This is a genomic window from Paraburkholderia sp. CHISQ3, assembly GCF_030464945.1.
GTDB classification, from domain to species: domain Bacteria; phylum Pseudomonadota; class Gammaproteobacteria; order Burkholderiales; family Burkholderiaceae; genus Paraburkholderia; species Paraburkholderia megapolitana.
Genome location: NZ_JALPRG010000005.1, coordinates 1 through 57,671, shown reverse-complemented (window position 1 = coordinate 57,671; position 57,671 = coordinate 1). Strand labels below are relative to the sequence as shown.

General features: G+C 61.8%; 54 protein-coding genes (1 of these 54 running past the window's edge). 34 read left to right on the top strand and 20 right to left on the bottom strand.

Features of this window, described 5'->3' with window-relative positions; genetic code table 11:
* From M0D65_RS12965 to M0D65_RS12950, 4 genes are all read left to right on the top strand, one after another.
* Positions 1-835: the 3' portion of a methionine ABC transporter ATP-binding protein gene (locus M0D65_RS12965; RefSeq protein WP_266253006.1), read on the top strand. Its footprint begins 338 nt before the window's first position; only the last 835 of its 1,173 coding nucleotides appear in the window; its start codon lies off the left edge, out of view; its stop codon occupies positions 833-835.
* Positions 828-1,484 carry a methionine ABC transporter permease gene (locus tag M0D65_RS12960; protein WP_266253004.1) on the top strand — a complete coding sequence of 219 codons (657 nt, stop codon included), beginning with the start codon at positions 828-830 and terminating at the stop codon, positions 1,482-1,484. The genes M0D65_RS12965 and M0D65_RS12960 overlap by 8 nt, the downstream gene beginning before the upstream one ends.
* Positions 1,485-1,610: 126 nt before the next feature.
* Positions 1,611-2,804, top strand: a complete 1,194-nt coding sequence (locus M0D65_RS12955; protein ID WP_266253003.1) for an acyl-CoA dehydrogenase family protein — start codon at positions 1,611-1,613, stop codon at positions 2,802-2,804.
* A 60-nt stretch (positions 2,805-2,864) separates the two neighbouring features.
* Positions 2,865-4,193: an Nramp family divalent metal transporter gene (locus M0D65_RS12950; protein ID WP_091007551.1), complete on the top strand. Its 1,329-nt coding sequence runs from the start codon at positions 2,865-2,867 to the stop codon at positions 4,191-4,193.
* A 124-nt stretch (positions 4,194-4,317) separates the two neighbouring features.
* On the opposite strand, the gene flhC is transcribed toward M0D65_RS12950, so the two are convergent.
* From flhC to M0D65_RS12930, 4 genes are all read right to left on the bottom strand, one after another.
* Complete coding sequence (flhC, locus tag M0D65_RS12945) at positions 4,318-4,881, bottom strand: flagellar transcriptional regulator FlhC (protein ID WP_091008862.1); 564 nt, start codon at positions 4,879-4,881, stop codon at positions 4,318-4,320.
* 24 nt (positions 4,882-4,905) lie between these two features.
* Complete coding sequence (flhD, locus tag M0D65_RS12940) at positions 4,906-5,226, bottom strand: flagellar transcriptional regulator FlhD (protein WP_091007547.1); 321 nt, start codon at positions 5,224-5,226, stop codon at positions 4,906-4,908.
* A gap of 555 nt (positions 5,227-5,781) precedes the next feature.
* Positions 5,782-6,624, bottom strand: a complete 843-nt coding sequence (locus M0D65_RS12935; protein ID WP_266253002.1) for a 2OG-Fe(II) oxygenase — start codon at positions 6,622-6,624, stop codon at positions 5,782-5,784.
* Positions 6,625-6,708: 84 nt separating this feature from the next.
* Positions 6,709-7,257 (bottom strand): GNAT family N-acetyltransferase, encoded by a 549-nt coding sequence (locus tag M0D65_RS12930; protein WP_266253001.1) that lies wholly within the window; start codon positions 7,255-7,257, stop codon positions 6,709-6,711.
* Positions 7,258-7,411: 154 nt separating this feature from the next.
* On the opposite strand from M0D65_RS12930, the gene M0D65_RS12925 reads away from it, so the two are divergent.
* From M0D65_RS12925 to M0D65_RS12875, 11 genes are all read left to right on the top strand, one after another.
* Complete coding sequence (locus M0D65_RS12925; protein ID WP_091007541.1) at positions 7,412-7,690, top strand: type II toxin-antitoxin system RelE/ParE family toxin; 279 nt, start codon at positions 7,412-7,414, stop codon at positions 7,688-7,690.
* Between the two features lie 13 nt (positions 7,691-7,703).
* Positions 7,704-8,006, top strand: coding sequence for a HigA family addiction module antitoxin (locus tag M0D65_RS12920; RefSeq protein WP_091007538.1), 303 nt, complete (start codon positions 7,704-7,706; stop codon positions 8,004-8,006).
* A gap of 195 nt (positions 8,007-8,201) precedes the next feature.
* Complete coding sequence (gene deoC, locus M0D65_RS12915; protein WP_266253000.1) at positions 8,202-9,221, top strand: deoxyribose-phosphate aldolase; 1,020 nt, start codon at positions 8,202-8,204, stop codon at positions 9,219-9,221.
* Positions 9,222-9,234: 13 nt separating this feature from the next.
* Positions 9,235-11,637, top strand: a complete 2,403-nt coding sequence (locus tag M0D65_RS12910; RefSeq protein WP_266252999.1) for an aldehyde dehydrogenase family protein — start codon at positions 9,235-9,237, stop codon at positions 11,635-11,637.
* 72 nt (positions 11,638-11,709) lie between these two features.
* Entirely contained in the window at positions 11,710-12,192 is a 483-nt protein-coding gene (locus M0D65_RS12905) for an RbsD/FucU family protein (protein ID WP_096724792.1), read from the top strand.
* On the top strand, positions 12,189-13,148 hold the full coding sequence (gene rbsK / locus M0D65_RS12900; protein WP_266252998.1) for a ribokinase: 960 nt from the start codon (positions 12,189-12,191) through the stop codon (positions 13,146-13,148). Before M0D65_RS12905 ends, rbsK begins: the two co-directional genes overlap by 4 nt.
* Before the next feature lie 78 nt (positions 13,149-13,226).
* The gene (locus M0D65_RS12895; protein ID WP_266252997.1) at positions 13,227-14,258 is read left to right on the top strand and encodes an ABC transporter permease; all 1,032 of its coding nucleotides are present in this window, start codon (positions 13,227-13,229) and stop codon (positions 14,256-14,258) included.
* Positions 14,259-14,315: 57 nt separating this feature from the next.
* Positions 14,316-14,597, top strand: a complete 282-nt coding sequence (locus M0D65_RS12890) for a hypothetical protein (RefSeq protein WP_266252996.1) — start codon at positions 14,316-14,318, stop codon at positions 14,595-14,597.
* Between the two features lie 24 nt (positions 14,598-14,621).
* A complete protein-coding gene (locus M0D65_RS12885; protein WP_266252995.1) occupies positions 14,622-15,626 on the top strand; it encodes an autoinducer 2 ABC transporter substrate-binding protein in 1,005 nt (334 codons plus the stop codon).
* Between the two features lie 67 nt (positions 15,627-15,693).
* Positions 15,694-17,229: a sugar ABC transporter ATP-binding protein gene (locus tag M0D65_RS12880; protein ID WP_091007514.1), complete on the top strand. Its 1,536-nt coding sequence runs from the start codon at positions 15,694-15,696 to the stop codon at positions 17,227-17,229.
* 18 nt (positions 17,230-17,247) lie between these two features.
* Positions 17,248-18,291 carry an ABC transporter permease gene (locus M0D65_RS12875; protein ID WP_266252994.1) on the top strand — a complete coding sequence of 348 codons (1,044 nt, stop codon included), beginning with the start codon at positions 17,248-17,250 and terminating at the stop codon, positions 18,289-18,291.
* Between the two features lie 488 nt (positions 18,292-18,779).
* On the opposite strand, the gene M0D65_RS12870 is transcribed toward M0D65_RS12875, so the two are convergent.
* Positions 18,780-18,971, bottom strand: a complete 192-nt coding sequence (locus M0D65_RS12870; protein WP_266252993.1) for a hypothetical protein — start codon at positions 18,969-18,971, stop codon at positions 18,780-18,782.
* 532 nt (positions 18,972-19,503) lie between these two features.
* Positions 19,504-20,229: a DeoR/GlpR family DNA-binding transcription regulator gene (locus M0D65_RS12865; RefSeq protein ID WP_266252992.1), complete on the bottom strand. Its 726-nt coding sequence runs from the start codon at positions 20,227-20,229 to the stop codon at positions 19,504-19,506.
* A gap of 287 nt (positions 20,230-20,516) precedes the next feature.
* Between M0D65_RS12865 and M0D65_RS12860 the strand changes: the two genes are divergently transcribed.
* Positions 20,517-20,948, top strand: coding sequence for a DoxX family protein (locus M0D65_RS12860; RefSeq protein ID WP_091007499.1), 432 nt, complete (start codon positions 20,517-20,519; stop codon positions 20,946-20,948).
* 69 nt (positions 20,949-21,017) lie between these two features.
* Positions 21,018-21,293 carry a hypothetical protein gene (locus M0D65_RS12855; protein ID WP_091008855.1) on the top strand — a complete coding sequence of 92 codons (276 nt, stop codon included), beginning with the start codon at positions 21,018-21,020 and terminating at the stop codon, positions 21,291-21,293.
* A 61-nt stretch (positions 21,294-21,354) separates the two neighbouring features.
* Here M0D65_RS12855 and M0D65_RS12850 read toward each other — a convergent pair whose 3' ends face one another.
* The 3 genes from M0D65_RS12850 to M0D65_RS12840 form a co-directional block, all read right to left on the bottom strand.
* Positions 21,355-22,815, bottom strand: a complete 1,461-nt coding sequence (locus M0D65_RS12850; protein WP_266252991.1) for an MFS transporter — start codon at positions 22,813-22,815, stop codon at positions 21,355-21,357.
* Positions 22,816-22,957: 142 nt separating this feature from the next.
* Positions 22,958-24,112 carry a branched-chain amino acid ABC transporter substrate-binding protein gene (locus M0D65_RS12845; RefSeq protein WP_266252990.1) on the bottom strand — a complete coding sequence of 385 codons (1,155 nt, stop codon included), beginning with the start codon at positions 24,110-24,112 and terminating at the stop codon, positions 22,958-22,960.
* Positions 24,113-24,242: 130 nt separating this feature from the next.
* Positions 24,243-25,148 carry a dihydrodipicolinate synthase family protein gene (locus M0D65_RS12840; RefSeq protein WP_266252989.1) on the bottom strand — a complete coding sequence of 302 codons (906 nt, stop codon included), beginning with the start codon at positions 25,146-25,148 and terminating at the stop codon, positions 24,243-24,245.
* A gap of 235 nt (positions 25,149-25,383) precedes the next feature.
* On the opposite strand from M0D65_RS12840, the gene M0D65_RS12835 reads away from it, so the two are divergent.
* The 6 genes from M0D65_RS12835 to M0D65_RS12810 all read left to right on the top strand — a co-directional run bounded on the left by M0D65_RS12835 (position 25,384) and on the right by M0D65_RS12810 (position 30,368).
* Positions 25,384-26,331, top strand: a complete 948-nt coding sequence (locus tag M0D65_RS12835) for a 4-hydroxyproline epimerase (protein ID WP_266252988.1) — start codon at positions 25,384-25,386, stop codon at positions 26,329-26,331.
* Positions 26,332-26,339: 8 nt separating this feature from the next.
* The gene (locus tag M0D65_RS12830) at positions 26,340-27,497 is read left to right on the top strand and encodes an FAD-binding oxidoreductase (protein ID WP_266252986.1); all 1,158 of its coding nucleotides are present in this window, start codon (positions 26,340-26,342) and stop codon (positions 27,495-27,497) included.
* Positions 27,494-27,757: a (2Fe-2S)-binding protein gene (locus M0D65_RS12825; protein ID WP_266252985.1), complete on the top strand. Its 264-nt coding sequence runs from the start codon at positions 27,494-27,496 to the stop codon at positions 27,755-27,757. The genes M0D65_RS12830 and M0D65_RS12825 overlap by 4 nt, the downstream gene beginning before the upstream one ends.
* Complete coding sequence (locus M0D65_RS12820) at positions 27,754-29,052, top strand: FAD-dependent oxidoreductase (RefSeq protein ID WP_266252984.1); 1,299 nt, start codon at positions 27,754-27,756, stop codon at positions 29,050-29,052. The genes M0D65_RS12825 and M0D65_RS12820 overlap by 4 nt, the downstream gene beginning before the upstream one ends.
* A 252-nt stretch (positions 29,053-29,304) precedes the next feature.
* Positions 29,305-30,021, top strand: coding sequence for an AraC family transcriptional regulator (locus M0D65_RS12815; RefSeq protein ID WP_266253397.1), 717 nt, complete (start codon positions 29,305-29,307; stop codon positions 30,019-30,021).
* A gap of 11 nt (positions 30,022-30,032) precedes the next feature.
* Positions 30,033-30,368 (top strand): hypothetical protein, encoded by a 336-nt coding sequence (locus M0D65_RS12810; RefSeq protein ID WP_266252983.1) that lies wholly within the window; start codon positions 30,033-30,035, stop codon positions 30,366-30,368.
* A gap of 86 nt (positions 30,369-30,454) precedes the next feature.
* Here M0D65_RS12810 and M0D65_RS12805 read toward each other — a convergent pair whose 3' ends face one another.
* The 3 genes from M0D65_RS12805 to M0D65_RS12795 form a co-directional block, all read right to left on the bottom strand.
* Entirely contained in the window at positions 30,455-30,715 is a 261-nt protein-coding gene (locus tag M0D65_RS12805; RefSeq protein WP_091007474.1) for a hypothetical protein, read from the bottom strand.
* Between the two features lie 134 nt (positions 30,716-30,849).
* Complete coding sequence (locus M0D65_RS12800) at positions 30,850-31,179, bottom strand: hypothetical protein (RefSeq protein WP_096724759.1); 330 nt, start codon at positions 31,177-31,179, stop codon at positions 30,850-30,852.
* 187 nt (positions 31,180-31,366) lie between these two features.
* Positions 31,367-32,554 carry a porin gene (locus M0D65_RS12795; RefSeq protein ID WP_266252982.1) on the bottom strand — a complete coding sequence of 396 codons (1,188 nt, stop codon included), beginning with the start codon at positions 32,552-32,554 and terminating at the stop codon, positions 31,367-31,369.
* 188 nt (positions 32,555-32,742) lie between these two features.
* Between M0D65_RS12795 and M0D65_RS12790 the strand changes: the two genes are divergently transcribed.
* Both M0D65_RS12790 and M0D65_RS12785 read left to right on the top strand, forming a co-directional pair.
* Positions 32,743-33,594 (top strand): shikimate dehydrogenase, encoded by an 852-nt coding sequence (locus tag M0D65_RS12790; RefSeq protein ID WP_266252981.1) that lies wholly within the window; start codon positions 32,743-32,745, stop codon positions 33,592-33,594.
* A gap of 120 nt (positions 33,595-33,714) precedes the next feature.
* Complete coding sequence (locus M0D65_RS12785) at positions 33,715-35,016, top strand: MFS transporter (protein ID WP_266252980.1); 1,302 nt, start codon at positions 33,715-33,717, stop codon at positions 35,014-35,016.
* A 15-nt stretch (positions 35,017-35,031) separates the two neighbouring features.
* On the opposite strand, the gene M0D65_RS12780 is transcribed toward M0D65_RS12785, so the two are convergent.
* Complete coding sequence (locus M0D65_RS12780) at positions 35,032-35,706, bottom strand: TetR/AcrR family transcriptional regulator (RefSeq protein ID WP_266252979.1); 675 nt, start codon at positions 35,704-35,706, stop codon at positions 35,032-35,034.
* A 129-nt stretch (positions 35,707-35,835) separates the two neighbouring features.
* On the bottom strand, positions 35,836-37,116 hold the full coding sequence (locus M0D65_RS12775; RefSeq protein ID WP_266252977.1) for an FAD-binding oxidoreductase: 1,281 nt from the start codon (positions 37,114-37,116) through the stop codon (positions 35,836-35,838).
* Positions 37,117-37,458: 342 nt separating this feature from the next.
* On the opposite strand from M0D65_RS12775, the gene M0D65_RS12770 reads away from it, so the two are divergent.
* From M0D65_RS12770 to M0D65_RS12760, 3 genes are all read left to right on the top strand, one after another.
* Positions 37,459-40,548 carry a transglycosylase domain-containing protein gene (locus M0D65_RS12770; RefSeq protein ID WP_266252976.1) on the top strand — a complete coding sequence of 1,030 codons (3,090 nt, stop codon included), beginning with the start codon at positions 37,459-37,461 and terminating at the stop codon, positions 40,546-40,548.
* Between the two features lie 233 nt (positions 40,549-40,781).
* A complete protein-coding gene (locus M0D65_RS12765; protein WP_266253396.1) occupies positions 40,782-42,206 on the top strand; it encodes a M48 family metallopeptidase in 1,425 nt (474 codons plus the stop codon).
* A 105-nt stretch (positions 42,207-42,311) separates the two neighbouring features.
* The gene (locus M0D65_RS12760) at positions 42,312-43,130 is read left to right on the top strand and encodes an FkbM family methyltransferase (RefSeq protein WP_266252975.1); all 819 of its coding nucleotides are present in this window, start codon (positions 42,312-42,314) and stop codon (positions 43,128-43,130) included.
* An 8-nt stretch (positions 43,131-43,138) separates the two neighbouring features.
* Here M0D65_RS12760 and M0D65_RS12755 read toward each other — a convergent pair whose 3' ends face one another.
* The 5 genes from M0D65_RS12755 to M0D65_RS12735 form a co-directional block, all read right to left on the bottom strand.
* Positions 43,139-44,371 (bottom strand): ROK family transcriptional regulator, encoded by a 1,233-nt coding sequence (locus M0D65_RS12755; RefSeq protein WP_266252974.1) that lies wholly within the window; start codon positions 44,369-44,371, stop codon positions 43,139-43,141.
* Between the two features lie 40 nt (positions 44,372-44,411).
* Positions 44,412-45,221 carry an ATP-binding cassette domain-containing protein gene (locus M0D65_RS12750; RefSeq protein WP_091007439.1) on the bottom strand — a complete coding sequence of 270 codons (810 nt, stop codon included), beginning with the start codon at positions 45,219-45,221 and terminating at the stop codon, positions 44,412-44,414.
* 23 nt (positions 45,222-45,244) lie between these two features.
* On the bottom strand, positions 45,245-46,231 hold the full coding sequence (locus tag M0D65_RS12745) for an ABC transporter permease (RefSeq protein WP_266252973.1): 987 nt from the start codon (positions 46,229-46,231) through the stop codon (positions 45,245-45,247).
* A 125-nt stretch (positions 46,232-46,356) separates the two neighbouring features.
* Entirely contained in the window at positions 46,357-47,361 is a 1,005-nt protein-coding gene (locus M0D65_RS12740) for a sugar ABC transporter substrate-binding protein (protein ID WP_091007432.1), read from the bottom strand.
* 423 nt (positions 47,362-47,784) lie between these two features.
* Entirely contained in the window at positions 47,785-47,967 is a 183-nt protein-coding gene (locus M0D65_RS12735; protein ID WP_266252972.1) for a hypothetical protein, read from the bottom strand.
* Positions 47,968-48,112: 145 nt separating this feature from the next.
* Here M0D65_RS12735 and M0D65_RS12730 point away from each other — a divergent pair, with 145 nt between their 5' ends.
* From M0D65_RS12730 to M0D65_RS12710, 5 genes are all read left to right on the top strand, one after another.
* Positions 48,113-48,475 carry a type II toxin-antitoxin system HicB family antitoxin gene (locus M0D65_RS12730; protein WP_266252971.1) on the top strand — a complete coding sequence of 121 codons (363 nt, stop codon included), beginning with the start codon at positions 48,113-48,115 and terminating at the stop codon, positions 48,473-48,475.
* Positions 48,476-48,863: 388 nt separating this feature from the next.
* Positions 48,864-49,520 (top strand): response regulator transcription factor, encoded by a 657-nt coding sequence (locus tag M0D65_RS12725; protein ID WP_091007427.1) that lies wholly within the window; start codon positions 48,864-48,866, stop codon positions 49,518-49,520.
* Entirely contained in the window at positions 49,517-51,916 is a 2,400-nt protein-coding gene (locus M0D65_RS12720) for a transporter substrate-binding domain-containing protein (protein ID WP_266252970.1), read from the top strand. The genes M0D65_RS12725 and M0D65_RS12720 overlap by 4 nt, the downstream gene beginning before the upstream one ends.
* A complete protein-coding gene (locus M0D65_RS12715) occupies positions 51,913-53,148 on the top strand; it encodes an MFS transporter (RefSeq protein ID WP_266252968.1) in 1,236 nt (411 codons plus the stop codon). The genes M0D65_RS12720 and M0D65_RS12715 overlap by 4 nt, the downstream gene beginning before the upstream one ends.
* A gap of 142 nt (positions 53,149-53,290) precedes the next feature.
* Positions 53,291-54,301 carry a DUF2891 domain-containing protein gene (locus tag M0D65_RS12710; RefSeq protein ID WP_266252967.1) on the top strand — a complete coding sequence of 337 codons (1,011 nt, stop codon included), beginning with the start codon at positions 53,291-53,293 and terminating at the stop codon, positions 54,299-54,301.
* A 62-nt stretch (positions 54,302-54,363) separates the two neighbouring features.
* Here M0D65_RS12710 and M0D65_RS12705 read toward each other — a convergent pair whose 3' ends face one another.
* On the bottom strand, positions 54,364-55,773 hold the full coding sequence (locus M0D65_RS12705) for an MFS transporter (protein ID WP_266252966.1): 1,410 nt from the start codon (positions 55,771-55,773) through the stop codon (positions 54,364-54,366).
* Between the two features lie 192 nt (positions 55,774-55,965).
* Between M0D65_RS12705 and M0D65_RS12700 the strand changes: the two genes are divergently transcribed.
* A complete protein-coding gene (locus M0D65_RS12700) occupies positions 55,966-57,285 on the top strand; it encodes an EAL domain-containing protein (RefSeq protein ID WP_266252965.1) in 1,320 nt (439 codons plus the stop codon).
* The last annotated feature ends 386 nt before the right edge of the window (positions 57,286-57,671 follow it).

The window sequence follows — 57,671 nt, the reverse complement described above, 5'->3', positions numbered from 1 at the left end:
CACCGGCATGGTGTTCCAGCACTTCAACCTGCTGTCCGCGAAAACCGTGCACGGCAACATTGCGCTACCGCTCAAGATAGCCGGCGTGCCGAAAGCCGCAATCGACGAAAAGGTCGATGCACTGCTCGAGCTAGTCGGGCTCTCGGCGAAACGCGATGCGTGGCCAGCCAGCCTCTCGGGCGGGCAGAAGCAGCGGGTCGGTATAGCACGCGCACTGGTGCACGATCCCGACATCCTGCTGTGCGACGAAGCGACATCCGCACTCGATCCGGAAACGACGCAGGCGATTCTCACGCTGCTGCGCGATATCAACCGGCGTCTCGGTCTGACGATCGTATTGATCACGCACGAAATGGAAGTGATCCGCGAAGTGTGCGATACGGTCGCGGTGCTCGAGCGCGGTGAAGTCGTCGAGGTGGGTCCCGTGTGGCGTGTGTTCGGCGATCCGCAGCACGACGCGACGCGTGCGTTGCTGCGCACACTGGTTCACGATCTGCCGGCCGATCTTGCGGCGCGCGTGAAATCTCTGGACGAAGCAGCGCCCGACGCGGCCCAGGTGCTGCTCGACGTGCGCTTCACCGGCGCCGATGCGCGTGAGCCCGATCTGGGTGGCCTCGTCAGTGCGCTTGGCGCGGGCGGCGGCGGTCGCGTGAGCTTCGTGCATGGCGGTATCGACCGGATTCAAGGGCATGCGCAAGGACGATTGATCGTCGCAGCGCAATTAAGTAGCGCTCATGCCGACGTTACACACGAAGGATTGCAAACCCAGGTCGCCGCCCTGGTCGAGCAAGCAAAACGTTACGCGAACCGTGTGGAGGTGCTCGGCTATGTCTGATCTCTGGCTATCCGAGCTGGCCGGTGCGATTCGCGACACGATCGTGATGGTGGGCGTATCGGCGGTGATCGCGGCGTTGATCGGTATTCCGCTAGCACTCATCCTGGTGACGACGACGCGCGGCGGCATCTTCGAACGTCGCGCGGTGAATACGACACTCGGCGCACTGGTCAATGCATTTCGCTCGACACCGTTCATCATCCTGCTGGTCGCGCTGCTGCCGCTCACACGTTTACTGGTTGGAACGACGATCGGCGTTTGGGCCGCGATCGTGCCGCTCAGCATCGCCGCGATTCCGTTTTTTGCGCGCGTGGCGGAAGTGAGTCTGCGCGAGGTCGATCGCGGTTTGATCGAAGCCGCGCAGGCGATGGGCGCGCAACGCCGCCACATCGTCTGGCACGTGTTGCTGCCCGAAGCGCTGCCGGGTATTCTCGGTGGCTTCACGATTACGGTCGTGGCGATGATCGGCTCGTCGGCCATGGCGGGCGCGGTCGGCGCGGGCGGGCTTGGTGATCTCGCGATCCGCTACGGTTATCAGCGCTTCGATACGACCGTGATGGTCACGGTGATCGTGCTGCTCATCGTCATCGTGACGGCCGTGCAGTTCGTCGGCGACCGCTTTGTCCGGCGTCTCGCGCGACACGCGTGAGCGTCGCGGTCTTTCAGGGAACACCGATATGACGCAGAAGACATTCATTCTGTTGCGATTTCACGTGGCGGGATTTTTGAATCGACGTGCGTCGGTTGCCGGCGGTTCTTGCACGGAGAAGGTCGCATGAACGATCCACGCGAACCGGTCCCGGTCACAACAAAAGGCACACGCGATCTCGACGGTCTGCTCGACGCGTTGCGCGCGACGGCCGCACAGCGCGACCGCGACGGCGGGCATGCCGCCGAAGAAAAACAATGGATTGCCGATGCCGGGCTGCTGACGCTCGCTGTGCCGCGCGAATTCGGCGGTGCGGGCGCGCGCTGGACCGACATCTACCGGACAATCCGCGCGATCGCGACAGTCGACAGTGCGCTCGCGCATCTGCTCGGGTTCCAGTGTCTGCAGGTGGTCAGTGTCGATGTATGGGGTAACGACGCGCAGCGCGCGCGCTATCTGCGCGGCACCGTCGACGCACGGTGGTGGTGGGGCAACGCCGTCAATCCGCTCGACACGCGGCTCGTTGCGACCGCAACGGCAGATGGTGGATATCGCATTGACGGTGCGAAGGGTTTCTGCTCGGGCACGCGCGGCTCGCAGATGATGACCGTGTCCGCACACGATCCCGCGACCGGCAAACCGGTGTTTGGTGTCGTGCCGACTACACGTGCAGGCATCACGGTGCACGACGACTGGAATCCGATCGGTCAGCGCCAGACCGATAGCGGCAGCGTGTCGTTCGAGCACGTAACGCTTGCGGCCGACGAGGTGTTGCACCGCTCCGAAGTCCCGCCGACACCGCGTGCAACACTGCGCACGTTGGTCTCGCAACTGGTGCTGACCAACCTGTTCGTCGGTATTGCGCAAGGCGCGCTCGAAGAAGCGCGCCGTTATGTCACGCAGCACGGCCGCCCGTGGATCACGTCAGGCGTAGCGACTGCCACCGACGACCCTTACGTCATCCAGCGCTTCGGCGAAATGCGTCTGCAGGCGGTGAGTGCGGAAGCGCTTGCCACGCGCGCCGCCGAGGCACTCGACGACGCATGGCAAAAGGGCACTGCTCTAACCGCCGAGGAACGCGCACACGTCGCACTAGCCACATCGGAAGCAAAGATCGTCGCGCATCGCGCCGCGCTCGACGTCAGCGAAAACCTCTTCGACGCATGCGGCGCCCGCGCGACCGGCGCACCGCTCGCGCTCGACCGCTTCTGGCGCAACGCACGCGTGCACACGCTACACGACCCGCTCGACTACCGCGTGCGCGACGTCGGCCGCTACGCGCTGAGCGGGACATTGCCGGAAGTTTCTCTGTACACTTGAGGCCGTTCGCCGCCCCCGCCGACGAGGCCTCGCGGTGCTTCCCACCGCGAGGAAACCGGCTTGCAGTTCAAACTCCCGACCACCGCCACCGCGCCGTTCTGTCCATCTGAAGTACAGGGCACCGTCGCGGTTTCGCCGTCCGCGCCGTTCTGGAAGAAACTCCTGCAGTTCGCCGGCCCCGGCCTGCTGATATCGATCGGCTATATGGACCCGGGCAACTGGGCCACCGATATCGAAGCCGGTTCGCGCTACGGCTATAGCCTGCTGTTCGTCGTCGTGCTGTCGAGTCTCGCGGCGATGGTGCTGCAATGTCTGAGCATGCGGCTTGGTATCGTCACCGGCCAGGATCTCGCGCAACTATCGAGCAGCCGCTATTCGCCGATGGTCGCGCGCGGACAATGGCTGCTTGCCGAACTGTCGATCGTCGCCTGCGACCTGGCCGAAGTGCTGGGCGGTGCGCTTGCGTTTCATCTGCTGTTCAAGTGTTCGCTGACGGTTGGCGTGTTGCTCACCGCGTTCGATACGCTGATCGTGCTCGGCCTGAAGGGCAAGAACTTCCGCGATCTCGAAGCGATCATGCTGGGCCTCGTCGCGACGATCGGCCTCGGCTACGTAATCGAACTCGCGCTCGTGCAGCCGCACTGGCCGTCGGTGATGCAGGGGCTCGTGCCGTCGTGGTCGGCTGTCAGCGAGCGCGAGCCGCTGTATCTTGCGATCGGCATCCTCGGTGCGACCGTCATGCCGCACAACCTCTATCTACACTCGTCGATCGTGCAAACGCGCGCCGTGAAGCGCGACGCGCGCAGCATCGCGTCGGCAATTGGCCTGTCGCGCATCGACACGCTCGTATCGCTGACGCTCGCGCTGCTCATCAACGCAGCGATCCTGATTCTCGCGGCCGCCGCTTTCAACGCGACGGGCCACAACCAGGTGACCGAAATCGAGGATGCCTACAAGCTGCTCGCGCCGATCGTCGGAACGGGTTTTGCCGCCGTGCTGTTCGCGATCACGCTGCTTGCATCGGGGCAAAGCTCGACCTTCACCGGGACGATCGCCGGCCAGGTGATCATGGAAGGCTTCCTCAAGATGAAGATTCCGTGCTGGCAGCGCCGCTTTATCACGCGCGCGCTGGCGTTGATTCCGGCTTTGATCGGCGTATCGATGCTCGGTAACGATGCGGTCGGCAAACTGCTGGTCGCAAGCCAGGTGGTGTTGAGCCTGCAATTACCTTTCGCGCTCTATCCGCTGATCCGCATGACCGACGACCGCACGTTGATGGGCGCCTTCGCAAACCGGCTACCTACCCGCGTGCTGGCGTGGTTCCTGTTCGTGGCGATCAGCGTGGCGAACCTGTGGCTCGCGGTGCAGACGTTCGGCTGGATCGGATGAAGGTTTTTGCTGTGCTCTAAAAAAACGAGCCGTGTCACGTGGCCACGTGACACGGCTTCATGAGGCTTTTTACCCGCCGCACTCCGAAAACGGCTTCTTGCGAGCCGCTTTATTTCACCCCCTATCAGGCCGCTTCTGCAATCGTCGGCACTTCCTGTTTCGCGGCGGCGGCCGCCTTTTTTGTTTTACCGGCGCGTGACGGTGGCTGACAAGCCCCGCACACGACGTTTTGCTGCAAATCATGCTTGTGCGCAACGAACTTGCCGCCGCAACGGCAGCACGGTGTCAGTTGCAGGATGTTCGCGTCGAAGAAACGCACGAGCGTCCAGGCACGGGTCAAATCCAGCACCGGCTCGGTTTCGCTATGCCGGCAGTGTTCGAGGTACAGCCTGTAGCCCTTGGTCAGCGCGTCGAGATGCGAGCAACGCGCCTCGTTCTTCAGGAACAGATACGTATTATAGAAAAGCGACGCGTGAATGTTAGCCAGCCACGTCATGTACCAGTCGGCGGAGAACGGCAGCATGCCCTTCGGCGGCGACACGCCTTTGACCTCGCGATACAGGCGGATCATCCGGTCGCGCGACAGCGTGAGCTCGCTTTCCAGCACCTGCATGCGCGCGCCGAGTTCGATCAGCGCGATGGCGCGGAAGACGTCTTGTGCGTCTTCGGTCAGGCTTCGCTTGAGCATCGCAGTCATGGTTGCGGTTCCTCGTCAGGCAAACTGCTCGGCCGGCTGGCCTGCTAGCAGGATAGCCGCGTGAGTCGGCGCTACTTCTGCATGTTTCGTGGTCTGCGTCAACGCCGACAACATGGCATGGTCGTTGAAGCGGAAAAAACATAAAAGCTGATCGGAGGCGGCCAGCTTGACGATCTGTGCGAGCGACAGTCCGGCAAGCAGATCGGCCAGCTCCGATGACAGTCCCAGCCGGAACATCCCGACAGGCTTGTCCTCGCGCAACATGCGCTGCGCGAGCATGATGTACGACAAATTGATTTCGCGGATTGACTCCAGCGTCTCGCTGCTACGGTCCATTTAGTTATGTTTCCGAAGCCCCGTATTACCCGTCGGCATTTCCTGCCGTTTATGCTCTTGTAACCCCCCGCCGACGACCTTGCCGCCTGGCGATCAGTCCTCCTCTTTGATACAAGGAGTGACTAGTTGATACAAGGTGTTACAACTCGTAACACCTTGGAGCGAATTGTATGAAGGGGAATTCAGGAAATCAATACCTTTTCAAAAAAATACCTGAAAAAGTGATGTTGAATTTCGGTAAGTTTTTCATCTGCGTGTAATGCAATTTTGGAAAGGGTCTTTTGGGCCTGTCGTGGTCGAGGTCGATCGATGGAGAGCGTTGATACAAAAGCGTTTAACGGAATGGATTCTTGGCTTGGGGGAGTTCTACTAAATTAGCTGAAATGTCAAATCCGTTGGGTAATTGAAAAGAATGAATTCAAACAAAACGGTAAAAGATGCGAATTCGGCGGGGTGGGTTGCGGGCAAATAGGGACAAGTACGGATGCCGCAAGATGGTGCAGGCGCTGTTACAAATACAGGAAAATTGTTCGTGCCCGGCTAGCGGGCCGAATCTCACAACGCGTCGTGAAAGATCACGCCCAGCGTATGCCGCCGCCCCGAACGCAAACGGCTCACGCCGTGCCGCAGATTGACGCGATACGGCGCGCGCGTGCTCCGCACCGGCCGGTGATGCACGGCGAAGATCGCCGCATCGCCCTGGCGCAAGGGGACGACCTCCACACGCGACTGCATCCGCGGGCGCTGTTCGGTCATCACGAATTCGCCGCCGCTGAAGTCAACGTCCGGTTCGGATAGCAGGATCGCCGCCTGTAATGGAAACACGTGCTCGCCGTACAGGTCTTGATGCAGGCAGTTGTAGTCGTCCTTGCCGTATTGCAGGATCAACGGAGTCGGGCGCAGCTGCCCTGCGTCGTGACAGCGGCGCAGAAACGCCGCATGCGTGGTCGGGTAGCGGACCTCGATGCCCATCGTCTCGTTCCAGCGGTTTGCCACCGGTACGAGATGCGGATACAGCGCCGTGCGCAAACCGCCGACGACATCCGGCAACGGATAGTCGAAGTAGCGATACTCGCCGCGTCCGAAACCGTGGCGCGCCATGACGACGCGGCTGCGATAGAGATCGTCGCGCGGGTACAGCGCGGCCAGTGCATTGCATTCGCGTGCGTCCAGCAGGCCGGGCAGCATCGCGCAGCCGTACTGGTCGAGTTCGCGGGCGATGCGTGGCCAGTCGGCGGTGTCGACGCGATGCGAGATCGATGCGGTGGAAGCAATCGATGGTCGGTCGAGTGTGGCGTCGTCGCTGTGCGCGGTACTTACCTCGCTCGATTTCGATTCAATCAAGTCCCGAGGCTCGACGCCGGGCAACGTGTCCTGCAGCATGAAATGACTGGGCATGGCCTGTTCCTCTGAACATTCGCAATGAAGTCAGTGTACGGAGACAGGCGTTACGTGGCGCGCCGAGTCTTGCTCTCTAATTCTCTAACTGGAAGGCACGCGCGGTGTGATGAAACACACCATCAGATCGGCGTCGTGATACTCGTTGCCCACGCGCAATGCGTCGATCTCACGGCCGTACGCGACAAAGCCAAACGATTCGTACAGCCTGCGCGCGGCAACATTCGTGCTCGTCACACCCAGCTCCAGCTGACGCACGCCGTCGATCCGTGCGGCACGCGCGAGCAGCGCTTCGAGCAAAGCTCGGCCTACGCCCTGCCGGCCCGCCTCCGGCACGACATACATACCGACCACCGATGCCCTGTGCCGTTTGCGCTCCCCTGGCGAGCGCACCATGGCGATCGTGCCGACTAGCGGACCGTCTGCCGACAGCGACGCGCCGAGGATGAAATTACCCTCGGCAGCGGATCTGCCGTCGAGCATCGCTTCATGCTGCGCCGCGCCCTTCGCGAGTGCTTCGGCGTGACTTTGGCCGAATGCTTCCGGATGCTCGGCCAGGCCGCGCAGCCGTAACTGGAAATAGGCGTCGAGATCGGCGGGGCCGAGTTGTCCGATCGGGATATTGCGGGTCACGGCGGATGTCCTTATGGTCTGCGTGCTGAAGGTAGTCGGTGAGCTGCGCCGCCGGTGAGGGTAACGCAACGCTTCGTGTCGTTGTCCACGTTGGATGTTGCTGCGGGTCGTTACTATCGTTTGACAATACTATCGCACATCAATACTATTCAACATGATCTCGAACTTCAAATGTCCCGATACCGAAACCATGTTTTCAGGCACGCGCGTGGCGCGATTCGTGAACATCGAGACTGTCGCGATGCGCAAGCTCGCCATGCTTCACCGCGCGGCGAATCTCAACGACCTGCGCATCCCGCCGAACAACCGGTTCGAAGCGCTCAAGGGCGACCGGAAGGGGCAGTACAGCATTCGCATCAACGACCAGTGGCGCGTGTGTTTTTTCTTCGAGAATGGCAACGCGCTTGACGTCGAGATCGTCGACTACCACTAACTGGAGAATCATCATGACACGCGCAGTCGTGTACCCGACCCCGGGCGAAATCCTGCAAGAAGAGTTTCTTCGCCCGATGGGCATCACCGCCTATCGTCTGTCAAAAGACATTGGTGTTCAGCAGCGCCGCATCGGCGAAATCATCGCCGGTAACCGGGCGATTACCGTCGATACGGGGCTGCGTCTGTCCCGTTACTTCGGCACAAGCGACGAATTCTGGACTGGCCTGCAGCTTGACCACGATACGGCGATGGCCAAAGAGGAACTCGCCGACGAACTCGAGAAGATTCAAAGGGCGGTGCCTCTCGCCGCCTAGCCGGCTGGCCCGAATCGCTGGACGGGAGGTTCGGGTTTTTTGAGGGGGCAGGAAAGGGATATCCGGGAAAACACAGATGGAAATGATCGTAACGAAGCTTGTTATGATCCTCTCAATCGATGTAGCATATGTGGGAACAACCCACCATCAACCATCAGCGGTTGATGCGCGCTGCACGAAACACACGGATGTCTCATGTTTGAAGCTCCCACGCTGTCTACGCTATCCCAGCCGGTCGTCGCATTGCACCGCGCCGCCGCCGTTCAGCCGCTGCGCAATCCCGGCATGCCGTTCGACGCCGGCTGGCTCGATGGCTTGCGCGTCAATCAGTCGGCGGTCGAGCGGCGCACTGCCACGCTCGCCACGCGGCGCACGGTCAAGAAAGACGCCCAGGCGGCATGGCTGCTGAAGGCAATCACCTGCATCGATCTCACTACGCTGAGCGGCGACGACACCGAAGGCCGCGTCCGGCGCCTGTGCGCCAAGGCGCGCCAACCGGTGCGGGCAGACCTGCTCGACGCACTCGGCATCGCGCCGCACGCCATCTCGACGGGGGCGGTGTGCGTCTACCATCGCTTCGTCGCCGCGGCAGTCGATGCGCTGCAAGGTAGCGGCATCCCCGTTGCCGCGGTGTCGACAGGTTTTCCGGCCGGGCTCATTCCCCATCCGCTGAAGCTGAAGGAAATCGAGGCGTCGGTGGCGGACGGCGCGGCCGAAATCGACATCGTCATCACGCGCGAACACGTGCTCACCGGCAACTGGCAGGCGCTCTACGACGAAGTGCGCGAATTCCGCGCCGCGTGCGGTCCCGCGCATCTGAAGGCGATTCTCGCTACCGGCGACATCCGCACGCTGTCGAACGTTGCACGCGCATCGATGGTGTGCATGATGGCTGGCGCCGATTTCATCAAGACGTCGACCGGCAAGGAAGGCGTCAACGCGACGCTCGACGTTGCGCTCGTGATGGTGCGGATGATCCGCGAATATCACGCGCGTACCGGCGTGCTGATCGGTTTCAAGCCGGCGGGCGGTGTCTCCAGCGCGAAGTCCGTGCTTTCGTACCAGATCCTGATGAAGGAAGAACTCGGCCGTGCGTGGCTCGAGCCGGAACTGTTCCGGATCGGCGCATCGAGCCTGCTTGCCGACATCGAACGTCAGCTCGAGCACTACGCGAGCGGCCGTTATTCCGCCTTCAATCGTCACCCCGTTGCCTGAACAGACCGATCTCATGAGCGTAGCCGAGTATTTTTCTTCGATGGAGTACGGTCCCGCCCCCGAGGACGATCAACCCGTGCGCGCGTGGCTCGCGCAGCACGAGTCGACCTTCGGGCATTTCATCGATGGTGTGTGGCGTGCGCCGGCTGCCGGCCAGCGTTTCGAAACGCATGCGCCTGCGAGCGGTGAACTGCTTGCACACGTTGCGCAAGGCGATGCCGCCGATGTGAATGCGGCGGTGCTCGCCGCGCGTAAAGCGCAGCCGGCATGGCGCGCGCTCGGTGGTGCAGGGCGTGCCCGGCATCTGTATGCGCTTGCGCGCATGGTGCAGCGGCACAGCCGGCTCTTCGCCGTGCTCGAAGCACTCGACAACGGCAAGCCGATCCGCGAAACGCGTGACATCGATGTGCCGCTCGTCGCGCGGCACTTCCTGTATCACGCGGGCTGGGCGCAGTTGCAGGACAGCGAATTCGCAGGCTGGGCACCGCTCGGCGTGATCGGTCAGATCGTGCCGTGGAATTTCCCGCTGCTCATGCTCGCGTGGAAGATTGCACCGGCGCTCGCCACCGGCAACTGCGTCGTACTGAAGCCCGCTGAATACACGCCGCTCACTGCGTTGTTGTTCGCTGAACTTGCGCAACGCGCGGGGTTGCCTGCCGGCGTGCTGAATGTCGTGACCGGTGATGGCAGCACAGGCGCCGCGCTCGTCGAGCATCCGCAGGTCGACAAGATTGCGTTTACCGGGTCGACGGAAGTCGGGCGGTTAATCCGTTCGCGCACCGCGGGCTCGGGCAAGTCGCTTACGCTCGAACTGGGCGGCAAGTCGCCGTTTATCGTGTTCGACGATGCGGATCTTGACGGTGCCGTCGAGGGCGTGGTCGACGCGATCTGGTTCAACCAGGGGCAGGTGTGCTGCGCGGGCTCGCGGCTGCTCGTGCAGGAAGGCGTCGAGGCACGTTTCATCGACAAGCTCAAGCGCCGCATGCAGACTTTGCGCGTCGGCCCGTCGCTCGACAAGAGCATCGATATCGGCGCGATCGTCGATCCGGTGCAACTCGAACGCATTCGCGGTCTCGTCGAAACCGGTCGTCGCGAAGGTTGTGCGGTGTGGCAGGCGTCGGAAACTGGTCTGCCGTCGGGAGGCTGCTTTTATCCGCCGACGCTTGTCACCGGTGTCGCACCTGCATCGACGCTGGCTCAGGAAGAAATCTTCGGCCCAGTGCTCGTGGCGATGAGCTTTCGCACACCCGACGAAGCCGTCGCGCTCGCGAACAACACGCGCTATGGCCTTGCAGCGAGCGTGTGGAGCGAAACTATCGGCCGCGCGCTGGACATCGCGCCGCAACTAGCTGCCGGTGTCGTGTGGGTCAACGCAACCAATCTGTTCGATGCAGCGGTGGGATTCGGCGGTTATCGCGAGTCGGGCTATGGACGCGAAGGGGGCCGCGAAGGCCTCTACGAATATCTGCAGCCGCTCGCATGGCTCGATCTTGCGATGCGTCGTCCGGCGCCGCAAGCGGCCGCGCACGAGGAAACCGAATCTGACTTCGCCGCTAGTACAGCGCTCCTTCAGACCGTCGACCGCACCGCGAAGCTGTTTATCGGCGGCAAGCAGGTACGGCCCGACAGCGGCTACGTGCTGCCGGTGTATGCGCACGACGGCACACTGGCCGGCGAAGTCGGTAGCGGCAACCGCAAGGACATCCGCAACGCCGTGGCCGCCGCGCGCAGCGCGCAGAAGTGGTCGCAGACCACCGCACATAACCGCGCGCAGGTGCTGTACTTCCTCGCCGAAAACCTCGCGGTACGCGCGGCGGAATTCGCGCGGCAGTTGATGGTGCGTACCGGCACCGGCGAAGCGGTTGCGCGGGCGGAAGTCGATGCCTCGGTGGCGCGCCTCTTCACCTACGCGGCGTGGGCCGACAAGTTCGATGGCGCGGTGCATACGCCGCCGCTACGCGGCGTCGCGCTGGCGATGCACGAACCGCTCGGCGTGATCGGCATCGCGTGTCCCGATGAAGCGCCGCTGCTGTCGTTTGTCTCGCTGGTGGCGCCGGCGCTTGCGCTCGGCAACCGCGTGGTCGTGCTGCCAAGTACGACATGTCCGCTCACAGCAACCGACTTTTACCAGGTCGTCGAAACCTCGGACGTGCCCGACGGCGCACTGAACATCGTGACCGGCGAACGCGACGCATTGCTCGGCGCGCTTGCGAAGCACGACGATGTCGACGCGCTGTGGTGCTTCGGCAGTGAAGCGCACTCGGTGTTAGTCGAACGCGAGTCGATCGGCAACCTGAAGCGTACCTTCGTCGATTACGGCCGCCAGTTCGACTGGTTCGACCGGTCGAGCGAAGGGCCCATGTGGCTGCGTGAAGCTATACAAGTGAAAAATATCTGGATACCGTACGGCGACTGAGCGTCCGGCGATATCCGCAGGCGCGCAGGCACTCAACGTGCGAACCCGCGCAACCGACACGAAGGAGACGATGTGCTGAAGAATCTGGACCCGCTGTTGAACGCCGACATCCTGCATGCGCTGCGTGCAATGGGACACGGCGACGAACTGGTGATCTGCGACGCGAATTTTCCCGGTGACTCCGTCGCCCGCGCAACGGTACTTGGCAAGGTGCTGCGCCTCGACGGCGTCGATTCGGCGCGCGCGATTCGCGCCGTGCTGTCGGTGATGCCGCTCGATACGTTCGTCGAGCATCCGGCGCTGCGCATGGAAGTGGTCGGCGAGCCGAACACGATTCCGGCCGTGCAGCGCGAAGTGCAGGCCGAAATCGATGCAGCCGAGGGCCGCAGCGTGCCGCTCGCCTCGATCGAACGGTTTGCGTTTTACGAGCGCGCCCGCAAAGCCTACTGCGTGATCGCGACCGGCGAACAGCGCGGCTACGGCTGCTTCGTTTTCAGCAAGGGCGTATTGCTCGCACCGGACGCACCGCGCGACCCCGCAAGGAACGACGCATGAGCACGCAGCCCGAACGCGGCGGCCGGGTTGTCATCCTTGGCATCTACGTAACCGATCTGACGTTTCGCGCCGCCCGCATGCCGCTGATCGGCGAAACGATTGCCGGTACCGCGTTCGCGATGGGGCCAGGCGGTAAGGGCTCGAATCAGGCCGTTGCGGCCGCGCGAGCAGGCGCCGATGTGGTGTTCTGCACGCGCATCGGCAACGATGCGTTTGGCGAGATTGCACGCGCGACATGGGCGACCGAAGGCATCACCGCGCGCGCCACGACAGTAGACAATCTATCGACTGGTGCCGCACACATCTTCGTCGACGAGACGACCGGCATGAACGCGATCATCGTCGCGGCCGGTGCGGCCGGCACGATGAGTGCTGCCGACGTCGATGCAATCGAAACCGATATCGCCGCCGCGCGCGTGTTCGTCACGCAGCTCGAGCAGCCGCTGCCGGCTGCCCGGCGCGGTCTCGAAGTCGCGCGACGGCATGGTGTGATCACCGTATTCAATCCGGCGCCGGCTATGCCGCTGCCCGACGATCTCTATCCGCTGTGCGACTACATCACGCCAAACGAAACGGAAGCCGAAGCACTGACCGGCGTGCCGATCGAATCGATCGACGACGCGCGCCGTGCCGCTGAGCTGCTGCTCGAGAAGGGCGTCGGCACAGCCATCATTACGCTCGGCGAAGCAGGCGCGTTGCTGCATTCGGCGCAGCAGTCGGTGCTGGTACCGGCTTTTCGCTGCGGCAAGGTGGTCGAAACCGCGGGCGCGGGCGATGGTTTCACTGGCGGGTTCGCAGCGGCGCTTGCGCGCGGCGCCGACCCGGTCGAAGCGATGCGCTTCGGCTGTGCGCTGGCGGGCATCTCCGTTACGCGGCCGGGCACTGCTCCATCGATGCCGACGTTGAACGAAGTGAATCAGGTGTTGAGCGACGCAGCGCGCGCCGGGAGTCGATAGGACTTTCGTGCAGGCCGTTGTCGATGTCGCGATACAGGTTACAGGCAGTCCCGCAGTCAGAAGGAGCTGGTCGTCATCATGAAGTCCTTGCCTGCCGCCGGAAAGCTGTTCGCCGACCGGCAACTGAATTTTCTGCTCATCGTCAACGTACTGGTCGTGGTGGTTGCGACGGTGCTGTCGCATGGCTTGTTCGTCGGAATCGACAACCTGCAGTCGATGGGTAGTCAGCTACCCGAACTCGGCCTGCTCGCGCTCGGCATCATGCTATCGATGATTTCCGGCAACGGCGGCATCGATCTGTCGGGCGTCGGACTTGCGAACCTGTCGGGGATGGTCGCCGCGCTGATCGTGCCGCACTTCGTAAGCGGCGACGATTCGCCGGTGCTCTATACATCGCTGTTTTGCGTGATCGTGGTTGCGATGGGGCTGCTCGGTGGGCTGCTGAACGGCGTCGTGATCGCTCGGTTGCAACTCACACCGATTCTCTGCACGCTCGGCACGCAGTTGCTGTTCACCGGCTTTGCCGTGGTGCTCAGCAATGGTGCTTCGGTGCACGTCGACTACGTCGATCCGCTGTCGGACATCGGCAACGGCACCGTGTTTCAGGTACCGATTTCGTTCGTCATCTTCATCGCGGCGATCGTCGTGCTGGGCTGGCTGCTCAGTCGCAGTCCGTTCGGCCTGCGCCTGTATCTGATGGGCACCAACCCGAAGGCCGCGTTTTACGCGGGAATTCCGCGTACGCGCATGCTGGTGCTTACCTATGCGATGTGCGGCGTACTCGCATCGCTGGCGGGTTTGATCAGCACGTCGCATACGTCGAGCGCGAAGTGGGACTACGGTAATTCGTATCTGCTGATCGCGATCCTGATCGCCGTAATGGGCGGCGTGAATCCCGCCGGCGGCTACGGACGCATTATCTGTGTGTTCTTTGCAGCAACCGTGCTGCAATTTCTATCGAGCCTGTTCAATCTACTCGGCGTGTCGCAGTTCTTCGGCGACTGCACATGGGGTTTCCTGTTGCTGCTGTCGCTTGCGTTTGCGGGTGGCGAACGGGTGCGTGCGATCTTCGGCTTCGTGCGCGCCGACCGCGCGCAGACGAAGCCTTAGACGAGCGCAATCGAACGCAATCGAACGCAACTGAGCAGGCGCGATGATGGAGTAAAGATGAGTAGCGATCGTGTGACGAAGCTCATTTTGAGGGTTCTCGGCGAGGTGGAGGCATTGTTGCCCGACCAGCTTTCGAGTGCGCATCAGCATGGGGCGTCGGCTTCTCTTGGCTTGATCGATGGTGGAAAAATCATCCGGGGTTATCTGGACCACCGGGAAATGGGACTGGCGCTCGAGCATCTGACCTACATGGTCCTCGAGGTGCCACTTCCCCTGTCACCCCGATGCCATAGCGATATCAACGAGGCTGCCTCAAGGTTGAGGCTGCCGGGGCTTTAAGGACCACAAAAAAGGAGACATGGCATGAAACTGACTCGACTGGCTGCCGCCGTGGCAGCGGGGACTCTCGCAGCAGGCGTGATCGTCGCGGCGCAGGCGGCAACCAACGAGACGATCGTCACGGTCGTCAAGGTGACGGGCATCAGCTGGTTCAACCGGATGGATGACGGCGTGAAGGAATTCGCGAAGGACACGCCGGGCGTGACCGCTTATCAGACCGGGCCGGGTCGCGCCGATGCAGCGCAGCAACTGAAGATCATCGAAGATCTGATCGCGAAGAAAGTCAACGCGATCGCAGTGGTGCCATACGATCCGCCCACACTTGAACCTGCGCTGAAGAAAGCGATGGATCGCGGCATCAAGGTCGTCACGCACGAGGCCGACAACGAGAGGAACACGATGGTCGACATCGAGGCGTTCGACAACACGGCGTACGGCGCCGGTCTCAATGAACGGCTCGCATCGTGCATGCACGACGAAGGCAAGTGGGCGGTGCTGGTCGGCTCGCTGGGCAGCCGCTCGCAGGTGCAGTGGGCCGACGGAGGGATCGGCAATGCGAAGGCGAAGTATCCGAAGATGGATCTCGTCGAGCCGAAACTCGAAACCAATAACGATGGCGAGCGCGCCTACGAAGTCGCGAAAGAAGTGCTGCGCAAGCATCCGGACCTGAAGGGCTTCCAGGGGTCGTCGTCGCTCGACATCATCGGTATCGGCCGCGCGGTCGAAGAAGCGGGCCTGCAGGGCAAGATCTGCGTGTACGGCACGGGCCTGCCGACCGAAGCGGGCAAGTTCCTCGAAAGCGGCGCGGTGAACGGCATCGCGTTCTGGGATCCGAAGCTTGCCGGCCTCGCGATGAACAAGATCGCGAAGCTGTTGCTCGACGGCAAGACCGTCGAGAACGGCGCCGACCTCGGCATTCCGGGCTACAACAAGGTGACTGTGGCGAAGGGACCGGGCAAGGGCATCATCGTGCGCGGTCAGGGCTGGGTGAACGTCGACAAGTCGAACTACAAGCAGTATCCGTTCTGATCGCACGCTTCGATCAGACTAACGGCGCGCCGGTAGCCATACCGGTGCGTTATCTTCGCGGTGCGTCATGACGAATCAAGCGGTCACATCCACGCCGTTCCTGCAAGTGGTCGGCGTACATAAACGGTTCACAGGCGTGCATGCGCTGCGCGGCGTGAGCCTGTCGTTCGAGCGCGGGCAGATCTATCACCTGCTCGGCGAGAACGGCTGCGGCAAGAGCACGCTGATCAAGATCATCTCCGGCGCGCAGCCGCCCGACGAAGGCGAACTGATCGTCGAAGGTGTGCGGCACGCGCGATTGAGCGCGCTCGAAGCGCTCGCGGCGGGCATCGAAACGGTCTATCAGGATCTCTCGTTGCTGCCGAACATGAGCGTCGCCGAAAACGTCGGGCTGACCTCGGAACTTGCAGAACACGGCGGACGTCTCGCGCGAACCTTCGATCGTCGTGCACTGGCTCGCACGGCGGCGCGCGCGCTGCAGTCGGTCGGCCTGCCTGGCGATGCTGCGTTTCTCGGCACACTGGTCGAACAGCTGCCGCTCGCGACGCGCCAACTGGTGGCGATCGCGCGTGCGATTGCGAGCGAGGCGCGCTTCGTCATCATGGACGAACCGACAACCTCGCTCACGCAAAAGGAAGTCGACAACCTGATCGCCGTGCTCGCGAATCTGCGCGCGCAGGGTGTCACGGTGCTGTTCGTCAGCCACAAGCTCGACGAGTGTTATGCGATTGGCGGCGAGGTCATCGTGCTGCGCGACGGCCAGAAGATGGCGCAGGGACCGATTGCAAACTATACGAAGGCGCAGATCAGCGAACTGATGACAGGGCGCCATCTGTCGACCGAACGTTACCGCGAAGGCGGCCTTGGTCAGGACATCGTGCTCGACGTGCGCGGCCTGTCGCGCGCGGGGCAATTCAGCGACGTGACGTTCGCGCTGCACCGCGGTGAGATTGTCGGCGTGACGGGGTTGCTCGATTCGGGCCGCAACGAACTGGCGCGCGCGCTTGCCGGCGTGGCGCCAGCGCAGAGCGGGACGGTCGTGCTCGAAGGCCGGCCGATCAGATTGCGCACACCTTCGGATGCGCGCCAGCAGCGAATCGGTTACGTGCCGGAAGACCGCCTGAACGAAGGGCTGTTTCTCGACAAATCGATTCGCGACAACGTGATCACGGCGCTGATCACGAACCTGCGCGACCGCTTCGGCCAGGTCGACAGCAAGCGCGCGCAGGCACTTGCCGAGCAGACGGTGAACGATCTGCAGATCGCGACGCCGGGCGTCGACAAGCCGGTGCAATCGCTGTCCGGCGGCAACCAGCAGCGCGTGCTGATCGGCCGCTGGCTCGCAATCGATCCGCACGTGCTGATCCTGCATGGACCGACGGTCGGTGTCGACGTGGGCTCGAAGGACATCATCTACCGGATCATGCAGCAACTATCGAAGCGCGGCATCGGCATCATTCTGATCAGCGACGATCTGCCTGAGCTGCTGCAAAACTGCGACCGCATTCTGTTGATGAAGAAAGGACGCGTGGCCAATGAGTACCGTGCGGACGAGCTGGACGAGGCGGGGCTGTACCGTGCGTTGCTGTCGGACGCAGCATAATCGAGGACGTTATCCAGCATGAATTCGCGTACCGACCCGACCATGAGCCCGCCCCCCGTCATCGACGTTGCGCCGCGAGTCAAATCGCCGAGCCTCGGCACGAGGCTGACGCGCAATCCCGAATGGTTCACGATGGCGTTGATCGTGGTGATCTGTGTGATTGTCGGGGCGATCAATCCGCGCTTCTTCCAGCTCGCGACGCTGTTCGATCTGTTGCACTCGGCGACGACGATGTCGTTGTTTGCGCTGGGGACGCTCGTGGTGCTCGCGTCGGGCGGTATCGATGTGTCGTTCACAGCGATCGGCGCGTTGACGATGTATTCGATCACCAAGGCTGTGTTCGCGTGGTGGCCGGACGCACCGTTTGCATTGATCCTGCTGCTGGGTGCGCTGGGCGGTGTCGTGCTCGGTGTGATCAACGGGTTGCTGGTGCACCGGTTGAAGGCGCCTTCGCTGATCGTGACGATCGGCACACAGTATCTGTACCGCGGCATCCTGCTGACCTTTGTCGGGACGACGTTCTTTATGAACATCCCGCACAGCATGGACCGGTTCGGTCGCGTGCCGCTGTTTTTCTATCACACCGCCGATGGGTTGCGCGCGGTGCTGCCGGTTTCGGTGGTGGCGCTGTTTCTCGCCGCGGGGGTGACGTGGTGGCTTTTGAACCGCACGATGATGGGGCGTGGTGTGTACGCGATGGGCGGCAGTCTCGCGATTGCGGAACGGCTTGGCTACAACCTGCGGGCGATTCATCTTTTTGTGTTTGGTTATACGGGGATGCTGGCGGGTATCGCGGGCATCTTGCATGTGTCGAATAATCGCCTCGCGAATCCGTTCGATCTGGTGGGTTCGGAACTCGATGTGATTGCGGCTGTGATACTGGGTGGGGCACGGATTACGGGGGGCACCGGGACGGTTGCGGGGACCTTGCTGGGGGTGGTGCTGGTGACGCTGATCAACAGCGTATTGATACTGGTTGGGGTGCCGAGTACCTGGCAGAAGGTGATTGTCGGGGCGTTCATCCTGATTGCCGGGACTATGTTTGCTTTTCAGCGGAGGTGATTTTTTGCTTCAGATTTCTCCGTGCATTTTCGTTTTGTTTTTGCTGTCCTCTCTTTTTCTCTCAGTGGTTGATTTCTCTCTCGCTGGTTGACGGTCCCTCGGCTGTCATCCGGCGATTTTTTTGTTTTTGCCTTGGCAGGCGGCTATCTTTTGCCTGGGCGGCGGCTTTTGATTTTGTGCTTTGGCGTTTGCCTGAGCCGGCGGCTTCACGTTAGCGCCTCGCGGCGCAGGCGTTGCCCCTGTGCGGGGCGGCACCTTCTTTCTTTGCCGCGGCAAAGAAAGAAGGCAAAGAAAGCCGCTCGAGACGTTACCGAGTCCTTTCCATGTGTAGCCCTCGTGGCCCGCACCTAAGTGTCACCCTCGCACTGAAACGATGGTGGTCCGAGACGAGACCATCTCTCGCACCGCAACCGTTAGTGACCAGGCCGTCATTCATCCCGCTCGCACGACGTGCTCGCGGTCGGGTAACCATAGGGGGACGGCGGGTGTTAGCCCTCCCGCTTGCTGGTAATAAGCACAATGACCAGAGCGACAACCAGGCATGCGAGTCCGGCACTGCCATTCAGCAGGTCGCCCCAACCGGGTCCTAGCGTCGCGGCCATCGCATTGAAAGGATGAAATAGCTCTATCAGGACTCCGATGGCAATAAGAATGAGCGGTAGCACAAGTTTGCGTGGCATGGTCTTCCTCCGTTCTGGCTGGCAACACATGACGGGACTGCTCGATTCGTATCGAGGCCCGTCAATTCTGCTACTGCACACACGGACGTGTCGACATCGCGGGCAAGAAGCCGAGATCGAACACGAAGGAGGCACCAAACAAAGCCGAGGTGGATTATGCCCATCGGCGGCGAAGCGCGCCGGAACGGATGACGGCCTTGTCACTGCCGCCAAAGGTGCGAGGTGTGATCTCGTCTCGGACCACTATCGTGTCATTGCGAGGTCGACACTTAGGTGCGGGCCACGAAGGCCACATATGGAAATGACCCGGTAACGTTTCGAGCGGCTTTCTTTGCCTTCTTTCTTTGCCGCGGCAAAGAAAGAAGGTGCCGCCCCGCACAGGGGCAACGCCTGCGCCGCGAGGCGCTAACAAGAAGCCGCCTGCACAGGCAAACAAACCAGCCGCGAGGCGCTAACAAGAAGCCGCCTGCACAGGCAAACAAACCAGCCGCGAGGCGCAAAAAAAAAGCCGCCTGCACAGGTAGAAAAAAAATCACTTCCGCTTTCGAATCTCCTGCCCCTTCTCCGTAATGATCGAATCGAAATCGTCGATCTGCGAAAACCTCACCGCCTTCAACAAACCAAACTTGCTCGTATCCACCACGAGATGCCGCTCCACCGCGCTCGCCATCGCCGCTTGCTTCAACGCCACCTCGTGAAAATTCCAGCACGTCACACCGCGCTCCACATCGACCCCGCCCGCAGAGATGAACGCCTTGTTGATCCCCATGCGTCGCAATGTCTCGAGACTCTCATCGCCCGCAAACGAATCCGACGACGGAACATACACCCCGCCCAGCAAGATCATCCGCACATTCGGCTTGCGCCGCAAAATCTCCGCCACGTTCAGCGAGTAACACACCACCGTCACGTGCCGCTCCGCAGGAATCAATCGCGCCAGCGTCGTCAACGTCGTACCGCAATCGATAAACAACGTCTCGTTATCGCCAATCAGTTTCGCCGCATACGCCGACGCATCCGCCTTCGCCTGCGCGAAATGATCCTTCTCCTGCTCCAGCGAATAACCGGCCGTGTTCGGCACATCGGTCGCGCTGACGATATACCCGCCCAGATACGTGAAATGCCCAGGGCTCGCCGCAATATCGCGGCGTACCGTCATTTCCGATACCCCAAGCAAGGTGGCGGCATCGCGCAGACGCATCACGTTCTGTCTCGCCAGTGCGTCGGCGAGCGCCCGCAGGCGTTCGGATTTCAGCATGGTGGTCCCGGTGACAACGCGTCACTACGCGTCAGGTTGTGAAGGTGTGAGCGCGTTATGTTTCGCTCGATTTCATGAAAAGATTATAACAAGCAGATGCACGTGCGGGTCACGTGTTTTTAGGCGATTTTCACGGCTTTTCGACCCGGGGGCCGCATGGCACGGGCGTTCGCGGCGTACGGTTTCACTTGGAAAAGGTGGGTAATGCACATATGCTGACGTCAGCGCCCGGGAACTGCCGCAGCGCTTCCCGGTCTTCTGCTTAATTCATTACAGGAGCCCCCCTCATGACGCGTCCCGTCGATTCCGGCGTAATCTTCATTGCACGCCTTGCTCTCGCTGTGTTGTTCCTGTGGGGCGGCGTGACGAAACTGCTCGGATACGCGGGCTTTGTCAGCTACATGCAATCGAAGGGCGTGCCGGTCGTGCAGATCGCCGCACCGATCGCCGTCGCGGTCGAAACGCTCGGTGGTTTGTTCCTCGTGCTCGGCTTCAAGATCCGTCCGCTCGGCTTCATCCTGGCCGTCTATACGATCGCGACTGCGGTCCTCGGGCACGACTTCTGGAATATCACCGACCCCGTCATGCAGCACGACATGCTGATCCATTTCCTGAAGAACGTGGGCATCGCCGGCGGGTTCCTGTTGCTCTGCACGACGGGGGCGGGGCGTATCAGCATCGACGGTGCGCGCGCACCGCGTAGCGGTCTCGGCAGGTAATCAGATAACGCGGGCACGGTTCGCCGCGCGCGATGTTTGCAAATGCGGTTCTGCATTGGGAGTGACGTGATGATTCAAAGTTTTGAGCAGACGATCGGTGGCGAGGTGAAGGCATTCTGCGCGAGCCTCGGCGAAGGGCCGACGTCGCACAATCGTGTGATTATCAGCGAGGCCGATTCGGCACTGACGCTCGTCGTGTTCGATGCATCTGGATTTTTCGGTGCGTTGAAGGCCGAGATCGAGCAACCGGCACAACTGATCGCAAATGCGATCAGCAAGGCAAAGAGCGAAGGGTTGATAGAGCGCGCACTGAGCTCGGGCGAAGTCCAGGAGGCTGCGCTGTAGTTTCATCTGTCATGGCACCCACGATGCATACGTATCGTGGGTGTTGGTTCTTGGTACGCGACTACGTCGCGGTACGCGCATCCGTCTTCGTCGCGTGTCGTGCATGCGGCTCGGGATGCACCAGGCACCCGAGCACTGCGCCGATCAGCAGCAGTCCCGCCGACACCGCGGTCGCAGCCTGCACCCCAAACACAATATGCGCGACACCGGCCCCGCTTGCGAGTGCGCCGAAGGTCGCGACGCCAACCGCGCCGCCGGCCTGGCGCGCGGTATTAAGAATGGCGGACGCGGTACCGGCACGCTGCGGTTCGACGCTCGCGAGCACAGCGGTGGTCATCGCAGGGACCGCGAGGCCCATACCCGAAGGGATCAACAGGAACGGCACCAGTAGCCCGACCAGCGACGTATCGGCATTCACGAAATGCAGCAGCCAATAGCCGAGCGCCGCGGTCAACGCACCGACAATCATCGGCACACGCACGCCATATCGCGCGACAACCCAGCCGCTCGCGACGTTCGAGATCAGAAACCCGCCGGTGAGCGGCAGGAACGCGAGACCGGCCTGCAACGGCGTGTCACCACGTACGCGTTGCAGATACAGGCTCAGTACGAACACGACGCCGTAGTAAGTCAGGTTCACACAGATACCGAATAGCACCGAAGCGCTGAAGGTGCGGTTGCCGAACAGCGGCAGCGGCATCATCGGGGCGCGCACCCGGCGTTCGACTGCGATGAAGAGACTCCCGGCCACCAGCGCGAGCACGAAACCACCCGCCACGAGAGGATGCGTGAGGCCAAGTGGCCGCCATTCGATGACCGCAGCAGTAAACGCGGTCAGCGTGACGACTGCGAGGCACTGGCCGGGAAGGTCTAGACCGCGCGGCGACTGCGTCGCGTCGTTGGATGCAGCGGTCGAACGCGCGGGACCCGGCACCCACGCAAAGGTCGCGATGAAGCCGGCCACGCAGAGCGGTAGATTGACAAGAAAGATGCTGCGCCAGCCGAATGCCGCGATCAGCAGCCCGCCGATCACCGGGCCTGCTGCAATGGATATTGCGCCAGCGGCAGTCCACAAACCGACTGCACGAGCGCGCAGTTTCGGATCGTGCCGACACGCCTGATTGAGCAGCGCGAGCGAATTCGGCAGCATCGCCGCGGCACCGATGCCTTGCAGCGCACGCGCGGCCACGAGCGTCGTCGCGTTCGTCGCGAGTCCACAGGCTAGCGACGCGAGCGCGAACAGCGCAATACCGGCCGCGAAGGTGCGACGCGCGCCGAGCCGGTCGCCGAGCACACCGGCTGACAGCATCAGTACCGCAAACGACAGCGTGTACGCGTCGACGATCCATTGCAGACCGGCGACGTTCGCCTGCAGATCCGTGCCGATCCGCGCAAGCGCAATGTTGACGATAGTCACGTCGAGCTGCGTGACAACGAAGGCCACACTGACCGTTGCAAGGATGCGCGCGAGCGCAGGCGTGAACGGGACGTGAGGAGAGGCGGGAGTGGAGGTCGTGTTCATGAGAGACATGGTATAGCCATGTCACAGCCGATGTTTCGGCGTCATCTGAACTATCGATGCGGGTTTGCGTGCGTCTATCGCGCCGCGGCGGCGTGGCACGCCGCCGCGGTGTAAAGCTTCAAAGGCATACCATCGGCGCCATCTAGCTCCTGCCGCCGATCGTATCGATCGGCAGGAACGCGCCTTGCTGCACTTTATAGATCGTCACCGGTGCGTCTTTCAGATCGCCCTTCGAATCGTAGGCGATGTCGCTTGACGTCACGCCCTTCAAACCGGTCTTCTGCAAAAACGGTGTGTAGATCTTCGGATCGGTGGAGTTCGCGTTTTTCATCGCGGTGAGCAGCGCGATCGTGCCGTCGTATGAATACGGCGCGTAGGTGACGGGGTTCTCGTGGAAGCGCGCTTCATAGCGCGTTTCGAAGCCCTTGAAGCCGGGCATCCGCTGGTTCGGCAAACCGCCCATGTAGACGATCGCGCCTTCCGCCGCGCTGCCGCCCACCTTCAGGAACGTCGGTGACTTCGACATCTCGCCGGTGATGAATGCCGACCCGATGCCGAGCTGGCGCATCTTGCGGATCATCGGCGACGATTGTGCGTCGCCGCCGCCGTAGAAGATCGCATCGGGGTTCATGCCCTTGAGGTTGGTCAGGATCGCGGCGAAATCGAGTGCCTTGTCGTTGGTGAAGTCGCGCTTGATCACGGTGCCGCCCGCGGCTTGCACTGCGTTTGCGAATTCGTCGGCGATGCCCTGGCCGTAGGCGGTGCGGTCGTCGATGATCGCTATGCGCCGGTATTTCAGCGTCTTCACGACATACGTACCCATGATGCTGCCGGCCTGCGAATCGCTCGTGAGCAGACGGTACGTTGTCTTGTAGCCGCGTGCCGTGTATTGCGGCGAGGTCGCCATCGAAATCTGCGGCAGGCCCGCGTGGTCGTATAGATCCGAAGCAGGAATGCTGGTACCCGAATTGAAGTGGCCGATGATGCCGCGCACGTTCTCGTCGATCAGTCGTTGCGCAACCGTCGTACCGGTGCGCGGATCGGCCTGGTCGTCTTCGGCTTCGAGCACGAACTTGACCGGCTTGCCGCCGATCGTCGGATTCGTCGCGTTGAAATCGTCGATCGCGAGTTGCGCGCCTTTTTGCATGTCGATGCCGTAGTTCGACTGCGGGCCAGTAAGCGGTGCAGCGAAACCGATCTTGACGATGTCTCCCGACGCTGCATGAGCGACGCCGCCTCCAAGCGCTGCCACCGTCGCAAGCGATGCGACCGCGAAATGCCGTACCTTGAGCTTCACTATGATCTCCCCCGTTATGGATGCGCGACGGCGCGCACGATGTGCGGCGCCGTCGGCGTTGCGTCGACAGCCGTGGTAGTGCGGGTAGTGCAACTGCTGAAACCAGGGCAACTGCGAAAGCGGTGCTGTTTTACAGCGACGGGAGGGTTGGGCGCGCTTCGATCGCGTGGCGGATCAGCGCTTCGACAGCCTTGCGTTCGTCGCCGACGAGCGGCAGACGCGGCGGACGCACAGGCTCGGTGCCAAGACCGACGATCGTTTCCGCGAGCTTGATGTTCTGCACGAGCTTTGCGGAGACATCGAGTGCGAGCAGCGGCGCGAACCAGCGGTAGATCGCGCGCGCTTCTTCGAGGCGGCCCGCTTTCAGCAGCTTGTAGATCGCCACCGTCTCGTGCGGAAACGCGCAGACGAGACCGGCCACCCAGCCATGTGCGCCCATCAGCAGGGCTTCCATTGCGAGGTTGTCGACGCCGCACAGAATCGCGAAACGGTCGCCGACTGCGTTGATCAGGTCGGTCACACGACGCACGTCGCCGCACGATTCCTTGATCGCGACGATTTTCTTTTCATCGGCGATCTCGGCGAACATCTCGGGTGTCATGTCGACGCCGTACGCGAGCGGATTGTTGTAGATCATCAGCGGCAGCGCGCTTGCGCTCGCCACCGAGCGGAAGTGATGCAGCGTCTCGCGCCGGTCCGACAGATAGCGCAGACCCGGCAAGACCATGTAGCCGCTCGCGCCATGCTTTGCACCGGCCTCGGCCTGACGGCAGCCATCGAGTGTGCTGTTTTCGGCAATCGTCAGCAGCACCGGCACGCGACCACGCGATGCTTCCACCGCGATATCGAGCACCTCAAGCTTCTCGTCGAGAGAAAGCGTCGATGCCTCTCCCAACGAACCGCACACGATGATGCCGTCGACCCCCGCCTCGATCTGCGCATCGATGTTCTTCTCGGTCCACTTACGGTCTATGCTGAAATCCGCGTTGAACTTGGTGGTGACTGCCGGCCATACGCCTTCCCAGATATGCGCCACGACTGCTCTCCTGAATGTTTCGGGTGGTATTGAGTGAGTCGCAGTTTAAGCACGGAAAAACAATGCGTCTTGCGCGATTCGCGCGTGCCGCATGACGATTTCGGCACAACCGGCGCGTTGCCGGCGCACGTCGCCGCGGTTACAGCAGACCCGATGCTCGCTTTGTGCCGAAATCGTCACAATCGACGCGCAACGGCGCCAAGACTCGCAGCCGTCGGGTTTCTACCATGGCGGCATGAAAACCCTGAACATCATCGACTCCCATACCGGCGGTGAGCCGACCCGCCTCGTCACCTCGGGCGGCCCGGATCTCGGCAGTGGCACGCTCGCTGAACGACTCGAGCGGTTTCGCTCGCACTTCGATGCGTGGCGCGCCGGCATCGTTACCGAGCCGCGCGGTTCGGACGTGATGGTCGGTGCGTTGCTGTGCGAACCGAACGACCCGGAATGCGCGGCAGGCGTGATCTTTTTCAACAACGTCGGCTACCTCGGCATGTGCGGACACGGCACGATCGGACTTGTCGTGTCGCTAGCGCATATGGGCCACATCGGACCGGGACGGCATCGCATCGAAACGCCGGTCGGCGTCGTCGAAGCGACACTCAACGACGACGGCAGCGTCGCGCTGCGCAACGTGCCCGCGTGGCGATTCCGCAAGGACGTGAGCGTCGATGTACCCGGATACGGTAGTTTCACCGGCGATATCGGTTGGGGCGGCAACTGGTTCTTTCTGGTTGCGGATCATGGCCGTGCGCTCGTGCCGTCGAACATCGGTGAGTTGACCGCGTTCAGCGACGCGATGCGCGACGCGCTTATCGCGCAGGGCATCACCGGGGCGGACGGCGCATTGATCGATCACATCGAACTGTTCGGCCCGGGTTCGCGCGACGGTATCGACAGTCGCAGCTTCGTGCTGTGTCCAGGCAGCGCGTACGATCGCTCGCCTTGCGGCACCGGCACGAGCGCAAAGGTTGCGTGTCTCGCGGCGGACGGCAAGCTCGCCGAAGGGGCAGTGTGGCGCCAGGAGAGCATCATCGGCAGTGTGTTCGACGCGAGTTATCGGCACAGTGGCGACGGGCGCACCGTGGTGCCGACTATTACCGGTCGTGCGTACATCATGGCGGAAGGACGTTTGTGTTTCGACGAGCACGATCCGTTCGCGTGGGGCGTGCATACCGCATGAGCGCCGGGATGGGCTCACACACTATTGCAGATGCGATCGTCGTCGGCGCGGGGATTGTCGGCGCAGCGTGCGCGGCGGAACTGGCAGCCTGCGGGCTGCGGGTCGACGTGATCGATGCGCAAGGGATCGGTGGCGGCGCGACTGCCGCGGGCATGGGGCATCTCGTCGTGATGAACGATTCGCCCGCCGAGTTCGCATTGACCCGCTATGCACGCGCACTGTGGCTCGCGCGCGCACCCGAGTTGCGTGCGCGCGACGCGTTCGTGCGCTGCGGTACGCTGTGGGTCGCCGCCGACGATGAAGAATGGCGCGCGGCCCTCGCGATGCACGAAGCGTTCGCATCGCAGGGTGTAGCCGGCGAGCTGCTCGACGCCGCCGCGTTACGAGCCTGCGAGCCGGCGCTCGCGCCCGGTATGGCCGGCGGCTTGCGCATTACCGACGACAGCATCGTCTACGCACCGACCGCCGCGCAGTGGCTGCTCGAAGCATCGCCGTCCGCGGCGAAAATCCGCGTGCGGACCGGTGCCGAAGTCGTAGCCGTCGATGCCGAAGGCGTCACGCTCGCCAACGGCGAGCACGTGCGAGGCGCGCGTGTAATCGTCGCGAACGGCAGTGGCGCGCGGCGGCTCGTGCCGTCGGTGCCGTTGCGACCGAAGAAGGGTCATCTGCTGATCACCGATCGTTACCCGGGGTTGATCCGGCATCAACTGCTCGAGCTCGGTTATATCAAGAGCGCGCATCACGCGACAGGAACGTCCGTTGCGTTCAACGCGCAGCCGCGGCCGACCGGCCAGTTGCTGCTCGGTTCGTCGCGCCAGTTCGATACAACCGATCCTGCAGTCGAGATGCCGGTGCTTGCACAGATGCTGCGGCGCGCGGCGCGCTATCTGCCCGGGTTGCCGACGCTCAACGGGCTGCGTGCGTGGACCGGGTTTCGGGCCGCCTCGCCCGATGGTTTGCCGTTGATCGGCCCAGCCGGCGATGCCGCGCCTGGTGTGTGGCTCGCGGTCGGCCACGAGGGGCTCGGTGTGACGACATCGCTTGCTACCGCGAAGCTGCTCGCCGCACAGATCCTGCGCACCGATCCGCCGATTCCCGTCGCTCCATATTTACCGCAGCGCTTTGCGCCCGCGCATGACGGACCGGAGATGGAGACGCTGCAATGAATGACGCACGGGTGCAGGTGACGATAGATGGCCGCCTGGTTGTCGTGCCTGCGGGTACGAGCGTTGCCGCGGCTCTTGCGACCGAAGGTGTTCGCGGCACGCGTACGTCGGTGAGCGGTCAGCCGAGAGCCGCCGTGTGCGGGATGGGTGTGTGCCAGGAATGTCGCGTAACGATCGATGGCCGCGCGCATGTGCTGGGTTGTCAGACCGTGTGCCGCGATGGGCTGGTAGTCGAAACGACGGACGGTGTCGCGCGATGAATGAGCACTACGACATCGTTATTGTCGGCGCAGGGCCGGCTGGACTCAGCGCGGCGCGTACGGCTGCGCGCTCGGGCGCGCGCATCGCGGTGCTCGACGACAATCCGCGCGTGGGCGGACAGGTGTGGCGTCAGGGGCCGGCTTATCCGCCGCAGGCCGCGTTGCGCGAGCGGCTCGCCGCGCTCGCCGACGACGCATCGCAGATAACCGTATGGCCCTCGACCCGTATCGTTGCGCCGCTCGATGCGCGCGGTCTGCTGGTGGAATCGGCGGAGCGGGGCGGTGCCACGATTGCCTACGACCGCCTGATTCTCGCGACCGGTGCGCGCGAGCGGCTGTTGCCGTTTGCCGGCTGGACGCTGCCCGGCGTGACCGGCGCAGGCGGCTTGCAGGCGCTCATCAAAGGCGGCATGCCGGTGCGCGGCGAGCGCATCGTGATAGCCGGCAGCGGGCCACTGCTGCTCGCCGCATTCGCGACCGCGCGCGATGCGGGCGCACAGGTACTGGCTGTCGTCGAGCAGGCGCCGCGAGCTGCGCTCATGCGCTTCGGCGCTTCGCTTGCAGTGACACCGTCAAAGCTGTGGCAGGCATTTAAGTTGACGCACGGCTTCGTGGGTTCTCGCTATTGGAGCGGCAGCGTGGTGCGCGCAGCGCACGGTGCGGAACGTGTCGAAGCGGTCGAGATCCGTCGTGCCGACGGCCGCGCGGTGACGCTTGCATGCGATCGCGTGGCGTGCGGTTACGGGCTCACGCCGAATGTCGAGCTGGCGCGGGCGCTCGGTTGTGCGATGCGGGCAGATGGCAGCATTGCCGTTGACGATGCACAACGCACATCCGTCGACGGCGTGTATGCGGCCGGAGAATGCACCGGCGTCGGCGGCGTGGAACTGGCGTGTGTCGAAGGGGAGATTGCGGGTTGGGCAGCGGGTGGCGGCACGGGCAACACATCCGAAGCGGCGCACCTACGCGCGCAGCGTGCACGCTGGCAGCGCTTCGCCGCACGGCTGCACACGGCGTTCGCACTCGGCGAAGCAGCACTAGCGATGCCACCCGACAATACACTGCTGTGCCGCTGCGAAGACGTGACCTGCGGCGAGGTTCGCGCGCAGCCGGACTGGCGTGCGGCGCGCCTGCACACGCGCTGCGGGATGGGTGCGTGCCAGGGGCGGGTTTGCGGAACGGCTGCGCAGACACTGTTCGGTTGGGACGTGGCGCAGTGGCGTCCGCCGGTCGGCGCGACGCGGATCGAGACGCTGATGGCTGCGGATCGGGCGGGGGCACACACCGCTGCGTGAACCCGGCGATCGAACGGGCTCATCAACCGGCGCATCGATCACCACAAACCCCCACGCGCGAGCCCGCACGTCCACCCCGGTTACCCCCGGATTCTTTCACCTGCCGCGCGGCCCTATAATCGGCCGCACCGACGCTCTTCGCGCTCGATAGACGCGCTCCGCAAGATGACCATGCCGGTTCCCCCGACCGATTCGCCGACCTCGCTCGATTCGCTGCTGCCACCCTATCCGGCAGACGCAACGCTAAGCGGTATGCTCGCGCACTTCACGCTGCTCGAACCGATCTTCGATGCGATGCCCGACGTCGTGTTCTTCGTGAAGGACGCACACGCGCGCTATGCGCTCGTGAACCGCACGCTCGCGTCGCGCTGCGGCCAGAAGGACAAGCAGGCATTGCTCGGCAAGACCGCCGAAGATGTCTTTCCGCGCCGCTTCGGCCGCATCTATACCGCGCAGGACAAGGCGGTGATCGATGTCGGCAACCAGATGGTCGATCAGCTGGAGCTGCATCTCTACGCGGGCCGCCAGCCCGGTTGGTGCCTGACCTGCAAGCAGCCGCTGCGCGATGCGGCTGGTCGCGTAGTCGGTCTTGCCGGCATCTCGCGCGATTTGCGAGCCGACGAAGGCAGCCATCCCGCGTATAGCCGTCTTGCCGCAGTCGTCCAGTACATCCAGGACAACTATGTGCAGCCGCTGAATCTGAAACAACTGGCGGCGATGGCGGACATGTCGGTGGCGCAACTCGAACGCTACTTCCACAAGGTGTTTCACCTGACGCCGCGCCAGGTGCTGTTGAAGACGCGACTCGACGCGGCCACCGCGCTGTTGATGTCGCACGACAAGGTCACCGATGTCGCCGCGCTGTGCGGCTACACCGATCACAGCGCATTCACGCGGCAGTTCAAGGCGACCGTCGGCGTGACACCGAGCGAGTACCGCACGCTGCTGCATGGCCACGCGCGAGGCTGAGCGCAACCGACATGGCCGCCCGCACACCCCGTCTACGCTATTACGTGTATGTGGTCTTGCTCGCGGATACGGTCTGGAACGAGGCGCGCTTTCGCCGCGCGAATCCGGAATACCGGTTCGACAAACCGTGTGTCTATGTGGGAATGACCGGGCTCGATCCCGATCTGCGCTTCGACCGTCACAAGGCCGACATTCAGGCGAATCGCTACGTGCGCGAATATGGTGTGCGTCTGATGCCCGAACTCTACGAGGTGTTCAATCCGCTGCCGTACGACGGTGCACGGGACATGGAAGTCGAACTGGGGATCGGGCTGCGTGAAGCGGGTTATGGGGTGTGGCAGGCGTGACGGGTGTAAACAGGCGCTGATGCTGCGCGGCGATACGAAGCCGGAGTTCGGCGCTGGGTGACTTACTTCTTGTTACGTGTTTCCTGTTATCTGATGCCGAGGCCGCGCAGGACCGCGTTGCCTTCCGGTGTCAGACGGATTTGCGGCACGCCAGCATCGGACGCGACCGTCTCAACCAGACCGGCTTCCTGCAGCATCGGGATTTCCGGTTTCGCGAACGCCTGGATCGGTGCGTTCAGCAACAAGAGCAAGGTCGCGAGTTCGTGATGGCTCAGCAGGCGGCGCAGGATGGTTGGCTTTTTCGGGGCGGCCGGCGCAGCTTCCGCGGGAATGTCTCTAGTCTTCATGGGCGCACCTCGTGCAAGTCTGTTCGACGGATGATGCGGACCAAGACTTAAACCATTCTTAAGATCGCCGTGATTCCGCGGCTTTTATCATCCGCCGACCATTACTGACGGTTACCCTGCAGCGCCCGTGCACATTACGATGCGCAGGTTTTGCCCGCGCTCTCGAGCCAGAGGTTTGACATGTGGCGCTTGCCCGCATAGAAGCGATACGTCGTTCCGCCGTTATCGCTGCGTACCTTGACGATATTCGAGTCGCCGAAATCGAGCATCTTGCCTTGCGGGATCGCGCTCGTCTGGAAGCTCGTGTTGTGTTTCGCGGCCTCCTGGGTCAGACACTGGATGACGTCATCGACGGGGCGCCGGGTCAACGTATCGGCGACCGGGTCGCCGGCATCGGGGTTCTGGAACTGTCCACAGGCGGCGAGCAGCAGCGGGACTGACAGGGTAATCGCAAGCTTCCTCATATTCCTCCTTGGTTTTCGATCGATGCGGACAGCGTGAAGTGGAGCTTTACGTCGTAGTGCAGTTTCGCTTCACGTGCCGCCGGCCCAAACGGCCATTATATCGGCCTGTGAATATGGCACCTGGCGCCGCCGGCAGGACAACCGCCGGCAAACTGGCCGCACGATCCGTACCCGGAACGTTAAAGCGCTAGAACGCGACCGCGATACCGAGCATGCCGACGAACTGCGAACTCGTCGACGATGGTGTCGAGTTCTGCGAGTCGCCAACGACCGGCGCGGCATTGACGATATCGCCCGCGCCTTGCGCGCCGAGCGTTTGCCCGGTCGCGTGCTGCCACGCTTCGAGCGCATACAGCGTCGTGCGCTTCGACAGGTGATAAGACTGCTTTAGCGAGTACTGCTGGTAGCGTGCCGCGCTCGAGATGCCATTCGCCCTCGAGGCCAGCGTGTACGAAAAAGCACCGGCGATATCGAATGCAGGCGTGAAGCGGTACACGCCGAGCGCGCCGTAGGTGTTGAAGACGGCGGTGTCGGCGAAGATCGAGCGACCGCCCGCTACATACTCGACGTTCGTGTACGTGAGGCCCAGCATGAGACTGCCGATCGTGTAGTCGCCGGCTATGGCGACGTGCTGGATCGCGCGCGCCGAGATATAGCCCTGGTTCAGTGCCGACGTACCGAAGCTTCCCGTCGATGCCGGATCGAAGCCGGTTGTCGAGCCGGCGTTATCGATGCGCAGGTAACCGGCGGCGAGCCCGATCGGCCCGTTCGAATAATGCAGCGCGCCGCTCAGCGTCTGGCCCTTGCCGGTGCTGCCCGCGATGCCGCCCAACGCGTACATCGCGCTGGCCTGCAGTCCGTACCAGGTCGGTGATGTGTAGACGAGCGCATTGTTGATGCGGATCGTCGTGTCGAGCCCGTCGATATCGCCGGGATGCGCACCGGTCGCGCCCGTCAGCCAGTTGCTCGAGGCGAGCGGGCCGACCAGCAGGAAATACGGCGTGTACTGGCGGCCCATCGTGAACGTGCCGTAAGTCTGGTTTTGCAGACCGACGAACGCCTGGCGGTTGAACAGCAAGCCGCTCGACGACGCCGCGCCCGAGTTCAGATCGTAGCCCGCCTGCAGATCGAAGATTGCGCTCGTGCCGCCGCCCAGATCCTCGTTGCCGCGCAGGCCGAACTTCGATGCATACAGGTTGCCCTGGCGCAGATACCAGTCCGAATGGCCTTTCTGGTTGTTGGCGTACGCGATGGAGTTATCGGCGATGCCGTACAGCGTCACGCTGCTTTGTGCGAATGCCGGACTGGCCACGAGCGTGGCGCCGGCTGCGAACAGCATCTTGCTCAACCGGCGACGGGGTTGTGTCATCTCCATACCTGTCTCCTTACCTTTGTCGTTCAAGCCGCTGATGCGGCGTTTATGAAATCGTTTCCGGAATCGTGTTCCGGATTTTTGTCAAACATACACGTATTTTTGATAAAGTTGTCAAACAATTGTGTGGCCGGTGTTGTGGCGATGCCGGTTCCGAACGGAGGGAATCTTATGCAGCGGGGCAATGCCCGATGAAGTCATCGTTTCTGGTGGGATTGATCGGTAGCGGGATCGGCGCTTCGCTGAGCCCGGCGATGCACGAAGAAGAGGGCAGGCAGCTCGGCTTGCAGTATGTGTATCGGCGGATCGATCTGGATGTGCTGCGGCTCGATACGGCTGCGCTGCCGGCGTTGCTGGTCGCTGCCGAGCGGATGGGTTTCGACGGTCTGAACATTACCTATCCGTGCAAGCAGCAGATCGTTCCGCTTCTCGATGCGCTGTCCGACGATGCGCGTGCGCTCGGCGCGGTCAATACCGTGTTGCTCAAGGACGGCAAGCGCATCGGTCATAACACTGACTGGTCAGGCTTTGCGCGCGCGTTTCGCCGTGGCCTGCCAGGTGCGCAGCTTGAGCGCGTCGTGCAGCTCGGCGCCGGCGGCGCGGGAGCGGCGGTCGCGCACGCGGCGCTGATGCTCGGTACGCGCGCGCTCACGCTGTTCGATGTCGATGCGGCGCGTGCCGATGCGCTCGCTAGCGAACTGCAAGCGCGTTTTCCGGCCGCGTCGGTGGCGGCGGGCGGCTCGCTCGAACATGCGATGGCGCAGGCGCAGGGCCTGATCCACGCGACGCCGACCGGTATGGCGAAGCAGCCAGGTTTGCCGCTACCCGCCGAACTGCTGCATCCCGCACTGTGGGTGGCAGATATCGTCTACTTCCCGATTCGCACCGCACTGCTGGAAGCCGCCGAAGCCGCGGGCTGCCGCACGCTTGCGGGCGGCGGAATGGCTGCGTATCAGGCAGCCGATGCGTTGCGTCTCTTCACGGGGCATGAACCCGACGCGGAGAGGATGTTCGCGCATCTGCAGACGCTGCTGCACCGGTAGTGCCGCGCATTTCGTTAGCCAGGAGACAGCTGAATTAAACCGACACCACCATCCACTTCCACCGAACTGTCCCAGCGAAGCGATACGACGACCGCCTCCGGCGGCGCGGCGCAACCGGCCATGCGTCGCTCGAACGCCCGCTACCGGATGCTCGCGCTGCTGGCGGTCGGTACGATGATCAACTATCTCGACCGGACCGTGCTCGGCATCGCCGCGCCGCAGTTGACGAAAGAACTCGGGATCAACGCCGCGCTGATGGGCGTGATGTTCTCGGCGTTCTCGTGGAGCTATGTCGCGTCGCAGATACCGGGCGGGCTGTTTCTCGATCGCTTCGGCAGCAAGGTCACGTACTTTCTGTCGATGACGCTCTGGTCGCTTTTCACACTCGCGCAAGGGTTCGTAAGCAGTGCGGGCGCGCTGTTCGCGTGCCGGCTTGGACTCGGCGTCACCGAGGCCCCGTGTTTTCCGGTCAATAGCCGCGTCGTCGCAACATGGTTTCCCCAGAGCGAACGCGCGATGGCGACCGGCACCTACACGGTCGGCGAATATATCGGCCTCGCGTTCTTTAGCCCGTTCCTGTTCGCGTTGATGGGTGCTTTCGGCTGGCGTGCGCTGTTTTATGTGGTGGGCGGTGTGGGTATCGTGTTCGGCATTGTGTGGTGGTGGTGCTATCGCGAGCCGCGCGACCATCCGGCGGCGAATGCCGCGGAACTGGAGTACATCGAGGCTGGCGGCGGTCTCACGCAGACGTTGCCGGTAGACGCGACCGGTGCGCGGGAGGGCGGTTTCGAGTGGCGCACGATCGGGCGTCTGCTCAAGCACCGTCAACTGACGGGCATCTGTCTCGGCCAGTTCGCGGGCAATGCGACGCTCGTATTCTTCCTCACCTGGTTCCCCACCTACCTCGCAACCGAGCGTCACATGGGCTGGCTCAAGATCGGCTTCTTCGCGATCATGCCGTTCATTGCGGCGTCGCTTGGCGTGATGTTCGGTGGGACGCTTTCTGACTGGCTGCTACGGCGCGGCCGATCGGCGAACGTCGCGCGCAAGCTGCCGATCATCGCCGGGCTGCTGCTTGCGTCGACGATCGTGCTGGCGAACTACGTAGAGAGCAATGGGGCGGTGATCGCGATCCTTTCGGTTGCGTTCTTCGCGCAGGGGATGGCGGCGCTCGGCTGGACGCTCGTGTCGGACATCGCGCCGGAAGGATTGCTCGGCGTAACCGGCGGGATTTTCAATTTCGCCGCGAATCTGGCGGGTATCGTGACACCGCTCGCGGTGGGCTTCATCGTTGCGGCGACCGGATCGTTCGTGTGGGCGCTTGCGCTTATCGGTGCGATTGCGCTGGCCGGTGCGGCGTCGTATCTCTTCGTGGTCGGCGATATCCGGCGGATCGTGCTTCAGGCTGGCTCGGTGCGCTAATGCATCAATGATGCATTAGCGCTTCACGAAGCGCAGCGTTGCATCGACGATCATCGCGCGATGCTGTTCCCGCAGTTCCGGATGCGACAGGTCGCGGCCAAACGCGGTACCGAACGTGTGCCGGTTGCTGACCCGGTGAAAGCACAGCGAACTGATCAACAGATGCAGGTCGATCGCGTCGATGTCGGCGCGAAAGTCTCCGGTGGCCACACCGCGTGCAAGCAGGTCATGGATCGTCTGGATCGCGCTGGCGTTGAGCGACTTGAACGACGTCAACTGCGCGGCATACCTTGCGCCGTGGATATTCTCGATCGTGACAAGACGTACGAAATCGCGGTGTATGTCGTGATAGTCGAAGGTGAATTCGACCAGCGTGCACAGGCCTTCGACGGGCGTAAGTTCGCTGATGTGCAGGTCCTGTTCGAGCGCGCGGATGTCGCTGTACACCTTCTCGAGCACGGCTTCGTACAACCCTTCCTTGCTGCGGAAGTAGTAATACAGCATGCGTTTCGTGGTGTGCGTGCGTTCGGCGATCGCATCGACGCGCGCGCCCGCCAGTCCCATGGCGGAAAACTCCTGGGTGGCGACATCGAGAATGTTGCGCTTCGTCTGTTCGGGATCGTACTTACGGCGGCTTTCGGATGGGGGACCGTCGGGGTCGGGCGGGGCAGCCTGGGTTGCCTGTTTCATGGTGCGTTTTCAGCGGCGATGAGCGCGCATTCTAGCATGGCAAAATCGCCGATCTGGTTACCGGTCCGGCAGTTTTGAGCCTGTTTTTAACGGTTCTTTTTGCATTTCCGCAGAAGGGTTTCGGCATGCTTACGATGAACCCCGGCGGCGCCCGGCGATCGCATCACGTGTCTGCATCGTGGTGTACGTGAGCTGGGCGGCCGCGAGACCGGCCACGCCGAAGGTACGCGTGAGCCCGAACGCGGCGAACGCGTCCGGCAGCGGTTTTTCGCCGGAGATCGCCGCCGCCAGCAGTTCGCCGGATACGGTAGTCGGCGCCATGCCATGGCCGCCGAAGCCGACGCCGTACCAGACGCCGTCGGCGCTGCGGCCGATCTGCGGCATCTTGTGCCGCGCGTAGCTCATCAAACCGCCCCACGCGTAGTCGATATGTACATCGTGGAGTTGCGGGTACACCCGCAACAGATCGCGCCGTAGCAACCGCGCGATGCTGTCCGGCGAACGTTCGAGCACCGAGATGCGGCCGCCCCACAGGATGCGCGTATCGGGCAACGGACGGTAGTAGTCGAAGGCAAAGCGCGTGTCGTAGACCGCCGATGCGCAGTCGATTGCATCTTTCAGACGTGCGCCGAGCGGCTCGGTTGCCACGACGTAGGTGGCGATCGGCAGTACCGCACGCTCGACACGGCGATAGACGTTGCGTGCATAGCCGCCGCCCGCCATCACGACATGTTGGGCTTCGACGGTGCCGTTGGCGGTGCGCACCAGAAAACCGCCACCGGGTTGCGGTTCGAGCCGCACGACCGGCGAATGCTCATGGATGCGTGCCCCGGCTGCCACCGCGGCAGCGGCGACACCCAGCACGTATTTCAGCGGATGAAAGTGGAACGCGTTGCGCTCCAGCAGGCCGCCGTAATAGCGGCTGGTCCGAAGCTGTGCGGCGAGGTCGGTGCGGCTCACGGGTTCCCAGTCGACGTCGAAAGCATCCTTCATCAGCCGGCGCTGCGATTCGAGGCGAGCCGGCTCGTCGAACCAGTTGGCGAGGATCACCCCGGCGTGGGTCGCATCGCAATCGATCTGGTAGCGGCGGATGCGTTCGCGCATCAACTCGACCGCGTCGGTGGTGAGCGTGTAGAGCGCCTTGGCGTGGACCGGTCCCAACGTACGCAACAGGTCGGCGCAGTCGAGGCTGTAGCCGCCGAACACAAAGCCGCCGTTGCGACCCGACGCACCGAAGCCGACCTGTTGCGCTTCGAGCACGACCACGTCGCGCATGCCGCGTTCGACGAGCCCGAGCGCCGTCGACAGCCCGGCAAGCCCACCGCCGACGATACACACCGACGCGCTTTGCGTGCCGGTAAGCGGCGGCCGTTCGGGTCGCACGACCGTTGCTTCGTAGAAACTTTGCATGAAGGTTAGCGAGGTTAGCCGCGGATTTCGATGAATGCGCAGGCTATCAGCAAAATGCGGGGAAAGGTGCTGGAAACCGGTATTCGTCCAGTAGGACGCGTTGTGCGGGGTGCTTCGGCGGTGGACGTGATGCAGGCGATGGTGGGATGTTGAAACAGGGAGGATTCGCTTACTGCGGACTAAATATTCTAGTCGTGTTTGACGCACGTGGCGCGGTCGAAAGTAAATGTTTTTACGGCACAACAGTGGCACAACCCGTTTCTTTAAAGGGCGCTAGACTGATATTCAAGCGACGCTTTTGTCGCCGCACTTGCAACACAATTGCAGGCAGGGAAGGCAGCCATGAATCGGCCGCTGGTTCGCATACCGCTTCGCGGGATCGGCACCGCGTCTTTCTGGACGCGGTTCAAGTGGCTACTTTTCGTTGCATTCCTGCTGGCCGTGGCGATCGCGTTCCGCGTAGCGCAGCTCGAAATCGAAACTTCGCGGCTGCAGGCGCACTACCTGTCCGAGCTGACGCGCGACGTTGGTTTCACTGTTAGCGACGGTCCCAGCAACAGTATCCATTTCCCTGTTCAAGGCCCCTACGACGTTCGGCTCGGCTATGCGTTGCTGCCGTCGTTCGAGCGGCGCCTGACTCAAAGAGGCTATGCCATAGCGGCCCAGGCACGTGATTCGGCGCGCATGGTCGATCTCGCGGAAGACGGGCTTTTCCTGCCTTACGACGAGAAGGATCAGGCGGGGCTGCAGTTGTTCGACGCTACCGGTGCGCCGCTTTTTAGTGCGCGTTATCCCGCGCGCATCTATAACGATTACGCGGCCGTGCCGCCGGTCGTCGTGAACGCGCTGCTGTTCATCGAAGACCGTTACCTGCTCGATGCGGATCAGCCGAACCGTAATCCCGCGATCGACTGGGGCCGTTTTAGCCGTGCACTCGCCGATCAGGGCGTGCGTGTCTTCAAGACGCATCAGCAGACACCTGGCGGCAGCACACTGGCAACACAAATCGAGAAATTCCGTCACTCCGCAGGCGGGCGCACTGCGACGCCGCCGGAAAAGCTACGGCAGATCGCCTCCGCTTCGATACGCGCCTATCTGCACGGAGCACAGACGATGCCGGCACGGCGGCAGATCGTGGTCCGGTATCTGAATTCGGTGCCGCTTGCCGCGCAACCGGGCATCGGCGAAATCAATGGGATCGGCGATGGTCTGACGGCGTGGTACGGGCGCGATTTCGCCGAGGTGAATCGCATCCTGAAGGAGCCGGTGTCGAGCGATCCTGATCGGCTCGCCGCGCAGGGGCTCGCGTTCCGGCAGGTTCTGTCGTTGATGATTGCGCAGCGCGCGCCGTCGTTCTTCCTGCAACGCGATTATCCGGAACTCCAGCGGCTGACCGACAGTTACCTCCGGCTGCTCGCTGCAGGCGGCGTCATCTCATTGCCGCTGCGCGACGCGGCGCTCAATGCACCGCTGGTTTTGCAGCGGACATCGAAGGCGCCGCCGACCGCATCGTTTGTCACGCGCAAGGCGGTGACCTCGTTGCGGGCGCAACTGCTCGGCACGCTCGGCGTGACGAACCTCTACGATCTCGATCGCCTCGATCTGCATGCAACCGCGACGCTCGACAATACCGTTCAGCAGGCCGTGAGCGAGCGGCTTGCCGCCGCTGCGACCCGCGATGGTGCAGCGGCCGCCGGCCTGTATGGATTCGAGATGCTACGCACCCAGGACGATCCATCGAAGATCACCTACAGCTTCACGCTGTTCGAACGGCGCGGCGGCGCGAACCTCGTGCGGGTGCAGACCGACAGCGTCGACCAGCCGTTCGACATCAATTCGGGTGCACGCCTGAATCTCGGTTCGACCGCGAAGCTGCGCACGATCATTACGTACTTGCAGATCGTGTCGACGCTGCATGCGCGCTATGGCTCGCTGAGCGCCGCCCAACTGCGCGCCGTGCAGCCCGACCGGCAGGACGCGCTGACGCGCTGGGCGCTCGACTACCTGGCGAAGACGCCCGATCACTCCTTGCGCGCGATGCTCGATGCCGCGGTCGAGCGCAAGTATTCGGCGAGCGCCGGCGAAACGTTCTATACGGGCGGCGGCGCGCAGGTGTTTACCAACTTCGAGTCGAGCGACAACGGTCGCATCCTGACGGTGCATCGCGCGTTCCAGCATTCGGTGAACCTCGTCTTCGTGCGGTTGATGCGCGACATCGTGCGCTACGAGATGATCGAGACATCGGGGCCGTCGTCACAATGGCTCGACGATCCGGCGACACGTCAGATGTATTTGCGCCGTTTCGTCGATGAAGAAAGTCGCGTGTACATGAATCGTTTTTACACGAAGTACCACGACAAGACATCCGACGAAGCGCTTGCCATCTTGCTGCTCCGCGTGCACAGATCGCCAGCGAAAGTTGCAACCGTGTTGCGCAGTGTCGCCCCCGACGGCACGCTAGCGTGGTTCGACACGCAGATGCGTGCTGCGTTGAAGGGCACGCCGGCGGCCTCGCTATCGGACGACGACCTCGCGGTGCTCTATACGAAGTACAGTGCCGACCACTTTAGTCTGAACGATCGTGGCTACATCGCGAGTGTGCATCCTCTGGAGTTATGGACGCTCGACTATCTGCGCAGTCATCCCGATGCAACGGCGAAACAGGTACAGGACGCGAGCCACGATGCGCGCTTCGCATCCTATAGCTGGCTGTTCAGGACGCGCTATCACGCGACGCAGGATCGCCGTATCCGGCATATGGTCGAGCTGCGTGCTTACGATGCGATCGGCAAGTCGTGGCAGGCGCTGGGTTATCCGTTTGCGAATCTCACGCCGTCGTATGCTGCGGCAATCGGCGCGTCGGGCGATCGACCGGTCGCACTTGCGCAATTGATCGGCATCGTCGCCAACGACGGCAACAAGCTTCCAACGCAGAGCATCACGTCGCTCGATTTTGCTCAGGGCACACCTTACGAAACGCGCTTCACGCGCGTAGCGGCGGCACCGCAGCCACTGGTGTCCCCCGAGATCGCCGCCGTTACCCGGGGGCTGTTACGCGATGTCGTGAACGGTGGAACCGCGAAGCGTCTTGCGCAAGGCATTGCGCTTCCCGACGGTAGAACGCTCGAGGTGTACGGCAAGACTGGCACCGGCGACCAGCGCTTCAATGTGTTTGCGCGAGGCGCGCGGTTGATCGAGTCGCGCAAGGTGAACCGCAGCGCGACCTTCGTGTTTGCTATTGGCGACCGCTTCTTCGGTACGCTGACTGCGTATGTGCACGAACCGTATGCGGCGCGCTACGACTTTACGAGTGCACTATCGGTGCAGTTGCTGAAGTCGCTCGCGCCGGCCTTGCAACCGCTACTCGATGACGGGTCGGTGCCCGCGGCCGCTGGTGGTACGCCCGTGGCGCACGGCGCGGAAGCGAGCTGAACCGGGCGTGCTGTAGAAGGTCGCATCGAGCAATTGCGGTTGCGCTATCTCCCTCATTCGATCGTCATATCGCATCATCGGATAGAATCTTCGCAGTCGTTGCTTCGACATGCGCTTACGGAGATTCTGCTCGTGACTGCGACAAATTCGAGATTCCCCGGTCAGTCGTGAGACGTGCTGGACGAAGCTACCTGGTAATACATAAGCTCTACGCAAGGTTAGTCAACGTGGCGATGCACAATTCGGCAGATAACGCGACCATCGAGTTGGAACAGCGACTACAAGCCGCGTCCGAACGTCATGCGGACAACCCGCACGATCTATCGATCATATGGGAGGCGATCGAAATATTGGCCGTCCTCAAGCGCGAGGATCGCTTGCTTCCGTGGGCCGACCGGGCATTGGCGCTCAGTCCTCATCACGCCGATTTTCGGGCGATGCGCGCTACCGCGCTCAATCTGTTGGGACGCCATGCCGAAGCGGCCGACATGCTGGCACACGATCTGTCGACATTCAGCGAGTCCGCGATTTACCGACTGAGGCTCGGCTACAGCCTGATGATGGCCGGCGATCTCGTAAGGGCTATTCCGTTGCTGGACGAGGTGCGGCAGGTCGCGGACAGCATGCACGTCCGCGCGGAGGCGGAGTCCCTGCTGGGCGAGGCGATGCTCAAGGCGGGCGACCCGCGCGGCTTCACCCACTGGCAGATGCGCAGCGACTCTGGCGACGCCTTCAGCTATCGTCCGGCAGACATTCCCGAGTGGACCGGCGAACCCGATTTGCACGGGCAGCGCGTGCTGGTCACGCACCAGCTCGGTTTCGGCGACAACTTCCTGCTGGCAGCACGCGTGGCCGACTGGCGGGCAGCGGGTGCGAGCATGATGATCACTTGCGCGCCACAGATTCATCAACTGATGCAGGCGTCGCTGCCCGATTGTGAAGTCGTCAGTATGGAGAGTCCGCAGCAATCGCACGCGCCGTTGCCTGACGCGGTGCAGGCGAGGGTGCAGGCGTTCGCGCCGCATCTGCACGCAACGCTGCTTCGTTTGCCGTTGCTCAATGCGGATCACCCGCTGTCCGGATATCGTTTTCGTGCGTACCTGCGGGCTCCCTCAACGAAGCAGCAGATTGCGAGGGAATGGGCACAGCAGTTGCGTTCGCAACATCCGGAAAAGAAACTGGTTGGCCTGTTCTGGGACTGCCGTCAGCGGCATATGCCCGAGCTGGGCAGCATCGCGCGTTGCTGGGCTGCACGTCGTAGCCTGCCGCTCGAGATGCTGAACCGGATTACGACGAATCCCGCTGTGACGGAGCGCGTGCATTTCGTCAATCTGCACCATCCGCTCGTTGAAGCGCAAGCCGGCACACCCGCTGGCGATGTCAGCCACTACCTGCCGGGTATCTTCCATTTCGACGATACGGCTGCCTGCGTCGGCGAACTGGACGCGGTGTTCGCAGTGGATTCGGCGGTGGCTAATCTTGCGGCAATGATGAGCAAGCCGACTTGTGTGCCGGTCAATACGTCTGGAGACTGGCGTTGGGGTACGCAGGGAACGACGACGCCGTGGATCGAAGGCGCAACCGTGTTGCGGCAAACGCGCGAAGGCGACTGGGATTCGGTCGTGCAAGATGCTGCAACGTGGCTGACTGCGCAATGAGCACGTCACGGGGATAACGAAGAGCCGTACCCTCATCTGCCTTTCCTTCGCGATACGGGTGCGCTACTCTGGCAGGGAAAGAATCTTCACAGGGACACCTACTCCATGTCATTTCCCGCTCGTCCAATTGCCTTCATACTCGCGGCCTCGAATCACGGCACGATGATTGTCAATCGCAACGACTACAACGTTAAAAGCTCCGGGGACGTCTACGGTGTAGGACAAGATATTCTGCAAACGTCGAGTTTCAGCGCGAGTGAAGTGAACTTCGTGCTTGTACTGCTCACCTGGCGTCGCCACTATTTCGGCGATGGCGTTTTTGCCATCGACGGCGGTGCCAATATTGGCGTGCATACGATCGAATGGGGTCGCCACATGCATGGCTGGGGGCGGGTGCTTGGCTTCGAGGCACAGGAGATTCTCTACTACGCGCTGGCAGGCAACATCGCCATCAATAATTGCCTGAACGCACGTGCGAGGCTTGCTGCACTGGGCGAGCACTGCGGAGAATTGATTATTCCCGAGCCGGATTATTTCGCACACGCCAGCTTTGGCAGCTTCGAATTGCGTCAGAGAGAGAACACCGAAGATATCGGTCAGAGCATTTCGTACGACCCATCACGTGGCGTAACGGTGCCGATGGTGAGTATCGATTCGCTGGATCTTCAGCGTGTCGATCTCATCAAGCTCGATGTCGAAAGTATGGAGATTGAGGTACTGCGCGGCGCCCGTAAGACGCTGCAAAATATCAAGCCGATACTTTTGATCGAAATTTTCAAATCTGACGAGGCCGCGATCAGAGCATTGGTCGATGAGTTGGGATATCGCTGTTTCTCTGCCGGCATGAATCTCGTCGCGGTCCACGCGGAAGATCCGGTCCTACAGCATCTCAGTCATCGCGACGGTGTGACGTACTTGGACTGAGCGCGATCTCATTGATCGGCCTCAGCGGCCGGCTTCAAAAACAGCTCGTGTACCGGGGCAAAATGCGCATAGAGCGGCAATATTGCGCCGCCCATCGCACGTGCGTCCGCACCGATGGTTCCTTCGAGCAGTTGCGGTCGCACTATCCCCTCCCATTCGAAACCGTCGAGCACGCGCTCCGTGCGACGAATGATTTCGCGCACGAGTTGCCGGTCGAGCTCGCCGTCGATTACCACTGCATCGAGATCGAGTAGCGCTGCGGCGTTCGTTAACGCGCCGGCAATCGCCGGGCACGCGGTATCGAGCCACTGTTCGGTGTGGCGCCACAGGTCCGCTGACAGTGCGCGATGATCGTGTGCCGCAGCCGGCGGTGCGCCCGCTGCGGCGATCGCCTGCTCGAGCACGAAACCGGAGGCCGCGTGCAACAGTTGCCGCGCCGGTTGCTGCGTACCCTGACGCGTAGCGCCCGGTAGCGGGATCGAACCGACCGCGCCGGCATTGTCGTGCGGACCGCTGTGCAGGCGCCCATCGATCACGAGCCCACCGCCGATAAACGTGCCGACGAACAGATACAGAAAGTTGTGAATGCCACGGCCCTGGCCCATCACGAGTTCGGCGGCGCATGCTGCTGTCGTGTCTTTCGCGAATTCGACGGGCAGGCCGGTCATCGCTTCGATGCGGCTGCGGATGTCGATGTCGTGCCACGCGTCGAGCGCCTCCTGCGGCGCGCCGAGAAAGTCGCGCCAGCCGCCGAGCCATAACGGCGCAGCCACACCGACACCGACCACTTTCGCGGCCCGCGCGCCGAGCGCATCGTTCACGCGCGCAAGCTTGCTTTCGAGTGCGGGAAACAGCATACGCGGGTCGGGATACGCGTAGTCGAGCACCTCGCGGCAGCAGACGTTGCCGGTGAAATCCATCGCTAGCACATCGAGGCTGCGGCGCCCGACCTTGATGCCGATCGTGAACGCGCCGTCGGGCCGTAGCGCAATCGGCACCGACGGTTGACCGATGCGACCACGCACACGCGGCTGCTTGGCAAGCAGTCCATCGCTAATCAGCCGTTCGACGATCATCGACACAGTCTGCATCGATAGCCGTGTGAGCCGGCCGACGTCGGCCTTCGGCAACGGGCCGTGCAGGCGGATTGCCTGCAGCACGATCCGCTCGTTGAACTGGCGCATGCCGACCTGGTTCGAGCCGACCGTGCGTCTGGGCGGCGAACGGGTAGGGGGATTCATGAGCGTGTCTGTCAGTTGTGCGCGAAGTTGCGCAGAGAGATCATGCGATCGCCTTGACGTCCGCTTCCTTCGCTCCGGTCATGATCGCCACCGCTTCGGACATATGGATGTCCTTCGTGTTGACAACAGCCGCGCGCCGGCCGAGACGCTGGATGTGGATACGATCGGCGACCTCGAACACGTGCGGCATGTTGTGGCTGATCAGGATGACGGGCAAGCCACGATCTCGCACGCGGCGAATCAGCTCCAGCACCATGTTGCCTTCCTTCACGCCGAGTGCGGCTGTCGGTTCGTCGAGAATGACCACATGTCGCGCAAAGGCCGCGCTGCGCGCGACAGCGACGCCCTGGCGCTGGCCGCCCGATAATGTTTCGACGGCCTGCCGCATCGAGCGGATGCCGATCTGCAGATCCTTCATGTGCGCGGTTGCTTCCTCCAGCATGCGGCGCTTGTCGATCATCTTGAGGATCGAGCCGCGCCAGCCGCGCTTGACGATTTCGCGCGCGAGGAACAGGTTTTCAGCGATGCTCATCGCCGGTGCGACCGCGAGTTCCTGATAGACGGTTTCGATGCCTTGCTCGCGTGCGTCGAGCGGACTGCGGAATTTCACCGGCTTGCCGTCGAGCAGGATCTCGCCTTCGTCGGGCACAGTCGCGCCGGACAACGCCTTGATCAGCGACGACTTGCCCGCGCCGTTATCGCCGATTACCGCGAGAATTTCGCCGGGCAGGACTTCGAAATCGCAGCCGTCGAGCGCAGTGACCTGGCCGTAGCGCTTGACGAGGCCGCGAGCCTGCAGCACCGGTGTGACTGTGCCGGACGCAGCGGCAGTGGATTGAGGTGTCGACATATCGATCTCCTGTGTCCCTGCGCTTACGCGCGACGGTGTGAGAGTTTGTCGGCGGCGACTGCGAGAATCACCAGCATGCCGGTGATCAGCACCTGGTACACCGACGACACACCGATCAACGTGAGGCCATTGCGGAACACGCCGACAATCAACGCGCCGAGCAACGTGCCCACCACCGAGCCGCGCCCGCCGAACAGACTCGTCCCACCGAGCACAACGGCCGTAATACTGTCGAGGTTCTCCGTTTGTCCTGCCTGCGGATCGCCGACTCCGGTGCGCGAAACCGACAGCAGCGCGGCGATCCCGTAGATCGCGCCGGCGAGCGTATAGACCGTGAGAAGGATGCGTTGTGACGACAGGCCCATCAGGCGCGCAGCTTCTGCGTTGTTACCGAGTGCATATAGATGGCGCCCCGGCACGGTATCGCGCAGCACGAACCACGCGGCGAGATACATCAGCAGCGCGAGCACGGTGCCGTAAGTGATCTCCGCGGGACCGACCCGGAACGTGTTGCCGAAGAACATGATCGCGTCGGGCAGGCTGGATACGCTCTCCGCATTCGAATAGATCTGCGTAATCGCGAACGCGATGTTCAACGTGCCAAGCGTCACGATGAACGGTGGCAGCTTGATTCGCGTGATCAACACGCCGTTGAGCACGCCAAACAACATGCTGCCCGCGATCCCGCAGAAGATCGCCAGCACCGGTGGTACACCGAGCACGACCGCGAACTTGGTCATGATGATCGAGCCGAACGCCATCACCATGCCGCACGACAGATCGATGCCGCCCGTCAACACGATCAGCGTCTGGCCGATTGCGATGACGGCGACGACCATCGTCTGCTGCAGGATCAGCGAGAGATTCTGGAACGACAGAAAGCGATCGCTCTGCGAGACGAAGAACAGTCCCGCCAGTAGCAATGCGATGAGCGGACCGATTTCCGCAAGCGACGGCAGACGGTCGGTGAGGCGGCGCGATGAGGACGCGGACGCAGTGGGAGTCGACATGATGATTTCCTCGATGCAAAGGCGTAGCGCGGTGCGCTGAGGTGAGCATTCGGGGTAGTGCGCGGCGGCGCACTGCCTTCAATGCTGGTGCGAGACGGGCCCGAGCGCGTCCCGCTACCCGCGCGTTACTTGTTGCCCCAGCAGTTGTCGAGACCGAACTTCGTGTCCTTGCTGTCGACACCGGCCATCGGTTTGTCGGTGATCAGTGTCACGCCCGTGTCGCGATAGCCGGCGACCTTCTTGCCGGTCTTCGCATACTCGACGCCGGCTTCCACACCGAGTTCGGCCATCTTCAGCGGGTACTGCTGCGAGGTTGCCGCGATCTCGCCGGCCTTGACGTTGCGCACGCCTTCGCAGCCGCCGTCGATCGAGACGATCATCACGCTCTTGTCCTTGCCCGCGGACTTCAGCGCGCGATACGCGCCCGCTGCCGCCGGTTCGTTGATCGTGTAGACGACGTTGATATCCGGCGACTTCTGCAGGCAGTTTTCCATTGCCGTCTGTCCCTTCGCCTGGTCGCCGCGTGTGTCCTGGCTGCAGACAATCGCCGCGTCGCCTTCCTTCACACCGAAGCCCTGCAGGAAGCCGTTGTGTCGCTGCACACCAACCGAGATGCCGGGTGCGAGATCGAGTGTCGCGATCTTCGCCGGCTTGTTGCCGAGAGCCGCCTTCGCGTATTGGCCGATCAGGACGCCGGCCTTGAAGTTATCGGTGGCGAAGAGGGCGTCGGTGGCTGTTTGCGGCTCGGTCGCCGTATCGAGTGCGATCACCATCGTGCCCGCGGCGCGTGCCTTCTGGATGCTCGGCACGATTGCCTTCGTATCGCTTGGCGTGATCAGGATGGCCTTCGCGCCGGCCGTTACCATGTTTTCGATAGCGGTGACCTGGCTTGCGTTGTCGCCGTCGAACTTGCCCGCAGCGGTGAGCAGCTTGGCACCGCTTTTCTGTGCCGCGCCTTCGGCACCCTGTTTCATCTTCACGAAGTACGGATTCGTGTCGGTCTTCGTGATGAGGCCGACGACCGGCTGGTCGGCGGCAAGCGTCGCGCTCGCGCACCAGACCGCGGATGCGGCCACGCATATCGAAACGAGTCGCCGTGCGACAGGGTGCTTGCGGGAATGCTGATTCATGGGTTGCTCCTCCGGTAGTTGACGATGTCGATCTGAGATGGACGGGCGTTCGTTGCGCCTCTCGTTGACGACTGACCGTTTGCGGCTCGGCGTGCCGCGGGCGGTGTCGATTAAATCACTCTAGTTTATTTAGTACAGCAGTCTCGACAATGCGTGTCAAGAAACTGGCATTGGTGCATTGCGAGAAAGGAGTCCGTGTGGTTTTCCCGACAGGTCAACCGGAGTAATCGAGATATTGAATTGTGCGTCGCAGCACGTGGGGTGGCAGATTCGGGTAAATCGGGAGAGGGCTGCGATTGCTGGACATTCGTTAGAGGAGTGTGGGGCCGGTCCTTCGGGGATGATCGAGGAACCCTTATGCCTTGTAGCTGGGCAACGCACCACACATCAGCCACCGATATTTCGTGACGCTTGATTGTGGTGTCACTTTATGACACCATGGAGAAACCAGATGCCGTTGAACTCGAAGCTCTGCAAGATCTTGTGCGAAATCGTCAGGCTCCCTGCGTCACCAAATGTCGACTGGAACGACGTCGAGCGGTTGTTGACGATGTTGGGATCGAAGGTCAACCGCACGAAGAGCGGCATGAGGAGCGACTTTGGCAATGGCGTTATCTGGATTTCGCATCGACCTCACCCGAAACCGTTAATGGACAAAGGCGCGGTGCATGACTTGAGGACCCATTTGCAGATAGCCAGGCATCCTCCGGCAATGTATGGATGCAAGTGTTCTTGATTGAAGGAGTGGATTGTGAAGAATGCTGTCGAATATAAAGGCTTTATTGGTAAGGTCGAATATGACGCGGATGACCAGATGCTTTATGGGTCTGTACTTGGAGCCAAAACGGTGCTGTCGTTTGCCGGAAAAGACGGTGTCGAGCTCGATCTTAGTTTCCGGACGGTCGTCGACGAATATCTGGGGTATTGCGCAGAAAACGGAATCCAGCCGGAGAAGACCTGGAAAGGGAAAATGACCTTTCGTCCAAAATCGGACGAATTGCGGCAGAAGATCGCCATCCGTGCGGAACTGGCCGATGTCAGCATCAACGACTGGTTGAACGACGTGGTGGAAAAGGCGGTGTCTGCATCGGATCATCAGCACCCCTCCAATTAACATTCCTTAACAAACGTAATGAAGGAAATAGGAATAGTCTTATTTTTCGAGCGGAACGTTGTCCATACAGTGCAGGGTCTGCTGAATTTCAATTAATTCTTGTGAAAAATAGATTATCGGTCGAATTATCGATCGACAAATAGCGGTGACTTCAAAATGAACTGACATCGACGCCTCGCAAGGTCGATCACGGCGTTTCTTCCCTCGTTGACGCAACGGTCGTTCCGGGTAGCTTTGCGGGCCGGCCGCCTATCGCACTCCCGCTCGTTGTTTTCCGGCGGATTCTTGCTACATTACTTTAGTGATTCGATTTTTTTTGACAATTGCTGCACGCTCGAAATTGAATGATTAATGAAAGGAAGGGACGGCCGATGTGTGAGCTCTTTTCATGAAACGACTACGCGTTGCAGTACTCGATGACCACGCGATCGTCCGTCACGGCCTGGTCAGCTGCCTCGGTGCCGAAGCCGATCTAGACATAGTGGGGGTCTATGCCACCAGCCGTGAACTCCTGGCTGGGTTGCGCGCTACGCCGATCGACGTGCTGTTGCTCGATTACTCGCTGAGCGCGGACGAACTGGACGGTGCGTCGCTGATCCGTGCCGTGCGTGTCAAGGCGCCCGAGTGCCGGATCCTGATCCTCTCCACACACCATGACCCCGGTACGGTCGCCCTGGCCCTGCGGGTTGGTGCGCGGGGATTCGTGGGCAAAGGCGCGGATATGACCGAACTCGTCAAGGCGATACGTTCGGTTGCGACCGGGGTCATCTACCTCAACACGGATATGTCCTACCGCATCGCCGACACCAGCACGTCATACGACCCGGAAGCCGGAACGGATATTCTGTCCGGCGCCGGCTTGTCGGCGAGGGAGCGCGAGGTGATTCGATGCTATCTCGACGGCATGACCATCACTGAGATCGCACAGAAATTCAATCGCAGCCTCAAAACGATCAGTACCCAGAAAACAGCGGCATTTCGCAAACTGGGCGTCACGTCGAACAACGAACTTTTCAAGATCAAGCACACGGCGCAGTCGTCATGAGGGTGTTCCGTTTCTGTGTGCTGTGGATTTTGCTCGGCCTTGTCAATCCGTGGGCCTCTGCAGCACCGGATGCAAACCCTCTCGGACTGACTTCCGACGAGCAGGCCTGGATTCACCATCACCCTGTATTGCGAGTCGCGGTCGGCGCCTACTCGGTGCCTATCGAGTACATGCAAGGTGGAACCTTGCACGGCCTGTCAGCCGAATACCTCGCCAACATTGCCCTCAAGACGGGATTGAAGTTTGTTTACGTCGAAACGGAAACCGCAGAGCAACGGACTAACCTGCTCAGACAGAATCAGGTCGATCTGGTGTCTTCAGTGCGAAGCGCCGGCACATTGCCGCAGACCGATGGGGTCTCCTATACCACGCCTTTTTATTCGGGCGCCACGATCATAGTGACGCGAAGCAAGGAACCGGTTGTCTTCGATATTGAGGATCTGAATGGCAAAGTCATTGCGCTGTCGTCCGCGAGCGCGCTAGGGCCGATCATTCGCAGCCGGGCTCCACAAAGTCGGGTTGTCATCGGTCGCTCGACCGAAGAAGCGCTGGAGATGGTCGCCGACGGCAGAGCCGATGTCACCCTCGGCAGCGAAGCCTCTCTGATCCCGTATCTGCAGCATCAGTACGAGGAGATTCTGCAAATATCGGGTGTTGCGACCGGACTGATGTCGAATCTTTCGATGGCGGTGAGCAGTGACCAGCCGGTTCTCTACTCGATCGTACAAAAAGCCCTGGCGGCTATTACGGCATCTCAGGCAAACGACATAAGAGCCAGATGGCTTGCCGCCACCGAACATGGCGCGCTTTCCCTCAGTGTCGTCGCTGGCTATTACGCCCACGAGCTTGCATTGATCAGCCTCGCCATCGTGCTTCTAATCGGTCTGGCATGGCAGGCAAACCGGCTGCATAAGCGGGCAATCCGCAGCGAGCGCGAGAAGACGATGTTCCTCGCGGTGATGAGTCATGAGATTCGCTCACCGATGAATTCCGTCCTCGCAGCCGTAGAACTGCTGCGTTACACCACGCTCGACCAGCGCCAGCAGCATTTCGTCGATCTCGCCAACGCGGGCGCGAACATGCTGTTACGACTGCTGGACAACGTGCTGGATATCACCAGGCTGGAGGCGGGGCAACTCAAGCTGATGCCAGGTCCCGTCGATATTCAAACCCTCGTGAATGACGTCGCGGATCTGCATCAGTTGCGCGCGAGCGAGAAGGGCATCGCGCTGACAACGGAGATTCAACCGGCCATTGGCCTGCTGATGCTGGACGAGTCTCGCCTCGCTCAGGTTGTACATAACCTCGTATCGAACGCCATTAAATTCACGTCGACTGGTGAAGTGAAGATAAAAGTCTGCGCAACCGATGGCGACGACGGAAAGCACAAACATCTGGAAATCAAGGTGATCGATAGCGGCGCCGGAATTTCCGCAGCGGTGCAAGCAACTTTGTTCAAACCTTACTCCCAGGCCGATCAGTCATACAGGACATCGGGAGGCACTGGACTGGGCCTGGTCATTTGCCGCGAACTGGTAACCTTGATGCACGGTACCGTCGCGATGCACAGCGTTGTTGGAACAGGCACGACGATAACCGTTTCGCTAGGCGCCGCGATTGCCAGTGAATCCGATCGACTGCCCGCTACGCAAGTGCCAGCGGCTTTGATTTCGGCGCATGCATCATCAAGCGCGAATTCTGCTGCACACGTTCTGATCGTGGAAGACACGCCGGCGAATCAGGAAGTGCTGGCGGCCCAGGTTGGACGGCTTGGCTGCAAGGCCACTGTCGCCCCGGATGGTGCGACGGCGATGGCCGCGTTTGCTGCCCATAAATTCGACCTCATCCTGCTGGACTGCCATCTACAGGATATGGACGGATATACGCTGGCGGCCACCATGCGCAACCTGGAGACAGAAAGGAAACGCGAACGCTGCCCGATCGTCGCGATCTCCGCATCAACGGGGAGCGCGCATACGGAGCGTTGTTTCGACGCGGGGATGGACGGCGTGTTGAGCAAGCCGATCCGCCTTGCGAAACTCGAGGACGTGATTTCGCTCTGGTGCGGTGTCGAAGCGAGACCGCTTCCAGATGCGCAACCCGATCACACCGATTTCAACTCAGAGAAGATTCGTCGCTTGATGACGGATGACGTAACGGCGCTGCTCGAAGCGATTGTGCTCGGTGAGGTAGACCTTGCTGCTCGCGCTGCACATCGCATACACGGCGCAGCGTTAACGCTCGGTTGGGACCAAATGGCGGAGATGGGCGAACAACTGGATCATTTGCTGCGCACCGGAGAATATTTCGAAGACGAGGAATTCTCCGCCAGCGTGCTACGCGACTTCGTGCGCTGCTGGCACGAAGTCGACCGCGTTGAGCAGCACGAAAAATGATCGAGGCGATGCGTAGTACACGTTACCCGGAGGAAAATTCCGGATCTCACGGCATGTTCATTGTCTTGATGCTGACCTGTGTAGTCAGCGTGCTGGACAGGCAAGTGTTCTCCGTCGTCATCCCGAGTGTCCAGCTCGCACTCGCCATGTCAGCCCAGCAATTCAGCACGTCGTATGTGGCCTTATATTTCGGCGCAGGCCTCTCGGCACTTCCCGCTGCCTGGCTGGCAGGTCGCGTACAGCGGAAACTTCTCGTCATCGGCGGGCTAGCCCTGTTTTCTATCGGAACGGGTCTGGTGGCCTATGTACAAAACGTACCGCAATATATTGCGCTGAGATTTCTGACCGGAATCGGGATTGGCGTACACCTGGTGGCCGTCCTTGCCATCGGGATGGCCAATTTTCCAAAAAATCGCGCGCTGGTGGCCGGTGCGTTTACATTCACCTTTGGGATCGGTGCCGCTCTTGGACCCAATTTAGGAGGCGTTGTTTTCCACGCATACGGCTGGAGGATCCTCCATACAGTGCTTGGTTTGACAGCATTGCCTGCCACTTTTCTTGTTGTATGGCTCGTCAAGCCGGCCTTTACCGAAAAGAACAGAGGTGACGCGTTCAAGTCACCAGGCGACACGCGCCATAGGACTACACAAGTTCGCCGGTCCACGCATCTGTTGTTGCCTACCGCAGCGGTGATCTTGCTAAGCTTTGCAGTGTACGGTTATCTGCTGCAGTACGTGCCTTACCTGCAAGAAAGCCAACGGTTCCCGCCAAGCCTGGCCAATGTGGCGGTCGGTGCCTATGGGTTTGGTACATTGTTTGCGTTACACGGCGGTTGGCTTGGCCACACGTACGGGTCGCGCAGAACGTTAATCGGTGGCTTTGTGGCAGCAGCCATCGTAGGTGGCGCACTGTTCGGTGGTTTGAGTGGGTCGCCGACCTTCCATATCATGATGTCCGCTGTGTTCGGCGTTGTCATCGGTGCGGGCGCCTACGTCAATCTGCTGACGTGGATGAGCGAATCCCTTGCACCGTCTCGGGAAAGCTGGGCAATTGGTCTCTTTTTCAGCAGTTTCTATCTACCGGTACCGCTTGTCGCTTACGTTTTCGGCGCGCTTAAAGAACACTGTGGCTGGACAGTAGCGGGTCTGCTTATAGTGTCCGGACTATCGCTCTGCGCAGCGCTGCTCGTTTCAGTCGCTCCGACGAGCAGATCGGTGTTGCCGGTTCAGTAGTGAGAGGTTGCGTCGCTAAGCCGCGCTACATGGCGCGTGCGGCGGCGCGTATCGACCTACATAGCAGCGGTGGCACAATCGAGGCACAATGCGTTCCTGCCTCGCCTGTCCTCACTTCCGCAGGCTTTCCGAAGAGACGCCGATGACCGCCCAACTCACCTCCGCTATTGCATCGAAATTCGCAACGCTTGCGCTCGACCATCTCACGCGCGAATACCCGAACAAACTCACTCATGCGCTCGCGGGTCCGCAGGACGTGCAAGGGCCGCGCGCGCTGCATCCGATCTTCTACGGCAGCTACGACTGGCACTCGTGCGTGCACGGCTACTGGCTTGTGCTGCATCTGCTAGAACGTTTTCCGGATCTGCCGGAAGCGGAGCGGGTGGGTGCTGTGGTCGATGGCCATTTCACTGCGGAGAACGTAGCGGGCGAACGCGCGTATCTTGACCTGCCGCACAATCGCGGGTTCGAGCGGCCGTATGGCTGGGCCTGGTTGCTCGCGCTTGCTGGTCAGCTACATACCTCGACGCATCCACATGCCGAACGATGGGCAACTACGTTCGCGCCACTGACCGGTGCCTTCGTCGAGCGCTTCGAGGAATTTCTGCCGAAGGCGACGTATCCATTGCGCGTCGGCACGCATTTCAACATGGCGTTTGCATTGGCGTTGACACTCGATTTCGCGCGGCAGACATCGCGCGATGCACTCGCTGCGCTGATCGTCGAGACCGCGAAGCGTTGGTATCTGAACGATGCGGCTTGCCAGGCATGGGAGCCCGCAGGCGACGAGTTTCTGTCGCCGTCGCTGATGGAAGCCGAGTTGATGCGGCGCGTACTACCGGAAGCGCAATTCGCGGACTGGTTCACGCGCTTTTTGCCCGACCTTGCGCAAAGCCAACCGGTCACGCTGTTCACACCGGTTACCGTAACCGATCGCAGCGACGGCAAGATCGCGCATCTGGATGGGTTGAACCTGAGCCGTGCGTGGTGCCAGCGCTCGCTGGCCCGCGCACTGCCCGCTGACGACGCTCGTCGCGCGCCGCTTCTCGATGCGGCACAGCGGCATCTGGACAGCGCACTCGCGCACGTCGCCGGCGACTACATGGGCGAGCACTGGCTCGCCACGTTTGCGACACTTGCGCTGGAAGCGTAGCGCGTCGTGCTGGCCATGGGCGTGCCCGTCGACCTGAGTGTCACAGGGCACGCACGCTGGCGTTAGTGAGAAATCTCTTCGAGCGCAATACCGCGGGTACGCGGTCCCATCAAGCCGATCGCCAGCATCACCATCGCCATCGCCCCGGCGATAAACATGAACACACCGACCGTGCCGAATTCCCGCAGCACTCCCGCGATCAGAAAGGCCGTGAAGATCGCCGAGAAGCGGCTCCACGAATAGACAAAGCCGACAGCCCGCGCACGAATACTGGTCGGGAAAAGCTCCGACTGATACGCATGGAAGCTATACGACATGATGTTGTTCGCGAGCGTCAGACAGATGCCGAGACTCACGAGCAGCACAGCATTCGCCACCTGACTGAACCACAGACCACACACGATGTTCGCCGCAGCCATTAACACGATCACCGTCTTGCGCTCGAGACGATCGGCGATGAAAAGGCCGATCAACGGCCCGACGGGCGCGGCGAGCGCGATCAGTGTCGAGTACATCAGGCTCGTCGTGACGGTGATGCCCTGCTTGATCAGCAGCGTTGGCACCCAGTTAGCGAAGCCGTAGAACCCCACGGTCTGGAATACGTTGAAGATCACCAGCATCAGCGTGCGGCTGCGGTACGGCGGTACCCACATATCCGTGAAGCGCCCCTGCGCAAGTACCGGCACGGCAGCGGCAGGCGGCGGCAGCGGACGCCCCGATTCCGCTTCGACCTTCGCTTCGAGCGCGCACATCACGCGGTCCGCTTCATCGAGCCGGCCCTGTTGTGCGAGCCAGCGCGGGCTTTCCGGCAGTGCCCGGCGAATCCACCAGACGAACAGCGCGCCATGCGCGCCGATCAACACGACCCAGCGCCAGCCGTCGATTCCGAACGGCGCATGCGGCACCAGCAGATAAGAGAGAAACGCGACCACCGGTACCGACAGGAAACCGACGGCCTGTTCACAGGCAAACGCGCGACCGCGAACGTGCTTCGGCACCAGCTCGGAGATGTAGGTGCCGATCGTGACGAGTTCGACGCCGATCCCGACGCCCGCGACGAAGCGCCAGAAGTTGAGACCGGTGGCAGTCTCCTGAAACGCCATCACGACATTCGCGACGGTGTACCACAGCAGCGAATACGTGAAGATCGCGCGCCGGCCGAAGCGGTCGGCGAGAAAGCCGCACGCGATGGTGCCGATGAACAGCCCCGCAAACAACGCCGCGATAAAACTTGCTACGCCGGTGGTGCCGAACAGACCCTGTGTCGTCGGAGTGAGCAGGCCACTCTTCACGAGGCCTGGCGCGACATAGCCGGTATAGAGCAGGTCATACAGTTCGAAAAAGAACCCGAGGCTTAGCAGCACGACGAGCTTCCAGATCGAACGTGTGGCGGGCAGGCGGTCGAGGCGCGCGGAGATGGTGCCGGGGTCGACGGGGGGCGCAGCGGAGTGCTGTTGAGCGGGTGATGTCACGACGGTCTCCTGAGTGGGCCGGTCTTGCGCTCGCTGCCGCGATGTGCGCGGGCGACGATGCCGGATGTGGGTCTGGTCAGCATTCTAGCTGGAGTCGCGTTGGGGTTTTCATATCGCTTTTAGTCCTGATCCGATAGGGCGGTCTAAAGCGCGCAGATAGACTTTCGCTTTCTTCAAAACTGGCAGACGGACATGGCTGACCAACAAGCGACATCACTGCCCGAATTCTCCGCCCTCTGCGTGATGACTTTGGCGTCCGACCCGGTTCGCGCGCAAAAACTGTTCTCGATTCTGGGGAACATGGGCGTCGAACGCTTTGAAAATGCGTCGTCGCTGGCGGATGCCATTTCTCGCTTGAGTGAGTCGACGTTCGACATCATCGTGGCCGATCTTGACTCGGACGATCACAGTGCGTTGCTCCTGCCCGAGACGCTCAGGGCAAACACCCGTCTTCCTGCCCACCAGCGCCCGCGGGTCCTGTGGTGGGGCGAATACTCGCCTGCCGTTGCGAGACCACGTCGAAGCGCCTGGCTTGGACGAAACGCGGTGGTCAACGACCGGGAGTTTGCTCGCGTAGGGGGAATCGATCTGAGCGCCCTGGAGTGCCATGCCAGCCTCGCAAGGCGGACGGGTTTGCAGGTCGAGATTACCCGTAGCGGCGGTCCATTGGGTCTGCATGATGCGCTCACTGCGCTGGCCCGGCAGCACACGGTCAAGGCCGACAATTGCATCGACATCGAATCGCTAACTGACGAAGAAGTCGTCAGGGCGGTGATATCCGGCGATGGTCTGTATGTGGAGTTCCAGCCGCAGCACGACCTGCAAACACGCGACATTGTCGGGGCCGAAGTGCTGGCAAGCTGGCGGCACCCTGCGTTGGGCGATATCCCTTCGACACAGCTTTTCCCGGTCGTTCGGCGCCTTGGCCTGGATTTGCTGCTGTTCGGTTTCATGAGAAACCGCGTGGTCAGCGTGCTCCATGAGTTACGTGCGCGGCGTGCCGAAGTGCCTATGGCCGTCGGTATCTCATCGCAGGCAATCTGTACGCCCGAATTCGTGCAGCGGCTGACCAGCAGCATGCATGGTGCGAACCTGTCGCCCGCTTTGCTGAAGATCGAGTTGATCGATGACACGCATACGGTCGATGACCTTACCTTGTCGACGGCTCTGAATACGCTGCGTGCGTGTGGGTTCATCGTGTCGCTGAACGGTTTCGGAGTGAGGCCTGCTGCTCTCGAGCGGGTTGCCAGGATGCCATTCGACGAGATCAAGATCGACGCCTCATTTGTGCGCGACATTGAAAGTCTCGTTACTTGCCGCGGGATCGTGGCGACCGCGATCGATCTTGCGCGGCTTCTGGACGTGGGCATCGTAGCGGAAGGAATCGAGAGCGAAGGTTGCATGACCTTGCTGCGTCGATTGGGATGCCGGGTGGGACAAGGGAATGCATTCTCTGCCCCGATGTCTGCTCATGATTTTGTGAAGCATGTGATTGACTCCAGGGCTAATTAGAACCTGAAGGTTGTCAGGCTTCGCATTGCATGGTCATCGCCCGCAATGGGTGTGTGGTGCCGCGCCGCGAATCGGCGCGATAGATATCAGACCTTCAATCGCGCCGTCCTTGCAGCCCAGGGTTACGAGTGCGGCGTTCCAGCTTTTCAACTTCCACTGCGCATTCCACTTCTTGTTGCCGGGCGGCTTCCGCAATGCCACTCGGCTGACCGGTACAGGTCACGCAGGATCCTGGAGTTTCTAACACGCTCATCTCACTTTTGGGAGTGATCCTATTTCCGGCGTGAGTGGTGCTCGGTAAATTTCTGCTTGCGGCTGGATGAGATCGAAGTGTTGATTTCCACCGAGTCTTAACCCACCGATTTCATCTAAATCTGACCCACCCC

Bases quoted from the DNA above. Each gene is read 5' to 3' on its own strand.
- M0D65_RS12795 (WP_266252982.1), bottom strand. From the start codon at position 32,554: ATGGAGATGACACAACCCCGTCGCCGGTTGAGCAAGATGCTGTTCGCA.
- flhC (WP_091008862.1), bottom strand. From the start codon at position 4,881: ATGCTCAAGCGAAGCCTGACCGAAGACGCACAAGACGTCTTCCGCGCC.
- M0D65_RS12895 (WP_266252997.1), top strand. From the start codon at position 13,227: ATGAAGTCCTTGCCTGCCGCCGGAAAGCTGTTCGCCGACCGGCAACTG.
- M0D65_RS12830 (WP_266252986.1), top strand. From the start codon at position 26,340: ATGGGCTCACACACTATTGCAGATGCGATCGTCGTCGGCGCGGGGATT.
- M0D65_RS12885 (WP_266252995.1), top strand. From the start codon at position 14,622: ATGAAACTGACTCGACTGGCTGCCGCCGTGGCAGCGGGGACTCTCGCA.
- rbsK (WP_266252998.1), top strand. From the start codon at position 12,189: ATGAGCACGCAGCCCGAACGCGGCGGCCGGGTTGTCATCCTTGGCATC.
- M0D65_RS12935 (WP_266253002.1), bottom strand. From the start codon at position 6,624: ATGCCCAGTCATTTCATGCTGCAGGACACGTTGCCCGGCGTCGAGCCT.
- deoC (WP_266253000.1), top strand. From the start codon at position 8,202: ATGTTTGAAGCTCCCACGCTGTCTACGCTATCCCAGCCGGTCGTCGCA.
- flhD (WP_091007547.1), bottom strand. From the start codon at position 5,226: ATGGACCGTAGCAGCGAGACGCTGGAGTCAATCCGCGAAATCAATTTG.
- M0D65_RS12785 (WP_266252980.1), top strand. From the start codon at position 33,715: ATGCGTCGCTCGAACGCCCGCTACCGGATGCTCGCGCTGCTGGCGGTC.
- M0D65_RS12800 (WP_096724759.1), bottom strand. From the start codon at position 31,179: ATGAGGAAGCTTGCGATTACCCTGTCAGTCCCGCTGCTGCTCGCCGCC.
- M0D65_RS12865 (WP_266252992.1), bottom strand. From the start codon at position 20,229: ATGCTGAAATCCGAACGCCTGCGGGCGCTCGCCGACGCACTGGCGAGA.
- M0D65_RS12790 (WP_266252981.1), top strand. From the start codon at position 32,743: ATGAAGTCATCGTTTCTGGTGGGATTGATCGGTAGCGGGATCGGCGCT.
- M0D65_RS12780 (WP_266252979.1), bottom strand. From the start codon at position 35,706: ATGAAACAGGCAACCCAGGCTGCCCCGCCCGACCCCGACGGTCCCCCA.
- M0D65_RS12770 (WP_266252976.1), top strand. From the start codon at position 37,459: ATGAATCGGCCGCTGGTTCGCATACCGCTTCGCGGGATCGGCACCGCG.
- M0D65_RS12850 (WP_266252991.1), bottom strand. From the start codon at position 22,815: ATGAACACGACCTCCACTCCCGCCTCTCCTCACGTCCCGTTCACGCCT.
- M0D65_RS12880 (WP_091007514.1), top strand. From the start codon at position 15,694: ATGACGAATCAAGCGGTCACATCCACGCCGTTCCTGCAAGTGGTCGGC.
- M0D65_RS12890 (WP_266252996.1), top strand. From the start codon at position 14,316: ATGAGTAGCGATCGTGTGACGAAGCTCATTTTGAGGGTTCTCGGCGAG.
- M0D65_RS12925 (WP_091007541.1), top strand. From the start codon at position 7,412: ATGATCTCGAACTTCAAATGTCCCGATACCGAAACCATGTTTTCAGGC.
- M0D65_RS12745 (WP_266252973.1), bottom strand. From the start codon at position 46,231: ATGTCGACTCCCACTGCGTCCGCGTCCTCATCGCGCCGCCTCACCGAC.
- M0D65_RS12715 (WP_266252968.1), top strand. From the start codon at position 51,913: ATGATCGAGGCGATGCGTAGTACACGTTACCCGGAGGAAAATTCCGGA.
- M0D65_RS12820 (WP_266252984.1), top strand. From the start codon at position 27,754: ATGAATGAGCACTACGACATCGTTATTGTCGGCGCAGGGCCGGCTGGA.
- M0D65_RS12870 (WP_266252993.1), bottom strand. From the start codon at position 18,971: ATGCCACGCAAACTTGTGCTACCGCTCATTCTTATTGCCATCGGAGTC.
- M0D65_RS12860 (WP_091007499.1), top strand. From the start codon at position 20,517: ATGACGCGTCCCGTCGATTCCGGCGTAATCTTCATTGCACGCCTTGCT.
- M0D65_RS12725 (WP_091007427.1), top strand. From the start codon at position 48,864: ATGAAACGACTACGCGTTGCAGTACTCGATGACCACGCGATCGTCCGT.
- M0D65_RS12760 (WP_266252975.1), top strand. From the start codon at position 42,312: ATGTCATTTCCCGCTCGTCCAATTGCCTTCATACTCGCGGCCTCGAAT.
- M0D65_RS12755 (WP_266252974.1), bottom strand. From the start codon at position 44,371: ATGAATCCCCCTACCCGTTCGCCGCCCAGACGCACGGTCGGCTCGAAC.
- M0D65_RS12835 (WP_266252988.1), top strand. From the start codon at position 25,384: ATGAAAACCCTGAACATCATCGACTCCCATACCGGCGGTGAGCCGACC.
- M0D65_RS12960 (WP_266253004.1), top strand. From the start codon at position 828: ATGTCTGATCTCTGGCTATCCGAGCTGGCCGGTGCGATTCGCGACACG.
- M0D65_RS12720 (WP_266252970.1), top strand. From the start codon at position 49,517: ATGAGGGTGTTCCGTTTCTGTGTGCTGTGGATTTTGCTCGGCCTTGTC.
- M0D65_RS12910 (WP_266252999.1), top strand. From the start codon at position 9,235: ATGAGCGTAGCCGAGTATTTTTCTTCGATGGAGTACGGTCCCGCCCCC.
- M0D65_RS12805 (WP_091007474.1), bottom strand. From the start codon at position 30,715: ATGAAGACTAGAGACATTCCCGCGGAAGCTGCGCCGGCCGCCCCGAAA.
- M0D65_RS12810 (WP_266252983.1), top strand. From the start codon at position 30,033: ATGGCCGCCCGCACACCCCGTCTACGCTATTACGTGTATGTGGTCTTG.
- M0D65_RS12815 (WP_266253397.1), top strand. From the start codon at position 29,305: ATGCTCGCGCACTTCACGCTGCTCGAACCGATCTTCGATGCGATGCCC.
- M0D65_RS12875 (WP_266252994.1), top strand. From the start codon at position 17,248: ATGAATTCGCGTACCGACCCGACCATGAGCCCGCCCCCCGTCATCGAC.
- M0D65_RS12825 (WP_266252985.1), top strand. From the start codon at position 27,494: ATGAATGACGCACGGGTGCAGGTGACGATAGATGGCCGCCTGGTTGTC.
- M0D65_RS12775 (WP_266252977.1), bottom strand. From the start codon at position 37,116: ATGCAAAGTTTCTACGAAGCAACGGTCGTGCGACCCGAACGGCCGCCG.
- M0D65_RS12855 (WP_091008855.1), top strand. From the start codon at position 21,018: ATGATTCAAAGTTTTGAGCAGACGATCGGTGGCGAGGTGAAGGCATTC.
- M0D65_RS12710 (WP_266252967.1), top strand. From the start codon at position 53,291: ATGACCGCCCAACTCACCTCCGCTATTGCATCGAAATTCGCAACGCTT.
- M0D65_RS12750 (WP_091007439.1), bottom strand. From the start codon at position 45,221: ATGTCGACACCTCAATCCACTGCCGCTGCGTCCGGCACAGTCACACCG.
- M0D65_RS12920 (WP_091007538.1), top strand. From the start codon at position 7,704: ATGACACGCGCAGTCGTGTACCCGACCCCGGGCGAAATCCTGCAAGAA.
- M0D65_RS12700 (WP_266252965.1), top strand. From the start codon at position 55,966: ATGGCTGACCAACAAGCGACATCACTGCCCGAATTCTCCGCCCTCTGC.
- M0D65_RS12765 (WP_266253396.1), top strand. From the start codon at position 40,782: ATGCACAATTCGGCAGATAACGCGACCATCGAGTTGGAACAGCGACTA.
- M0D65_RS12955 (WP_266253003.1), top strand. From the start codon at position 1,611: ATGAACGATCCACGCGAACCGGTCCCGGTCACAACAAAAGGCACACGC.
- M0D65_RS12740 (WP_091007432.1), bottom strand. From the start codon at position 47,361: ATGAATCAGCATTCCCGCAAGCACCCTGTCGCACGGCGACTCGTTTCG.